Consider the following 55,749-nt stretch of genomic DNA (forward strand, 5'->3'; position numbering starts at 1 on the left):
TCGATCTTCGCCCCGTACGTCGACGCGGCGGACGTGGACCTCGACGGGGAGCGACGTCCCGTCGGCTCGTCGAAAGGTCGTCTCCAGCCGTACCGTCTCGCCCGTTTCGAGGCCTTCCCAGACGTCGTACGCCTCGTCCGGATCCATCTCCTCGTCGATGTCCCAGACGTCCATTCCGACCATTTCCTCGCGGTCGTATCCGAGCCCAGCCGTCATCGCGAGATTCGCGTCCACGATCTTCCCTGAGGCGTCGTGGATGTCGATCATGTCCGGGGATCCCTCGTAGAGGGCCTCCAGTCGGGCCGATGTGCGTTCCAGGTCCCGTTCGCGCTCCTTCTCTTCGGTCACGTCGACGTAGATCCCGACGGCGCGAACCGGTTCGCCTCCCTCGTCACGCTCGACGACGCGCCCACGGTCGCGGATCCACTTCCAGTCGCCGTCTTTCGACCGCAAACGGTGATCGCAGCGGTAAAACTCCGTCTCGCCGACGAAGTGCGCGTTCAGGGCCGACCACACGTCGTCGACGTCGTCGGGGTGAATCCGGTCCTCCCACTCGGAGACATCGAAGGTGATATCGGACCGTTCGTATCCGAGTATCGCCGCCCAGCGATCGTCGAACCGTACCTCGTCGGTGCGGAGGTCCCAGTCCCAGACGCCGATGTTCGCGCCCTCCAAGGCGAGACGGAGCCGATCCGAGAGCTCTCGGAGTTCGCGCTCGCGCCGCGTTCGCTCGGTGACGTCGCGGAAGTACACCGAGAGCCCTGTCTCCGAGGGGTAGACGTCGACGGCGAGGTCCGCGGAGACCCGGTCGAAGTGGAACTCGAAGTTCGTCGGCTCTCCGGTCTCCATCGCGGTCCGAAACCGTTCCTCGACCGCCGTCCCGGCGATCCCGAGGAAGCGGTCCCAGATCCGGTCGCCGAGCAGGTCGCCGGCGTCGCGATCGAAGAGTTCAGCCGCTCGATCGTTGAGGTACGTGAACCGCCACTCGGCGTTGATCCGACAGAACGCGTCAGTCATCCGATCGAGGTGGTCCGCGAACTGTCGCTCCGTACGGGACGCCGACACGACACGATCGATCCGCGACGCGAGCGTCGCGTGCGGATCGTCGAGTTCGTCGGCCGGGAGGTACTCGTCGACGTCGGCCGAGACGGCCTCGCTCGCGACCACTTCCGATCCCTGTCCGGTGAACAGCACGAACGGGAGGGATCCGTGCCGGTCGCGGACCCGTTTCAGGAGGTCGATCCCGTCCGCATCCGGGAGCGCGTACCCGCTGACGACGCAGTCGAACGCCCCGTTCTCGACGGCGTTCAGTCCCGCCTCGGCGTTGGAGGCGGCCTGAACGTCGAAGCGCTTCCCGCGGTTCACGATGGACGAGGCGACGCCTCCCGTCCCGTCCGGATCGTCGCCGACGACGAGCACGCGGATCGGAACGGACGCCGTCCGCGACACCGCCATCGACGCGTTCGCGTGAGAATTGGACTGGTCCCGCTCCGTCATACGATGGCCTTTCGATTATTCGACACGATAACCATTTCCATTTCGTTCAGCCGATCGCTTCCGGCGGTGCGTCCCCTGTTGCCGCCGAGGTCCGTCGCGTTTCGATCACCGACGCCCGCGTTCGTTCCGATCGCGCTGTCCCGGGGTCATCGTCACGCCTCCGCGTCCCTCATCGTCACGCCTCCGCGTACGCGACGACCGCGCTCGAAGCGGCGTACCCGATCGCGCCCACGAGAGCCCCGGCGACGAGCGCGATCGCGAAGTCCCGCCCGAGGGCGTACGCGAGCAGGAAACCGACCATTCCGGCACCGTTCGCACACAGGAGCCGCAAGGTTCGGAAAGTCGGTTCCGCTTCGGTCACACGACCCGGTACGTGGGGTCGGGACAAAAACCCACGAGTCGACGGCGGACCCTGATACTGTTCGGCTGCCGGCAGCGAGAGGGCCGAACGTTCACCACCGATCCCGCGACCATCCGCGCCATGCGACGGCGACCCGATCGAACGAGGCGCGACGACCGCGATGAGTCGAGGGGATCACCGATCCGGCGGCCGAGCGACCAACCGACCAGGCGGCCGAGCGACCAACCGACCAGGCGACCGAGCGACCAACCGACCAGGCGGCCGAGCGAGCGACGCGTCCCTGGTCCGTGCACACTGGTCCGACTGATCTGTGCAATCTCCGCTCCCGTGCTGGGTGCCGCGACCGTGACCCCCGCGCTCCTCGACATCACTGTCGCGGCGCGTTCGGCCGTCGATTCGCGGACGGCCGATTCGGTCGAATGGTCCGGCTCGCTCACCGGGGCCTCGGCGACGATCCGTGCGATCGAATCGGCGCTCGCCGATCGGGCCGTGGCCGTCGTCGCGCTCCTCGCGCTCGTCGGGTGTTGGGTCGGTGCGATCGCGGGCGCTCACGTCCTCGCCCGGATAGCGGCGAGGACGTGAGTCCGCGGCGAGGACGCGAGTCGCGTCCGGGTCGCGATCGGGCGTCTCTCCCTCAGTTCGACAGCTCCGTGACCGCGTGGCCGATTCGTTCGATCGCGTCGTCGACATCGGTATCGTCGACGTCGAGGTGCGTCGTGAACCGGGTCGTGTAGTCGTCGAACTCGACGCCGCCGACGCCGGCGTCATCGCAGGCGTCCACGAGGTCGCCTGCGGGGAGGCCCGCCGCCTCGGTTCGTGCCACGACGATGTTCGTGTCGGGCTCGGGAGCGGCGACGCCGTCGAGCGCGTCCAGCCCGGCGGCCAGCCGCTCGGCGTTCGCGTGGTCGTCGGCGAGCCGGTCGACGTTCTCCAACGCGAGCAACCCCGGCGCGGCGATCATGCCGACCTGTCGCATCCCGCCGCCGAACAGCTTCCGAACCCGGCGCGCCGCCTCGACGAATTCCTCGTCGCCCGCGAGGATCGAGCCGACGGGTGCGCCGAGCCCCTTCGAGAGGCAGAACGTAACGCTGTCGACGGGAGCGACAATCTCGCTCGCGTCGACGCCGAGCGCGACCGCGGCGTTGAACACGCGCGCCCCGTCGAGGTGGACCGGCACGGCCGCGTCGCGGGCGGTCTCGGCGGCCGCCGCGATCTCGCCGATCGGAATCGCCGTCCCCCCGCGGAAGTTGTGAGTGTTCTCGAGCGACAGAAGCCCCGTGCCGGGCCGGTGCAGATCCTCCTCGACGAGCCCCTCGGCGACCGCTTCTGGCGTCGGAACGCACCGCTCGCCGGCGTCTATCGTCCGCGTCTGGACGCCCGAGAGCTTCGACGCGCCCGCCAGTTCCCACCGGTACACGTGGGATTCCCGTTCCAGAAGCAGCTCCTGTCCGGGCTCGGTGTGGACGTGGATCGCGATCTGGTTCGCCATCGTCCCGGAGGGGACGTAGATCGCGGCCTCGGTCCCGACCGCCGCCGCGGCGCGTCGCTCCAGTTCGTTGACGGTCGGATCGTCGCGATACACGTCGTCGCCGACTTCCGCGTCGCGGGCGGCGTCGCGCATCTCCGCCGAGGGTTTCGTGACGGTGTCGGATCGCAGATCGATGAAGTCGGCTGTGTCGGCCATTCGTTGCCAGCGGTTCGGCGGCCGATCGGAAATAGGTCGCGTTCGGGGCCGGTTCGCCCGGTTCACTCGATTCGGTCGGTGCGTCCGGTTCGCCTGGCTCACCTGATTCGTCCGATGCCAGTCCACGACGGCCCGAAACGATTCGCGACGGCCCGAAATGACTCGCGACGACCCGAACCGGTTCTCGACGGCCCGAAATGACTCGTGACGGCTCGCGACGGATCGCCGAGCGCCGGGCACTCGGCGGCGCGTTCGGTCCCTTCTTAACCCGCGCGGCCGATCCGTGTCGTATGGCAACGGAAGCCGCGGCCGACGACGTATCCGACGCTCCCGAAGCGTATGACGCCCTCCTGGACCGGGTCCGACGGTGGAACACCGTCGGGAGCGCCGCCGGCGTCCTCGGGTGGGACCAGCAGGTGATGATGCCCGAAGGCGGCACTCCAGCCCGATCGAAGCAGCTCTCGACGCTCTCGTCGATCAACCACGACATGATCACCGACGACGAGACCGGCGAGCTGCTCGACGAGCTCGAGGACGAGGAACTCACAGACGAGCGGGCGGCGGTCGTCCGTGAGGTCCGACGGGAGTACGAGCGCGCCGACGCCGTCCCCGTCGACCTCGTCGAGGAGATCTCGGAGACGAGCTCGGAGGCGCTACAGGCGTGGGAGCGGGCGAGAGCCGACGACGACTTCGAACGCTTCGCGCCGCACCTCGAGAAACACGTCGAGCTGAAGCGGCAGTACGCCGAACACATCGACCCCGACCGCGACCCCTACGAGGTGCTGTTCGAGGAGTTCGAGCCGTGTCTGTCGATGGAGCGCACCGAGTCTATCCTCGACGAGCTCCGCGAGACGCTCGTCCCCATGATCGACGCGATCCGCGAGTCGGACGCGACCCTCGCCGTCGACACCTTCGAGGGGCAGTTCCCCGCTGGGGACCAGGAGGCGGTCGCGCGCGACGCCCTCGATCTCGTCGGCTACGACTTCGACCGCGGTCGGCTCGACGTCTCCTCGCACCCGTTCACCTCCGGCAACCAGTTCGACTGTCGGATCACGACGCGGTTCGACGAGTCCGATCCGCTCGGCGCGGTCGGCTCGACGATCCACGAGTACGGCCACGCGCAGTACACCCTCGGACTCCCGCGGGAGCACTGGGCCACCCCGCTCGGCGACTCTCGCGACCTCTCGGTTCACGAGTCGCAGTCGCGGCTCTGGGAGAACCACGTCGGGCGGAGCCGCGCCTTCTGGGAGCTGTTTCTCCCGGCGTTCACAGAGCGGTTCCCGGAGACCGACGACGCGACGGTCGAGGACGCCTACGAGGCGTTCAATCAGGTCCACGAGGATAACCTCATCCGCGTCGAGGCGGACGAACTCACCTATCACCTCCACATCGTCGTCCGGTTCGAGATCGAGCGCGACCTGGTCCGCGGCGACCTCGACGTCGCGGACGTGCCCGAAGCGTGGAACGACAAGTACGAGGAGTACCTCGGGATCCGACCCGATACCGACGGCGACGGCTGCCTCCAGGACATCCACTGGAGCCACGGCAACTTCGGGTACTTCCCCACCTACTCGCTCGGTTCCGTGATGGCCGCCCAGCTGTTCGCGGCCGCCGAGAGGGAGATCGACGACCTCGACGCGAAGATCGCCGCCGGCGACTTCGAGGACCTCCAGGGCTGGCTCGGCGAGAACGTCCATCGGCACGGCTCGCGCTACGAGACGAACGAACTGGTGAAACGCGCCACCGGTGAGGACTTTTCCGCGGACGCCTTCACCGACTATGTCGAGGAGAAGTACGGCGAACTGTACGGGATCTAGGGTAGTTCAACTCTATTGATCTGTTGAGATTCTCAACTGATAACTGATTCTGACCCAGTGGCGGTCAATACAAACTGGTGGTGAGTGAGTACGGGAGTAGGGATTGCAGACCGCCGCCGGCGACGTGGCATTTAAAAGAAATGTGCGAGGCAGCGACGACTGTTTATAAATTCACGAGGCCGTGCTGTGCGGTGGCGCGCCTCTGAGCGCTCGCTTTTAAGCGAGCGCGAAGAGCCCGCGAGGCTGGGGAGGCATGAGGCTGCGGTGCTGTGCGGAGCGAGGAGGGATTCAAAGGGGCAGTCGCCGGCGCTCCGCGCCGGTGACACCGCAACGAGAGAGCGCAAGCGACCGAGTGAGGATCGTGGTTCGAGAGAGCAAAGCTCTCTCGTCATCGCCGGAAATCGTTGATTTCCGGCTAGCAGCCAGAATTCGAAGGATTCTGGCGACATCCCGAAAATCTCTGATTTTCGGGCGACAGCGAGCGTACGCCCTCCTCGTGGCTGGGGCTTTGAACGTGTTCACCGTCCCGTTACCAACTTATAAGCGAGCGGCTGGGGCTTTGGACGTGTTCACCGCGCCAGCAATAACCATTTATAAGCTATCAACGCCAGACACACAGCGAATCACTGCGTCGTCAACGACTTTTAAACAACCTCCGGCTCCACCCATCCACTTATAAGCGACCACTCCACCGAATTGAGACACCTATTCCCGCAGTCGCTTCCCGCGCTACATGCATCGACTCATTCGTGGTAGCGATCCCTGGGAGACCGTTCGATACGAGGGATTCGCACCGCGTGGAGCAATTCTGATCGTACCCGATACACGACGGACTCCGGGAGAGCCCTTACAGTCCAAGCCGGAACCCCGTCATCAGGACGATGATTCCGAGCATCGTCGCGGCCTCGAACAGCCCGACAACGAGGTTCTTCTTCTCGATCGCTTCGAGCCGCGAGGCGTCCGGCTCCGACGAGAGCGTCTCGTAGTACGCGCTGAGCTGCAGCCGGTGCGGGACCACGAGGCCGAACGCGAACAGGCCCCAGCCGATCCCAAGCGCGACCGACGACCATCGACTCGCGAATCCGTACCCGAGTCCGAGATCGGGTGTCAGTAGCACGGTCCCGGAAAGCACCGTCGTCAGGGAGAAACCGACCAGAAAGAAGACTGCCTTCGGAACCAGCGTCGTCGTCACCGCGGCCGACGCCTCCCGACCGAGCCCGCCGAGCGTCGGCCCGATGATCGCCGGGAAGATCAGCGCGAACCCGAACCAGACCGCGCCCGCGGCGACGTGCGTGTAAAAGAGCAGCGTCGTGCTCGAGAGCGCGAGGCTCGCGCCGAAGAACACCAACGGGACGAGCAAGCTTCCCGCCGCGAACGCCGGGTTCGCGGCGTCGGCGAGGTGTCGAACGCGATCCACTACGGTTCCGTCTACGATACGATCGCTCTCGTGACCCACACCCATAGACCGTGGATACGTTACCTATCTGATAGTAGTTATGGTCGGCGCAATCTCCGAGGCGGCCCCTCGCGGGGCTCGATCTCTCGGGAGGCTCGTCCGCACGGCCGCCTAGCTCGCGACTCCATCGCTCGCGTACGGGGTCTCCCATTCGGTCGACCCCGCTACTTCTCGATAATGCTCTCTTCAACCGCCTCGCCGAAGTGGCGGGCCACGTCCTCGTAGTAGACGAGGGCCTCGTTGCCTTCCTCCAGATCGGTGACGGCCGTTTTTCCCTCCGCGGTCGCGACCTTCACCGTCTCGGCGTTCTGGATGAGCGTCTCCACGCGGTCGACGCCCTCCTCCGTCTCGACTTCGGCCTGAATCCGGAACATCGGCCGCTTTTCGATCTTCACGCGACCGACGATCGCCTCGCGGGTGTGACCCGCGGTGTCGACAACCTGCACCTCGTCGCCGCTCGACAGCTCCGCGAGGTAGTTCGTGCCGCCATCGGGATTCCGGACGTACGCGTGGACCGCGCCGGCGTTCACGCGGAACGGACGCGACTCGACGTACGGCGACTCGGCGGTCTCGGCGTGGACGAAGAAGAGGCCGCGAGACATCGAGCCGACGAGCATCCCCTCGTCGTCGTCCATCAGCGATCCGGTGTCGATGCAGACGCGGTCGGCCATTCCGGTGCGCTCGACCGCGGTGATCTCGGCGTGCCGGAGGTCGAGCGTCTCGCGGTCGGCCGCGTCGCGGGCGTCGACCGCACCGCGGATCTCGTCGGGGGAGTCGGAATCGAGGAGGACCCCGTCGGCACCGATCTCCAGCGTCTCGAAGGCCGTCTTCGCCTCGGCGGCGGTCGTCGCGCCCGCGACGAGGTGCGTCTCCTCGCCGACGCGGGCGATCAGGTTCTCCAGCGGGATGATGGACCAGTCCTCGCCGACGACGATCGTGAACTCAGCCTCCGCGGCCGCCTCCTCGGCGAACCGCTCATACTCTGTGCCGAGCACGCGGACGTAGACGCCCTGCGCCCGGTCGTCACGCCGGCGGACCGTCGTGAGGTCCGCGGAGCCGGAGAAGTCCTCGGGGAGGTCGATTGTCCCGTCGCCCTCGCCGCCCTTCCCGACGAAGTAGGCGTCGGCCTCCGCGTCGCTTTCGGCGTCGTCGATGACGTCCGCCTCCGAGCGGAACGCGGCGACCGAGACGTCCCCCAGTTCGCGGACGCGCCCGACGTCGCCCTCGTCGACGAGCACCCAGTCCGCGCCTGCCTCGATGGCGGCCGTGATCCGTCGCTTGCGCGCCTCCCAGTCGCCGACGCTCCCGTCGGCTTTGATCCAGACCGTGCGTGTCATTGTCGGAACCTCGCAGCGGTGCGGCTTGAAAACTGCGAAAGGAACAGGAACCGCGTCGGCGAGCTACGCTTCGACGAATCCGCCCGCCCGAAGCGCCTCGTCGACGCTCGCCTCGTCGTGGACGACGGCAGACACGGCGCGGGCGATCCCTTCGGGATCCGCGTGCTGGAAGATCGACCGACCCATCGACACGCCGGCGGCGTCACCGTCCATCGCGCCGCGTACCATCTCGACCGTCTCGCGGTCGGTCCCCTTCGAGCCGCCGGCGATGACGACGGGAAGGCGGGTCGATTCGGTGACGCGCGCGAACGAGTCGCCGTCGCCGGAATAGCCGGTCTTCACCACGTCGGCCCCGAGCTCCTCGGCGAGGCGGACCGCGTGCCCGAGCGACTCGGGATCGGTCTCGTCGACGCCCGGGCCGCGCGCGTACGCCATCGCGAGCACCGGGAGGCCGAGCCGCTCCGCGTCGGCGGTCAGCTCCGCCAGTTCCTCGATCTGGTCCGGCTCGTGGTCGGAGCCGACGTTGATATGGAACGAGACGGCGTCGGCACCGGCGCGCACCGCGTCCTCGACGGTGGCGGTGACCCGCTTGTCGTTCTCGTCGGGACCGATCGTCGTCGAACCGTTGACGTGGACGATGTACCCCGCGTCGTTTTTGTTCGGGTGGACGCGCTCCGCGATCCCTCGTTGGGTGAGCACCGCGTCCGCGCCGCCGCTCGTCACGCCGTCGATCGTCGACTCGATGTCGACGAGCCCCTCGACTGCACCCATCGTGATCCCGTGGTCCATGGGAACGATGAGGTACCGGTCGTTCGTGGAGATGCGCTCGAGTCGTGCCGAGAGTCCTGCTGTCATGATGGTGTCGGTCGTTATGTGAGAGTGTGGCAATCGGAGGTAAGTCGGTTTCGTTCGGGGATGTATTGGCTCGAACCGCGTCAAACCCTCGCGACGGCCGGAGAGAGCGCTATCTGGTCGACTCCGCTGCCTCCGTGCGCGTGGCGTACCCGCGCTCTGCGCCCGCTTTCAGCTCCCGCGAGAGCGCCGCCAGTCGATCGGCGACCTCGGTAGTCGAGAGATCGTCTTCCACGCCCTCGGCGACGATATCAACGAGCGCGGAGCCGACGATGATCCCGTCGGCACCGCCGGCAACGATACGCTCGGCGTGCTCGCCCGCCGAGATGCCGAACCCGACGGCCTTCGGCACGTCGTAGTCGGCGAGCCGATCGAGGCTCTCCGTCGTCTGGTCGGAGACGTCGCTCCGCGCGCCCGTCGTCCCGAGCCGCGCCTGGACGTAGACGTATCCCGACACCTGGCCCATTATCCGGTCGAGCCGGTCGCCGACCGTGGTCGGCGCGACGATGAACACGAGGTCGAGTCCGAACTCGTCGCAGACCGCTCGCAGCGGATCGGCCTCCTCCGCGGGGAGGTCGGGGACGACGAGCCCCTCGATGCCCGCGGCGGCCGCGCGCTCGACGAAGGGGCGCGGGCCGCCGCTGCTCTCGGGTTCACCGCTCGCTGTCGAGGCGCTGCGAGCCTCACCGCTCCCGGAGCCGTACTGATAAATGAGATTGTAGTACGTCATGCAGACGAGCGGTGCCTCGACGTTCACCTCCTCCGCGAACGCGAAAAATCGATCGGGCGTCATCCCGGCGTCGAGCGACCGGACGAGCGCGCCCTGGATGGTCGGGCCCTCCGCGATGGGCTCGGAGAACGGGAGCCCCAGTTCGATCACGTCGGCTCCGCCCCGATCGAGCGCCTCGACGTACGCCTTCGAGGACTCGTAGTCCGGGTCGCCGACGGCGAGGTACGGGATGTAGGCCGGGCCGTCGGCGAAGGCGGCGGCGATCGCGGCCGAGTTTCCCGTCTCGGCGTGCGCTTCCGTCCCCGCGGCTCGATCCGACATTCAGATCCCCCCCGTGAACATCGACATGTCCGGCGCTCCCTCGATATCGCGTTTGTCCGTCTCCTCGATGGCGGCGTCGAGGTCCTTGTCGCCGCGCCCGGAGACGTTCACGACCACGCGCTCGCCCAGTTCCTCGTGGTGTTCCTCCAGGAAGCCGAACGCGTGGGCCGTCTCTAAGGCGGGGATGATTCCCTCCGTGCGCGAGAGTCGGTGGAACCCCTCAAGCGCCGCGTCGTCGTCGACGGCGACCGGGTTCACCCGACCCTCGTCGACGAGGTACGCGAGTTCGGGGCCGACGCCGGCGTAGTCGAGCCCGGAGGAGATCGAGTGGCTCTCCATGATCTGCCCGTCCGAGTCTTGCAGGAGTTTCGTGCGCGCTCCGTGGAGGACGCCCTCCTCGCCCGCGTACAGCGACGCGGAGTTCGGGGCCACGCCGGCCTCCTCGTCGACCTCCAGCGTCGAGCCGCCGGCCTCGACGGCGTGCAGATCGACCGCCTCGTCGTCGACGAACGTCGCGAACGCACCCATCGTGTTCGAGCCGCCGCCCGCGCAGGCGACCACGTCGGACGGGAGGTCGCCGGTTTTCTCGATCGATTGCGCGCGGGCCTCCTCGGAGATGACCGCCTGGAAGTCGCGGACCATCACCGGGAAGGGGTGCGGACCCACCACGCTGCCGATCACGTAGTGGGTGTTCTCGACGGTGGTCGCCCAGTCTCGCATCGTCTCCGAGATGGCCTCCTTCAGGGTGCCGCGGCCCGCGATGACCGGGTTCACCTCCGAGCCGTTGAGCTTCATCCGGAAGACGTTGGGGCGCTGGCGGTTGATGTCGCGTTCGCCCATGTATATCTCGCAGGGCATGCCGAGGTGTGCGGCCGCCATCGCGGTCGCGGTGCCGTGCTGTCCCGCGCCCGTCTCCGCGATGATCCGTTCTTTGCCCATGTACTTCGCGAGCAGAACCTGTCCGAGGGCGTTGTTCAGCTTGTGCGCGCCGCCGTGGACGAGGTCCTCGCGTTTGAGGTAGATGTCGCGGTCGTAACGCTCCGAGAGCCGATCGGCGCGCTGGAGCGGCGTCGGTCGCCCGCCGAAGTCCGCGAGCCGCTCGCGGAACTCGTCCATGAACCCGTCCTCGTTGGCGAGGACGTAGCGCTCGTAGGCATCGGTTAGCTCTTCGATCGCGGGCATCAGTGCCTCGGGGACGTACTGACCGCCGTAGCGGCCGAACTTCCCGTCGTCGCGACCGCGCTCGCGGCCGGGTCGCCGCGATGGCACCGCCGTGTCCGGTTCCTCAGCCGTTCGCGTTTCGGGTTCGCTCATGTGGGTTTCTCCGCGTCCGCCTCATTCTCCGCTTCGGCCTCCGCACCTGTCTCTGCTTCGGCCTCCGCCTCATTCTCCGCTCGCGTCAGTTCGCGCGCGTTCGCCTCGACGTCGCCGTCCATGATCGCGCTGCCGACGAGCAGCGCGTCGGCACCGGCCGCGCGCATTCGTCGGGCGTCCTCGGGCGAACCGATCCCGCTTTCGGCGATCAGCGTCGCGTCGTCCGGGACGTGGGGTGCGACCGACTCGAAGGTTTCGAGGTCGACCGCGAGCTTCGCGAGGTCGCGGTTGTTCACGCCGATGATCGTCGCGCCCGCGTCGACGGCGGCCGCCAGTTCCTCGCGGTCGTGGACTTCGACGAGGACCTGGAAGCCGCGGTCGCGGGCCGCGGCGAGCAGATCCGAAAGTTCGTCGCCGACGAACCGCGCGATGAGCAAGACCACGTCGCTCTCGACGGCGTCGAGCTGCGACTCCGCGACGACGAAATCCTTCCGGAGCACCGGCACGTCGACCGCCTCGCGGACGCGTACGAGGGTCTCGACGCTTCCGCCGAAGTGCACCGGTTCGGTGAGCACGCTCAGCGCGGCCGCGCCGCCAGCGACCATCTCCTCGGCGAGCGCGACCGGGTCGTCCTCGCGGGTCCCGTCGGTCGTCGGGCTCGTCGGCTTCACCTCGGCGATCACGGGGACGCGACCGTCGGCCTCGGCGCGGTCGAACGCCGCCCGCAGGTCGCGCGGGTCAACCTCGACGCGGCCGCTCCGCCCCTCACTTGCCCGTTCCCGGGCGGTCGACAGGATCGACCTGACCGCCGGGGCCAACTCGGTTGTATCCTCCATTACTGTACACTAATGCACGTATCTGTTCATAAGGCTTGCGGGCGGGTGCGCGGTCGAGGTGGCAGTCGGGAACGGTCGAGGTGGCAGTCGGGAACGGTCGAGGTGGCAGTCGAGAGCGGTCTGGGTGGCCGTCGAGAGCAGTCTGGGTGGCCGTCGAGAGCAGTCTGGGTGGCCGTCGAGAGCAGTCTGGGTGGCGATCGATTCAACACCGGATCGTCCGCGTCCAGTCGATTTACCCGTCTGGCCCCTGATCGGGTGATATGGAACCCACGGACGCGTCGGGCGTCTTCGCCCGCGAATTCGACGAAATCGATCGCGCCGTCCAAGTCGGCTTTGCCGCCGGCCGCGTCATCTCGGTGTCGTTCCCGGCGGACGCGCCGGACGACGCGGTCACTGACCACGAACTACTCGACCGCATCGGTGCGTATCTCCAGGGGCAGCGGGACGGATTCGACGAGGTCGACGTCGGACTCACCGTACCGACCGACCAGCGGACCGTCCTCGAAGCGCTGCAGACGATCCCCTACGGAGAGTCCGTCTCCGTGAGTCGACTCGCGCGACTGGCCGCGTTGGACGCCGACGATCCCGACGATCTCGAACTGGTAACGGCCGCGCTCGACGAGAACCCTATCCCCATGCTGTTCCCGGACCACCGAGTCCAGGGCGGTCCGTACGCCACGCCCGGTAGCGTCAGAGCGGTGCTGCGGCGCGTCGAGGGACTGTAGCGGAACGCGGCTGCGGCGCGAGGCGAGAACCTACTTCCGACCGTGCTCCTCGATGTTCTCCCAGACGACCGTCATCAGTTCGCCGGTCTTCGCGACGAGGTTGTCGACGGCCTCGGCGCAGTCGCCTGGGGCGCAGCCGAGGTCCCGGATCGCCTTCGTCGCCGACACGTGGTGGACGTGGACGCGATCGTCGCCCTCGCGCTCGTAGACGAGGGTCGTGCAGGGCAACATCCCCGCGAGCGTCGGGTCGATCTCGATCGCGTCGAACGCGATCTCCGGGTGACAGACGACGATCAGCGCTGTCCGCTCGACGTCGTCGTGACCGAGCATTCCCTCGATCATCTCGTCGAGTCGCGTGACCCGAACGGTCTCGAAGTCGGCGAGCTCGTGTTCGATCTGCACGAACGGGACCGCGTCGTCGAAGGGCATGTCGAGGGTCGTGTGTATCGCCTCGTCGACGGTGGGCGCGGCATCCGCTCCGTCCACGGCGTCCGCAGCGCCCGATTCCTCCGGTTCGTCGCTCATGGATCGTCTCTCCGACTGCGCGGTGAAAACGCTCTGCGGCCTGTCAACGACTGCCGCTACCTGTGACGCGCCGCACCCCTTGCCGGTCGGGACGGATTTATCGGGCGGACTCCCCTTCCCGAACGCATGATCGAACTCACGCGAGCGGTGTACGACGACATCGTCTACCACGCGTACGCCGGCGGTGAGGCAGAGATCTGTGGCGTGCTCGCCGGCGTTCACGGCGACGACGGCGAGCCGAGCGTCGTCACCGAGACCTACGAGGCAGAGAACGTCGCGGAGACGCCGGAGATTCGATACCTCATCGATCCGGAAGAGCAGTTCGAACTGATCGAGGCGGTCGAGGACGACGGACACGATCTCGTCGGATTCTATCACTCGCACCCGACGGGGCCGACGCACCCGAGCGAGACGGACGCTACGCGCGCGACGTGGCCCGACCACTCGTACGTCATCTGCGCGCTCGACGGCTACCCGTTCGTCGGCTCGTGGCGCTGGCGCGGCGACGACGGCTTCGAACAGGAGACCGTTTCGGTCCGGAGCGAACGGTAGGACGGTAAAGAGTAATACGTCTGCTTTTGACTCGGTGACCGTGCGGTGAACACGTCCGAAACCCAAGTCGCTCGGTAGTACGTGATCGGCACTTCTGCGGCGACCACTTTCAAAGTCCCAGTCGCGACGGCTCGCACACCTCGCTGTCGTTCGAGACGCCTTTGGCGTCTCGTGATGACGAGAGAGCTTTGCTCTCTCGAACCACGGTCCTCAGTCGCTCGCTTCGATCTCCGGCTCGGGATCGTCGCCGCCGACGTCGATCGCACAGGAGGCGCTGTACTCCACGTCGTGGACCGACTCGATGGCGGGGTCGTCGCCGCAGACGGGGCAGTCGTCACGCTTGGGGATCTCCACCTTGTCGAACTCCATCTCTAAGGCGTCGAAAAAGAGCATGGAGCCGTCGAGCGTCTCGCCCTCGCCGATGACGTGTTTCACCGTCTCCGTCGCCTGCAGACACCCGACTGTGCCAGGGAGGACGCCGAGAACGCCCGCGGTCGCGCAGTTCGGCACCATGCCGGCCGGCGGGGCCTCGGGGAACAGACAGCGGTAACACGGGGAGTCGTCGCCGCCAGCGAACGTCGTCACCTGCCCCTCGAACTTGAAGATGGAGCCGTGCGAGAAGGGGATCCCCGCGAGGGTGCAGGCGTCGTTGACGAGGTACCGGGTCGCGAAGTTGTCCGTCCCGTCGACGACGAAGTCGTACCCCTCGATCAGGTCCTCGATGTTGTCGGGTGTGACGCGCAGTTCGTGTTTCCGCACGTCGATGTCGGGATTGAGCTGCGCGACGAAGTCGGCGGCGGAGTCGACCTTCTTGCGTCCCACGTCGTCGTTTCCGTGGATCACCTGTCGCTGGAGGTTCGACAGCTCGACCTCGTCGTCGTCGGCGACGCCGATGGTACCGATTCCGGCGGCCGCGAGGTACTGGATGATCGGTGCGCCGAGCCCGCCTGCCCCGAGCACGAGCACCTCGGCGTCGAGCAGGGCCTTCTGCCCCTCGGGGCCGACGTCGTCCATGATGATGTGTCGTGAGTACCGGTCGAGCTGGGTGGGATCGAGATCGAGATCGGTCATTCTACCGTCCCCTAGCGGCCGCGGACCAATAAGCCGGCCGCCCACCGGTGCGTACTGCCGCCATCTCGGAGGTGCGATCCGCGCGCACCACCGGCCCGACTCGCGCACGATCGACGCTGTCGGCGTCGACCCGTCGCGAGCACGACCGACACCGACTCGATTCGTGGAGACCCGCAGTGACCGCGGCGATCACCGATCGTATTAGACGTGGGACGACGTTGCCGTCGGCGCGCTCCTTTTTGGGCTGCGTGTCGATCCCTCCGTATGGCCACGATCAAACTGCCGGCCGTGCTCGTCGGCGGCTCCGCGACGTCCGAGGTCGATGTCGCGGGCGACACCGTCCGGGAGCTGTTCGAGAACCACGCGGACGAACACGGGTCCGAGCTGAAAGACAGCGTCATCGAGGGCGGCGAGATCAAGGAGTTCATCAACGTGTACGTCGACGGAACTCCGATCGACGATCTCGACGCAGACGTGCCTGACGGCGCGCAAGTCCGCGTTATCCCCGCCGCGAGCGGCGGTCGATAGGTTGTTTTTCCGGTCGGTCGTTTTTCCGGTCGATGTGGCCCTGGTGAAATCCTCTTTGTCAGATATATTCTCGTCTGAAACAGCAGGTCGCTATAGAGTACGAATCGATCGATTTCGGGAGTGGGGATTTCATCGTGTGGGGGTGATCGATTATAAGTGAGTGAGTGGTGTTGCTGGCGGCGGTTTATATATCGTTGCTGACGCGGTGAATTGTTGTGTTTCTGGCGTTGATTGTTTATAAATGATTGTTGCTAGCGCGGTGAACACCTGCAAAGCCCCAGCCGCGACGGCTCGTGCGGTTCGCTGCGGTCCTCAGTCGCTCGCGATGCTCGCTCCCTGCGGTCCTTGCGTCACCGTACTTCGTCCTCGCGACTGCCCCTTTGAGCCCCACCCCGCACCGCACCGAACCGCACCTCACACCTCCCCAGCCTCGTCGCCGGCGGCTCCGCCGCCGGCTGCCAGAGGCGCTCCGCGCCTCGCTGCCGCGGCCGCTTATAAGCGGCCACGGGCTCCCTCGCGGGCACCTTGCGGCCTATCGGCCGCTCAGAGGCGCAGGGCGAGAGCGAAGCTCTCGCTTGAAGCCGGACGTAGTCCGGCGACGCCAACCGCCTCGATCAGTTATAAGCAATCGTCGCTGCCACGCTCGCCCCAATAAATACTACATCGCCGACGGCGGTCTGCAATACCTACTCCCGTAATCGCTCACCACGCTTCCTGTATTGACCGTACACAAGGCAGGATGTGACACGTATTGAGGATTTCAACGGGACCGTCGGCATTCATAAGTAATCTTCCCACAACGGGATGTCCGCGTACTTGTCGCCGCGGTCGCACAGCATGAACACGACCACGTCGTCGTCCGCGAGGTCGCCGGCGTCGTCGAGCCCCGCAACCGCGGCAGCGCCGCCGCCCGAAGACGTGCCCACGACGAACTGGTCGTCGACCCGAAGGTGGTCGCGGACCGTCGCCTCGTCGTGCTGGCCGGGGTCGACGATCGGTATCTCTCGATCGAGGTACCGCTCGCGAAGGTCGCGCGCCCGGTCGTACGCGTCCGAGGTCGTCACGTACGCCGTCCGGTCGAGGACCGACTCGTCGTACGTGTCGGGGTGGTAGTGGTCGCCCGTCTTGAGATATTTGAGGCCGTCGATGGCGTGAAGCGGCTCGTCCGGCTCGAATCCGATGATCTCGACGGCTCCGTCGGTCAGTTCGTTCAGTCCGCGTCCCGTTCCGGTGATCGTTCCGCCGGTGCCGACGCCCGCGACGAAGTGGGTCACCTCGCCGCCGGTCGCCTCGTGGATCTCCCGAGCGGTCGTCCGCTCGTGGGTCCCCGGATTATCCGGGTTCTCGTACTGATTCGGTCGGAAGTAGCCGTCCGGGTCGGCGGCGATGATCTCCTCGCAGCGCTCGATGACCGCGTCGTAGCCCAGGTTGGCGTCGACGAAGTGGATCTCGGCACTCGCGTCGCGGACCGCGTCGACCTTTCCGCCGGCTGCGTTATCGGGCATCACGATTTCGACGTCGTACCCGCGAGCGCTCGCGAGCCTGGCCACCTCGCTGCCGGTGTTCCCCGAGGTCGGCTCGATCACGGTAACGCCGGGTTCGAGATCGCCGTGCCGTTCCGCCGCGTCCAGCATCCCCTTCGCGATCCGAGACTTGACGGATCCCCCGCCGTGCGGGGCGTCGTAGAGGTTGAACCACTCGGCTTTCGCGTACACGTCCGCGTCGGCGTCTAGGCCAAGGTCAACCTCCACGAGGGGCGTCTCGAAGATCGTCGACTCGTCGACGACGTACTCGCTCATGGGGTCCGTAGATCGCTCCCCGATAAGAGTCCGACGGAAACGGCGGTCTCGACAGTTATCGCGGTCACGCGCCGCGATTGATCGTCCGAGATACGGGAGAAGCCTGCCGGTCACGAAAGCGGTTACCCGTCCGTGGACCTATCAAGTCACATGAGCCAACCATCGTGGGACGACGTCGTCGAGATGCCCGACGAGCTCGACGACGAGACGGCACAGGCGCTACTGGAGGACGCGACCGAGGTACAGGACATGACGGGCGAAGTCTGCCCGTACCCGCAGGTCGAAGCGAAGAAGTCCATCACGGGCCTCTCCGACGGCGACGTGCTCGTCCAGAAGACGGACCACGTGCCGAGCACGGAGAACGTGCCGAAGGCGGTCGGCGACGACGCGACCGCGAAGGTGTGGAAGTCGGGCGACGGTCGCTACCGGATCTTCCTGCGCAAGGAGTAATCATGGTCGAGGAACTCACCCCAGAGGAAGTCAACGAGCGGGTCCAGGACGGCGACCTCCGCGTCATCGACACGCGACCGCCGATACAGTACGAACAGGGCCACATCCCGGGCGCGATCAACGTGCCGCTCGGCGATCTCCCCTCGCGCGTTCCGGACATCGACTGGGACGACACCGACGTCGTGTGCGCGTGCCCGGTCGGTCAGTCGTCGAAGCAGGCCGCGATGCTGATCAAAAGCTACGAGGGCGTCGAGGAGAATGTGCTCGTCGCCAGCATGGCCGGCGGCTACGAGGAGTGGGACTTCGAACTGGAGACGGGCGCAGTCGCGGATAGGTAAGAGGGACGTTCGGGACTGAACGGCCGTTCGAGTGTAGAAGTCCGTTCGGGACTGGATGACCGCTTGGTGAGCGGGTCGTACTGACGACGTCCACCAACCGCGTGCGAGATTATTTATACTCCACTCGAACAGATCGGCCATGGATCTCCTGTCGGATCCGACGAAGCGACGCTGGGTGGCGTGGACTTCGCTGATCGCCGTCTTTCTGCTCGTGAACGTGCACCGGCTGTCGACCGCCGTCCTCTCCGAGGAGCTGACCGCGGCATTCGGCGTCACGGCCACCCAGTTGGGGACGCTTCACGCGTCGTTCTTCGTCGTCTACGCGGTCGTACAGATTCCGACAGGCGTCCTCGCCGATCGGTACGGCGCGCGGGTGGTTGGTGCCGGCGGCGCGGTCGTACTCAGCCTCGGAGCGGTCGGATTCGCCCTGAGCGAGGAGTACCTCTCGGCGTTTCTCTTCCGAACCACGATTGGCCTCGGGAGCGGCGTCATCTTCATCTCGACGATCCGCTTTTGTGCGAACTGGTTCCGCACCGACGAGTTCGGAACGATGACCGGGCTGACGGCCGGCATGGCCGGTCTCGGTGCGATCATCGCGACGACGCCGTTGGCGATCGCGATCGATCGAGTCGGATGGCGGCCGACCGTGCTCTCGTTCGCGGCGTTCGGATTCGTCTCGGCGGGGTGTGTGTGGGCGTTCGTCCGTCGCTCACCGACCGATGCCGAGCTTGACTCGATCGAAAACGTCCCCGAACAGCCGTCGGTGACGCTGGACGACACCGCCGGATATCTGCGCTCGTTACTGGGCGATCCGGATCAGTGGCTCCTCTCCGTCGTGTTCTTCTCGGCGATGGGAACCATCCTGACGGTGATCGGGCTCTGGGGCGTGCCGTACCTCGTCGTGGTCCACGACCTCGACGTCATCACGGCGTCGTACTTCACGCTGATCGGTGCGATCGGGATGCTCGCCGGCGGACCTGGCGTCGGATGGCTCTCCGACTCTCTCGGCCGACGGTTACTCCCGTTGATCGTCGGTCTCGGTCTTTTCACGGTCGCAATCGGCGTCATCCCCGTACTGGGGGCTCCGCCGCTACCGCTCGTCGCGGCGATATTCTTCGTGATCGGCGCGAGCCTCGGAGTCACCATGCTGGCGCTGCCGGTCATTAAAGAACGGTACCCGCCCGCCGCGAGCGGGGTCGCGACCGCGACGGTCAACGGTGCCGGGTTCTTCGGAGGAGCCGCGTTTCCCCCGCTGATGGGACTCGTGCTCGATCGGTACCGAACCGGCGAAGTCGTCGCCGGGACGGTGGTGTACACGGACTTCGGATACCGGGTGGCGTTCGGTACCACGACGCTCGCCGTTGCGATCGGGTGTTGCTGTGCGATCTGGTTCGCGCTCAGACGTCGAACGTGACGAGGCCGGCGGGCCGCGGAGCGCGGGGCATTCGCTCAGATCGCGCAGCCGACCTCGCGGTACATGTAGTGGGTCATCACGTAGACGCCGAAAATGATCCCCGCCCCGGCCAAAAAGGAATGGACGGACAGCAGCGCGACGCCCGAAAAGAGGTTCGCGATGTTGCAGCCGGCGGCGAGCCGCGATCCGACGCCCATCAAGAGTCCGCCGACGGCGTAATTCGGCACGCGGTTGCGCTTCGGCTTCCGGATCCGGAAGTCACCGGAGGCGTACGCGGCGATAAAGGAGCCGACGACGAGCGACGCGATCATCACCATGTCGATGGTCAGCGAGATGTTCCCGTCGCGGAAGAGCACGGAGCCCCAGTAGTCCACGCTCGCGACGTCGAACCCGGCTCCCGCCAGCAGGTATCCCGCCCAGCGCGCCTCGCTGCCGGTGATAGCCCAGTGCCCGTGGACGTAGAACCAGAGGCTCGCGACGAGCGCCATCGCGACGCCGGCCGTCCGCGCGTCCCACGAGTCGCGGAGCCGGACCGTCAGCGGTCGGTCGTCGGTGACGAGCGCGCGAACGTATTCGACCGTGCCGTCGGCGATCCCGCGCAGTCCGGCCGAGACGGCCGAGAGGGCCTGCGAACCTCCGATCGCCGCCTGCGCCCTCGCGTCGGCGGTGACGCCGGAGCCACCGGACGGGTCGTCCGGGAGCTGACTCCGCCCCTTTACGAAGGCGTACGCGAGCGTCCCGACCGCGACGGCGACGACCCCGGTGACCGCCGGCGAGAACGGCAGCGAGAGATACAGCGTCCGCCCTTCGAACGGGTTCAGGGTCGCGAAGTAGTACGTCTCCGCGACGGGGAACGCGAACGCGAAGAGGACGTAGCCGACGAACATGAATAGGAGTACGAGCCAGAACTGGAGGTATCCCTGCCCGGCGCGATAGAGCGTCCCGGAGGCACAGCCGCCCGCGAGGGTCATCCCGAGCCCGAAGACGAAGCCGCCGAACAGCGACCCCAACCCCCACGCCGGCGTCCAGAATCCGCGGAAGTAGCCGAACGTCGCCTGCAGGCTCCAGAACACAGTCATCACGGCGATACCGGCGAGCAATCCCTTCAGCACGCGGGTGTCCTTGAACGCGACGAAGTCGCGGAAGGCGCTGACGAAACAGAACCGCGCCTTCTGTAGCAGGACGCCGAACGACAACCCGACCGCGATAGAGACGCCGACGTAGGCGACGGGCGACAGTGGCATTACCCGATATCATCGCTTCGGGACGTAAAGAGCCGCTGAAGACGGTAACTGACCCCTCCGGTCAGAGGAAGTAGCAATACCTTCCGGTAGTCGTCACACGGGGCAACGAAGGGGGCGTTCGCGGGCCCTTTAGCCGTGACCCGCGTCGTGGCCGTATGAGCGACGATCGTGGAGACGAAACGACGGGCGGGGCTCCGCGTCCGTCGACGGAGGGCGATTTGGCGATCGATGAACGGAGGAGTCATTCCACCGCCGCCGACGCCACCTCCGCTCCCGACGACGTCACGGCTGCCGCCGACAACGCCACCTCCGCTTCCGACAACGCCACCTCCGCTTCCGACAACGCCACCTCCGCTCCCGACGACGCCACGGCTGCCGCCGACAACGCCACCTCCGCTTCCGACAGCGCCACCTCCGCCAGTTCCACCCGGCGCGGCCTGCTGCGAGCCGCGGCCGGCGCGACCGCTGTCGGCGCGGCGAGTACGGCCGGCTGTCTCGCCGTCTCGACCCCGGCCGACACCGCTGCACAGTACGAGGTGTCCGGAAACGTCGAGCACTTCGTCGGCCCCGGCTGGCTGGCGGACAACCGCGACGGTGCGGTCGTCCTCGACGCCCGCGACGAAGAGCTATTCCGCCGAGAGAGAATATACGGCGCGCGGCGCGTCCCGTTCGACGCGATCACGCGACGGGAATCGACCGACAACGGCCTGATACCCGACGTCGACGTGATCGCAGCCGCGTTCGGCGAGGTCGGCGTGGCTCCCGACGACGACGTCGTCGTCTACGGCACGAGCGTCGGTTCTCGGGTCACCCGCGTCGCCTTCGCGCTCTCCGCGATCGGCCACGCGGGAGAAATACGGGTGCTCAACGGCGGCCTCGACGGCTGGAACGGACGGCTCGGCACGGGGTCGCGGGACCGCGTCTCGCCCGTGGCCTACGAGGCCGACCCCGCGGAGTCCGCGTGGGTCACCCGCGAGTGGCTCGCCGACCGCGTCGGAACGTTCAACGGCGACGGACCTGGGCTCGTCGACGTTCGCGTGCCCGAGGCGTATCTCGGCGCACCCGGAGTGGACTCGCCAGGTTCGGACCACGACCGACACGGTCACCTCCCGGGCGCGATCGATGTCCACTGGGTCGGCAACGTCGCGGGCCGTCGGATGACGGAGGCTGGGCAGCTCGTTCGGCTGTACGAGGCGGAGGCCGAGCTCGACCGTGCGGGCACGGTCGTCGTCTACGGCGACGACAACGTCGACGCGACGTCGACCTGGCTGACGCTGAACGCGATCGGCTTCGAGGACGTCCGGCTGTACGAGGGCGGCTTCGGCGAGTGGGCGAACGTCGACGGGGACCGCGGCCGCTACCCGGTCGAAACCGCCACGAACGTCGTGATCGAGACGGAGGGAAGCGTGGGTGGAGACGACGGCGGCGGCGACTTCTCCTGTACGGGATGACCGCGGACGACGGCGGCCCCACGCCGTCCGGAAACCGCGTCGGCGACAGCCCCACTCCGTCCAAAGACCGTGTCGGCGACAGCCCCACGCCGCCCGGAGGCCGAGTCGTCGCCGTCCCCTGCGAGGGGGCGAACGTCCTCGCGCTGTTCGCCCTCGACACCGGCGAACCGCTCGGCGAAGTCCCAGTCGGGAGCCACCCTGTTCACGCGACGGCACACCGCGGGGGGACGTTCGTCGCGACCATGGGTGAGCGCGCGGTCACCGCGGTCGCCCCCGACGGGGAGGTCGTCCGGATCGAAACCGGCGTCCTCGGCCCGTCGCACTTCGCGGTCGCGAACGGCGACCTGTTCATCTCCTGTTCCGCCGGGGACGCGCTCGCCGTCATCGATCCGGAGCGCCTGACGCTCCTCGACCGGATCGGAGTCGGCGCGGAGCCCCACGAGGTCGCGGTCTCGACAGACGGGCGTCGGCTCTACGCGGGCAGTCGCCGGGACGGCGTCGTCGACGTCGTGGATCCGGCGGCTCGCGAGCGGATCGGGTCGATACCGATCGGCGCGAACGCCCGGGTGCAGGGCGTCGCGATCGCGCCCGACGGAAGTCGCGGCTACGCCGTCGACCAGCGCGGCGCGCGCGTCGTCGCGTTCGATACCGGCCGAGGCCGAGGCGGAGGGGGTGATGCCGCGGAAGACGGCACGAGAGACGCCGGGTCCCCCGCCACCGATGCGGTCGTCGCCGACGCCCCAGTCGGTGCCGATCCGTACGACCTCGTCGCGACCGCAGATCGCGTCTTCGTCCCGGGGCGCGATGACGGAACGGTCCACGAGTTCGACCCGGATCTGGAGCGGGTCGCGATTCACGACGGATTCTCTCGCCCCGTCGACCTGTTCGAACTCGGCAGCGATCGGTGGGTACTCGACGCGGGCGCTGCTCGACTTCGCTCGCTCGGCGGCGAGGCGATCGAGACGCCCGCACCCGGGTTGGTCGCGACTCGCGTCGACCCCGGGGACCGTCCGGCTCGACTCGTCGTCTCGCACTACGACGACGATCTACTGTCGCTCGTCGACGTCGAGTCTGGGACCGTCTGGACGGTGGAGACGCCTGCGTACCCGTTCGGCACAGCGATCGTTTAAGTAGAGCCGACGACCGTGCGTGATTGACACCGGGAGTAGGTATGTCGATTCGGAAAAGTGGTCGTTTATAAGGTCGAGAGTGGTATTGCTGGCAGCTATTTATATATCGTTGCTGGCGCGGTAAACACCTCCAAAGCCCCAGCCGCGAGGCGGACGCACGCTCGCTGTGCTCCTCAATCGCTCGTTTCACTCGCTCTTTGCGGTGCTTACGTCGCCTGCGCCCGCCTCACGGCTGCCCCTTTGAGTCCCACCCCGCACCGCAACCGCCCCGCACCTCACGCCTCCCCAGCCTCGCCGCTTCGCGCCTTATAAAGGCGCTCGCGGCGTCCCTCGCGGGCTCCTCGCGGCCTACCGGCCGCTCGGAGGCGCGCCACCGACTTTCTATTTATAAGTGATCGTCGTTGCCGCTTTTATCCGTTTAAATACCACGTTGCCGGCGGCAGTCTGCGATCCTTACCCCCGTACTCGGTCGCTGCTGTTTCTGTATTGACCGTAATCAGGGCAACATAGATCACCTGCTGAGGATTTCAACAGAGCCGAATATGTCGGAACCGTCGTCGGTCAGCGGCGGAGTTAAATCTCGAAATCCGGTGTGTCGAACGCCCCTTCGTCGGATTCGATGTCGTACCCCTCGATCGCCGTGAGCGCCAGATCCAGCGTCGCCTCGGCGTCCCAGCGGCCGGTGTTGATCGCGAGGTCGTAGATGGAGCGGTCGGACAGGTCGATTCCGTAGTACGATTGATATCGCTGCTCCTCTATCACCTCGCGCACCTGCATCTCTGAGGTCATCTCCTCGCGGTCGAGCGTCCTATCGGCGCGGACCTGGTCGGGGGCGTCGAGCCAGAGGCGGATGTCCGCTCGGTTGCCGGCGATCCACCCGGCGAGCCGCGATTCGAGCACGAACGCCTTGTTCGCGGTCCCCCACTTCTCTGCGATCCGGCGGAGCCGGCGGTCGAGCGCGCGATCGATCTCCTCGGATTCGCCGGTCTTCGCGATCAGCTGCGAGAGACTCATGTCCCGCTCGGCAGCGATCTCACGGAACAGCTCGCCGCCGGAAACGTAGCCGCAGTCGAGCGCCGCAGCCATCTCCTCGACCAGCGTCGTCGCGCCGCAGCCCGGCGGACCCGAGACGGTGATGAAGAGGTTCCGGTCGATTTCGCGGTCCGTCGCCGCCGAGGTTCCACTCATACATGCGCGGCCACGGTCGGATCCCGGATAAACGGGCCGGTTCGCGACCCGCACGACCGGGGCGATTCGCGACCCGTACGACCGGACCGGTTCGCGCGGTGCGGCTGGTGAGCGACGGTCGACACGCACCCGATCCGACACAACGGCTATGCCTCCGGCGCTCACGTGTACCACCGTGAACGAACTCACGGAGCGGGGCGAGAAACGCCCGTCGGCGCGTCGACTCCTCGTGGAGTGTCTCGCCGGTGACAGCGAGGCGCAACACGCCTCTGGCAGCGAGGGACACAGTCCCTCGGGCAACCGGGCTTCGCCCGGTGACAGCCGGACGCAGTCCGGTGACGACGCCCCGTCCGTCGACTTCGATCCCGAGACGATCCCCCTGCCCGACGCCGACGTGCTCGACCGCCTCTCGCCCCCTGTTCGCCGCTGGTGGGTCGACGAGTTCGGCGCGTACGTCGGCGAGAACGGCGGATTCTTCACGCCGCCGCAGCGTGAGACGATACCGCACGTCCACGAGGGACGGAACTGCCTCGTCGCCGCACCCACCGGCAGCGGAAAGACCCTCGCCTCCTTCACCGCCGTCCTCGACGACCTCTTCGCACGGGAGCGTGCCGGAACCCTGGACGACTCCGTGTACTGCCTGTACGTCTCCCCGCTGAAGTCCCTCGCGAACGACGTGAACCGAAATCTCCAGAACCCCATCGACGGGATCGCCGAGGAACTGACGGACGCCGACCGCGACGCCGACCGCAACGCCGACCTCGACGCGACAAACGCGACCGACTCCTGCGCCCCGACCGACGCCCCCGACGTTCGGCAGGCGATCCGACACGGCGACACGAGCGAGGCGGCCCGGCGGAAGATGCTGGCGAAGCCGCCGCACGTGCTCAACACCACGCCGGAGACGCTGGCGATCCTGCTCAACTCGCCGAAGTTCAAGGAGAAGCTCCGCACGGTCGAGTACGTGATCGTCGACGAGATCCACTCGCTGGCGGCGAACAAACGCGGGACCCATCTCGCGGTATCGCTGGAGCGGCTGACCGAACTCGCGGACGGCTCACCGACGCGGATCGGCTGCTCGGCGACGGTCGAACCGCTCGACGAGGTTGCCGAGTTCCTCGCGGGGCGCGAGCGCGCCGCCGGCGACGTCGGCGATTTCGACGGCTTCGAGCCCCGGCCGTGCGAGGTGGTCGACGCGCGCTTCGGACGGGAGTTCGACCTCGAACTCCGCACGCCGGCGGCCGACCTCATCAACACCCCCCGCGAGGTCGTCACGGACCGCTTTTACGACGCGCTTCACGAACTCATCGGTGCGCACGAGAACACGCTGGTGTTCACGAACTCCCGCTCGGGGGCCGAACGCACCCTCCAGGAACTCCGCGAGCGGTTCGACTACGACGAGTCGAGCTCCGGCTGCCACCACGGGAGCCTCGGCGAGGGGCAGCGCACGCGGGTGGAGGAGGGGCTGAAGGCGGGGGACCTGTCCGTGGTCACGACCTCGACGAGCCTCGAACTCGGCATCGACATGCCGCACCTCGACCTCGTCGTGCAGGTGGGGTCGCCCAAGTCGGTCGCGGCACTGCTCCAGCGCGTCGGGCGCGCGGGCCACAGCCCCGGCGAGACGGTCGAGGGGCGGGTGTTCGCGCTCGACCGCGACGAGCTGGCGGAGTGCGCGGCGATGCTCGCCCGCGCCGAGGAGAGGTTCGTCGATCGGGTGTTCCCGCCCGAGGGCGCGTACGACGTCGCCGCACAGCACGTGTACGGGATGGCGATCAACCGGGTTCGTCCGGATCGGGAGGTCCGCGAAACCCTCCGACGCGCCCACCCGTACCGCGACTTCGACGGGGACGACTACGAGCGGCTGGTTCGATACCTCACGTCGGACTACGACGGGCTGGAGGAGCGACACGTCTACCCGAAGATCTGGCGCGACGACAACGATCCCCCGGACGGGGAGCATCACCGCGAGGAGCACCCCGTCGGCGAGACGCTCGTCGGGAAGCGCGGTCGGCTCGCGCGAGTCATCTACATGACGAACGTCGGCACGATCCCCGACTCGTTCAGCTGTGCGGTGTTCACCCGCGACGACGAGCGGGTCGGCGCGCTCGACGAGACCTACCTCGACACGCTCGACCCGGGCGACGTGTTCGCGCTCGGCGGCGAGCGGTTCGCCTTCCGGTACCGCCGAGGGTCCAAGGTGTACGCGGACCGGACGGACGAGCGCCCGACGGTTCCGTCGTGGTACGCCGAGCGACTCCCGCTCTCGTCCGACCTCGCGAGTGAGGTCCTCGCGTTTCAGGCGGACCTGCTCGACCGGCTGGAGCACGGCGGCCCGCCGGCGGTCCGCGCGCGGCTTCGAGACCTCCCACTCGACGAGAACTCCGTCCGCGCGATCGCGCGAATCTACGACGAGCAGGTGGCGTTCGCGGGGATAGAGAGCGTTCCGACCCCGTCGCGACTCGTCGTCGAGGAGGAGCTGGACCGCGAGGCGTACAAGCGTCGGTTCCACGTCCACTCGACCTACGGTCGTCGGTTCAACGACGGCCTCTCTCGGCTCGTCGCCGCCGAGTGTGCGCGCCGGGTCGACGCGACCCCCGCCGTCGCCGTCGCAGATCGCGGGTTCAGCCTCTCGCTCCCGCTGAACCGGGCGGTCGACGTGGCGGGGATCCTCCGCGATCTCGACCCCGAGACGGTCCGCGAGGACCTCCGCGCGGCGGTACGGGGAACCGACCTGCTGCAGCGCTACTTCCGGATCGACGCCGCGCGTTCGCTACTGATCTTGAAGCGGTACAAGGGGTACGAGAAGTCCGCCGCCGAACAGCAGGTGTCCGCCGAGATGCTCCTCCCGTTCGCGAGCGACCTCGACGGGTTCGCGGTGACGGAGGAGACGTACCGCGAGCTGTTGGAGGACAGGCTCGATCTCGCGGGGATCCGCGCGGTCGCCTCCCGCATCGCCGACGGCGACCTCGACGTCGTCGACCACGCGGTCGATTCGCCGACGCCGCTGGCGTTCGGACTCGCGACGCTCGTGGATTCCGATACCGTTCTCGAAGCGGACGAATCCGCTGCACTCCGGGCGTACCACGCGCACGTGAGGGACGCCATCGAATCGGACGAGCGCGGCGGCTACTCAAACGAGTAATTTCTCGAAGTTTCGCCGCGCCGATCAATCGCTTCCGGCCACCGGCGTCTCCGACCGCGACAGCGACTCGCCGTCGATCGGCTCGTCCGGGTTCGCGTCGATCGCCTCCGCGGAGAGCCCGAGCTGCGCGTTCGCGCTCGCGTCCTCGCGGACGTGGACCGTGCCGCGGTGGATCGCGATCCCGTCGGCGAGGTGGAGTCGAACCGCGTCGAGCAGCACCTCCGCTTCCAGCGGCTGGCCGCGCCGCTTGATCTCGGCGACGTCTGCGTCCGCCGGCACATCGAACGCGCGCTGGGCGATGATCGGCCCCTGATCGAGGTCCGTCGTCACGTAGTGCGCGGTGACGCCGGCGATGCGGACGCCCGCGTCCTTCGCCTGCCGGTACGCCTCCGCGCCGGGGAACGCCGGCAAGAGGGAGGGGTGGACGTTGAGGATCCGACCCTCGTAGCGGAAGACGACCTCCGGCGAGAGGATTCGCATGTACCGCGCCAACGCGATGAGATCCACGTCGTACTCGGCCAACAGATCGAGCAGACGGCCCTCGTCGGTGTTGCCGCTGCCGTCGCCCACGTCGTAGAAGGGCTTGTCGTAGCGTTCCGCGAGCGTCCGGAGGTCGCCGCGGTTGCCGATGACGACGGGAATCTCCGCCTCGCCGTCGTCGGCCAGTTCTCCGTTGGCCTCGGCCTCCAGCAGGGCCTCCGGCGCGTGCGTCTCCTTCGTGACGAGCAGCGCGATTCGGCGAGCGTCGCGGTCGCTCGGGAAGCGAACCTGAATGTCGACGTCGAGCTCGCGGCCGAGCTCGGCGAGCGCGCGACGGAGCTCCCCCCGAGAGGTCTCGAGGTCCGACGCGTCGACGCGAGTCGTCATCCGGAAGACGCCCCCGCGGACCGCCTGGTCCAAGTCCTCGATGTTGATTCCCCGCTCGAACAGCAGGGAAGTGACCCGCGCGATGAGTCCGGTCTTGTCTCCTCCGACGACCGTGATCTCGGTCAGTTCGCGGGTCATGCGACGATCACCTCCGCGGGTTCGAGCGGCTGCATACACTTTAGTGAGTACACGGAGGGGTTTGCCCCTTTCGTTCCGATCGCTAGCGAAATCTCCACAACTCTCCACAACTCTCCTCACTGGGCCGAAAGATATCCACGAACATGAATATACGAGGCGTTCCAAAACGGTTTTTACACACGACTCCGCACTACCGGACATGACGGCATACACCGCGACGGTGACGGTCCGACTGAAGCGGGGCGTCCTCGATCCGGAGGCCGAGACGACCCAGCGGGCTCTCGAACGGCTCGGGTTCGAGCTGTCGGACCTGCGGTCGGCCGATCGGTTCGAGATCGACGTGGACGCGGCGGACGCCGACGAGGCCGCCGACCGCGCCGACGAGATGGCCGAGCGGCTGCTCGCGAATCCCACGATCCACGACTACGACGTCGCGGTCGCGGAGCGATGACGGTCGCGGTGGTGGAGTTCGGCGGCTCGAACTGCGACCGCGACGCGGTCCGCGCGCTGAATTTCCTCGGGATCGACGCCGAGCGTATCTGGCACGAGGACGGACTTCCGGCCGCCACCGACGGGATCGTCCTCCCCGGCGGGTTCTCCTACGGCGACTACCTTCGCGCCGGCGCGATGGCCGCTCGCGACCCGATCATGAACGAGGTTCGGGAGGCCGCCGAGGACGACGTCCCCGTGATCGGCGTCTGCAACGGCGCGCAGATCGGCTCGGAGTCGGGGCTCACGCCCGGCGCGTTCACCACGAACGCCTCCGCGCGCTTCCAGTGCGAACTGGTCCATCTCCGAGTAGAACGTGCGGACACCCCGTGGACGGCCGCCTACGACGAAGGAGACGTCATCGAGGTTCCGATCGCGCACGGCGAGGGGCGCTTCGAGATAAGCGAGGAGGCCCACACCGACCTCGTCGCCGACGACCGCGTCCTCTTCCGCTACTGCGACGCCGACGGCGACGTCACCGACGCAGCGAATCCGAACGGCTCCACCGACAACGTCGCCGGCGTGCTGGGCGAGCGCGAGTCGGTCGCCGTCCTAATGCCCCACCCCGAGCGCGCCACGCTCCCCGACCTGGGTCGGAGTACGGACGGTGCGGGTATTCTGCAGGCGTTCGCCTGACGGTCTCGAAGGCGTCCCGCGGTCTCGGTGATATCGGCTTCATCGGCTTCCCACGTACTCTCGACGCGACCCGGTCAGCGCTCCGTTGCTCGTTCCGATTGCTGTATCGGCGTTCGCTCGTCCCCGTCTCCGGCGGCGACGCCGTCGCTATCGCTCTGCATCGTCTCGGCAGCCAGTTTCCGATCCAGCGCTCGTTCGAATTCCGCCTCGGAGAGGTTTCCTTCGGTGTACCGTCGCTTGAGGCGCTCGATCGGGTCCTCCGCGGTGGTCGCCGACGTCTCGGTCGCCCCATGCTCGGCGTCGTCTGCCGAGAGCCGTCGAACGGCGACGTACGCGAGCACCAGAACGACGGCGACGGTGAATATCAGCAGTGGAAACATCACCATCCCCATCCCACCCATTCCGCTTAGTCCGCCCATTCCCTCCATTCCGCCGGCCATACCGCCCATCCTGTTCACTCCTCCCACGCCACCGGCCACCCCGACGAGGCCGCTCGCCGAGTGGGCATCGACGGCGCGGGCGGACAGTCTCCCCGTCTTCCCAACTTCGTCGGCAGTCTCATCGGTCATACGCAACTATTCGCCGGCCACGCTCAAATACGCGCCGCGGATTCCCGCCGATCCGGAGTAACTTGTTCCGGTGCGTTCGTTTAAGACCCCCGAGCGAGAGGGACGAGTATGAGCGAGCAGCAATCGCGACCCGACGAGGAAGCGGCCTCCGGGGGGCGCGGCGACGCGGACCGGTTCGCGGGCGAGAAGGACGACGACCTGCGCAGCAGGGACGTGACGGAGGGCGCGGAGCGCGCGCCCCACCGCTCGATGTTCCGAGCGATGGGGTTCGACGACGAGGATCTCTCCTCGCCGATCGTCGGCGTACCGAACCCGGCTGCCGACATCACCCCGTGTAACGTCCACCTCGACGACGTCGCCGACGCGGCGATCGACGGCATCGACGGTGCGGGCGGCATGCCGATCGAGTTCGGCACGATCACCATCTCCGACGCCATCTCGATGGGAACAGAGGGAATGAAGGCGAGCCTCATCTCTCGGGAGGTCATCGCCGATTCGGTCGAGCTCGTCTCCTTCGGCGAGCGCATGGACGCGCTGGTGACGATCGGCGGCTGCGACAAGAACCTCCCCGGCATGCTGATGGCCTCGATCCGAACCGACCTCCCCTCTGTGTTCCTCTACGGCGGGTCGATCATGCCCGGTCAGCACGACGGCCGCGACGTGACCATCGTGCAGGTGTTCGAGGGCGTCGGCGCGTACGCCGAAGGCGACATGAGCGGCGAGGAACTCGACGAGCTCGAACGCCACGCCTGTCCCGGCGCGGGCTCCTGCGGCGGGATGTTCACCGCGAACACGATGGCGTCCATCTCCGAGGCGCTCGGGATGGCCCCGCTCGGCTCCGCCTCCGCGCCCGCGGAGGATTCCGAGCGCTACGACGTGGCGGAGCGCGCCGGCGAGCTCGTCTTGGACTGTATCGAGAACGACCGCCGCCCCTCCGACATCCTCTCGCGGAAGTCCTTCGAGAACGCGATCGCACTTCAGACCGCGATCGGCGGCTCGACGAACGGGGTCCTCCACCTGCTCGCGCTCGCGGGCGAGGCCGACGTCGACCTCTCGATCGAGGATTTCGACGAAATCTCGCGGCGCACGCCGAAGATCGCCGACCTCCAGCCCGGCGGGAGCCGCGTGATGAACGATCTCCACGAAGTCGGCGGCGTTCCGGTCGTGCTCCGCCGACTGCTGGAGGCCGACCTGCTCCACGGCGACGCGATGACCGTCACCGGACGCACCCTCGCCGAGGAACTCGAGGAGCTGGAGGCCAGCGGCGAGCTTCCCGACGACGACGCGATCGAGACCGATTTCCTCTACACGATCGAGGAGCCCAAACAGGCGGAGGGCGCGATCAAGATCCTCAAGGGGAACCTCGCGCCCGACGGCGCGGTGCTCAAGGTGACGGGCGAGGACGCGTTCTACCACGAGGGGCCCGCCCGCGTGTTCGAGAACGAGGAGGACGCGATGGAGTACGTCCAGAGCGGCGAGATCGACTCCGGCGACGTGCTCGTGATCCACAACGAGGGTCCGACCGGCGGACCGGGAATGCGCGAGATGCTCGGAGTCACCGCCGCCGTGGTCGGCGCGGGCCACGAGGACGACGTCGCCCTCCTGACTGACGGGCGGTTCTCGGGTGCGACGCGCGGCCCGATGATCGGTCACGTCGCCCCCGAGGCGGCCGTCGGCGGCCCGATCGGCCTCATCGAGGACGGCGACCAGGTCACCGTGGACATCCCGGAGCGCGACCTCTCGATCGACCTCTCCAAGGAAGAGTTGGCCGCGCGTCGCGACGCGTGGGACGCGCCGGAGCCGCAGTACGAGGGCGGGATCCTCGCGAAGTACGCCCGCGACTTCGCCTCGGCGGCCGACGGCGCGGTGACGAACCCGCGGCTCACGCGAGACCTGTAGACGGCGGCGACTGCGTTTATATATCCCAGTCTGCATACGGTCTGCATAATCACAGCACGGACGCAAAAAAGAAAGAGTGGTAACTCGGAAAGAAAGGTGGTCACTCGGAAACGAGACGGGTTTCGAGCGGAACCTCGTTCGTGATCGCGTCCACGAGCGGAGAGGTCTTTTCGACGTGCTCCCGCAGTTCGGCTAGTTCGGCCTCGGAAGCGTCGGCGTCGACGTAGACCGTGCAGGTGATCGACTCGTAGCCGGGACGGACGTCCTCGGAGATGCCGAGGAAGCCACGGAGATCCACGTCGCCCTCCATCTCGAAGCGGAGATCGTCGATTTCGATCCCCATGTGAGCCGCGTTCGCCGCGTAGCCGACGCTCAGGCACGATCCGAGTGCGCCGAGTAGGAGTTCGACGGCATTCGGTCCCGTGCGCTCGCCGAGGATCTGTTCGGGCTCGTCCCCCTGAAGTGTGAACTCGCGCGTGTGAATCGTCTCGCCCGCCTGGTCGAATTCGTCTATCGTCGTCACGGACTTGAGCGCGTCCTCCCACTCGGTCTCGGCCCGGAACGTGAACATCCCGACTTCGGAATCCTCGCTGATCGTTTCGACTGCGCCTTCAAGCGCAGCGACGTCGACACCGTTCACTGCCTGTCGTTCGGTAGTTGCCATTTCGGAGCACCAGCAGACGTAGGACGGCAAAGAGAATAAAGCCATATTAGCAGATGCTATTTTCTTGCGTGATTTTCTGTGATGAATATGCGCCGTGTTGGATTCATTTAAATCTCATCTTACGGACACATTTCGTCCGAAACAGCCAGTTGTAGCATGACACTTCTTGATTGATAGCCGGAGTAGGTATGTCAATTCGGAGATGTGGTCGTTTATAAGTGAATGAGAGGTATTGCTGGCGGCTGTTTATATATTGTTGACGGCGCGGTGAATCGCTCAGTGTGTGGCGTTGATTGCTTATAAATGATTGTCGACAGCGCGGTGAACACTTACAAAGCCCCAGCCGCAAGGCGGGCGCACGCTTGCTGTCGCCCGAAAATCGGAGATTTTCGGGATGTCGTCAGAACGCAAAGCGTTCTGACTGCTAGCCGGAAATCGTTGATTTCCGGCGATGACGAGAGAGCTTGCTCTCTCGAACCACGCTCCTCACTCGGTCGCTCACTTCGTTCGCTCCGTCGTTGCGGTGTCGCCGGCGCTGCGCGCCGGCTTCAAGAGGGACCTCCTGTCCCTCCCTGCTTGTGTCGTCATCAGAACGCAAAGCGTTCTGATTGGCTCACGAGAGCTCCGCTCTCGTGAACGCCTGTGCCGGCCTCGCGGCAGCGAGGCGCGGAGCGCCTCTGGCAGCCGGTGGCAGAGCCGCCGGCGACTGCCCCATTGAGCCCCACCCCGAACCACGCCGCACCGCAGCCTCACGCCTCCCCAACCTCACCGCGGCCGCTTATAAGCGGCCGCGGGCTCCCTCGCGGGCTCCTCGCGGCCTATCGGCCGCTCGGAGGCGCGCCACCGACTCTCTATTTATAAATATCCGTCATCGGGCGTTCTCGCGCCGGAGTCGCGTCCGGAGGGCCTTGTTCACGACCGCGGCCTTCGCGCCTCGATCGTCGCGGAGACGACGTACTCGCTCACGTCGCGGTCGTCGTCCCAATCGCGGATAAACTCCTCGCTCTCGTCTTTCGGGTCGATAGCGATCTCCGTGAACCCTGCGTCCTCCAACATCGACTCGACCTCCGCGATCGTCGACGCGCCGGCGACGCAGCCGGCCACGGACGCGGGGTCGAGCCGCACGTCGGGTGGGAACGGTGCGGTCCGGACGACGTCGGAAACGGCGAGTCGCCCGCCGGGACGGAGGACGCGGAACGCCTCGCGAAACACCTGCGGCTTCCGCGGCGAGAGGTTGATCACGCAGTTCGAGATGATCACGTCGACTGACCCGTCCGCGACCGGGAGATGTTCGATCTCTCCGAGGCGGAACTCGACGGCGTCCGTGCCGTTCTTCTCGACGTTCTCACGGGCCCGTTCAACCATCTCGGGGGTCATGTCGACGCCGATGACGCGGCCGTCCGGTCCGACCTCCCGGGCCGCGAGGAAGCAGTCGAATCCCCCGCCGGAACCCAGATCGAGAACCGTCTCACCGGCTTCGAGCCCAGCGATCGCCGTGGGGTTACCGCAGCCGAGTCCGAGGTTCGCTCCGGACGCGACGGCATCGACGTCGTCCTCGCCGTAGCCGAGTCGGCGCGACTCGCCGTCGGGGTCCGCTCCCGCGTCGGGTGCGTCGTCGCCGCAACACGATGACGACGGTCTCTCAGTCGCGATACCGCTGTACCGCTCGCGAACGGCGCGTCGCTGCTCGGCCGCGTCGATTTCGCACCCATCCGCGCTGACGTCGTCGGTCACGATCGGGAGCCCTCCGCGGTATCGTCGGTCGATCGCGTCTCGTCGATCCCTCGCGTCTCGGCGGTCGATCGCGTCGCATCGAGGACGGCCAGCAGTCGTTCGGCCCGCGCGGTCGCGTCGTAGTACCGCCACCGGCCCTCCTTGCGCCGCGTGAGGAGCCCGGCGTCGTAGAGGCGCGAGAGGGCCTGACTGACCGCTCCCTGGCTCACGCCGAGCGCTGGCTCCAGCTCGCAGCCACAGGTGCCGCCCTCGGACGCCGCGACGAGCCGGAGCGCCTCGTACCGCGTCTCGCTGCCGACCGCCGCGAGCGTCTCCACGTCCGTCGCGAGGTCGCGGTCGGTCAGCGGATGCGTTGCGACCGTACAGCACCCGGAGGCTGCCGCCGACCCTTCGGACGATTCGCCGCTCGATATGTTTCCAACCATTTTAGATATCACTAATATAAGCGTATACTAATATAATCATTGCGATCGCAAGACTGTCGAGAAGAGGGAGAGAGAAGAAACCGAGCGGCGAAGCGGGGGGAACGGGGACTGCGTATCGAGACGGAAGCGCGAAAATCGAACGATGCGACGGGTCGAGTCGACGACGCGGATCTACAGGGACGTGCCGCCGTCGGTTTGAGCGGTTCGCACGGACTCGGCCCGCCAGACGTTGCTCCGGCGACCGGCGCGCGACAGTTCGAGCCGCACCACCGAGCCGACCGGAAGGTCGGCGACGCGCTCCCGGGCGTCGTCGTCGGCGTAGTCGACGATGTGGTACGTCTCGTTGCGCGGATGTGCACGAACGGTGGTGCAATCGTGATCGTTCTGCTCGGAAATGACGGTGTATGCGTTCGATTTTGCCATCTTATACCGTTATTCTTGGACATACCACTTCAATACTCCGTATAGTTACTACGGACGTGGATCAGGACGTAATACGGATATAAGGTGTTCAAACGAGGTCGACACATCCGCAATCGGTAGTGAAACAGCGGCGATCGAATACGAGCGTATGCGCTCCAGACCCCCACCGACGACACTGTATGTAAACGAGCGAGCGTTACAGGACGGCTTGTTATAGCTGAACGTGGCCTCTGGCAGTCTGACTCCGTCCGGCTAGCAGCCAGAATCCTTCGGATTCTGGCGACAGTACCCAACCGTACCACCCGCGTACAACGCCCATACCCGCTTACAACGCCCACACCCGCGTGCAACACCCACACCAGACATCGATCGTCCCTCGGTTAGTCCTCGAACCCGTTCGCGGCGACGAGATGTCGCACGCCGGCGTACGCGACCACAGCGATCCCTGTGTACGCGACGACGAGCGCGGTGGTCGTCGCGTCGACACTGTCGATCGCGAGCCGCGCGACGGCGTTCGCCGGGCCGCCGGCCATCGCCGTGGCACCACCGAAGAGGACGAGGACGCCGACGGAATAGAGGAACTGGGCGGCTCGGCGGTCGGGAGCGAGCGCCGCGATGGCGACCGCGAGCGCGACGACCAGCGCGGTGAGGGCGGTCATCAGGACCAGAATCGAGGGGACGTTGGCCACGGGCGTCCCGTTCGCGCGGAGCAACAGCAGCCAGAGGAGGGCCTGTCCGGGAGCGATCGCGACGGCCGCCATCGCCTTCCCGTCAATGATCTCCCCGAGCGTTACGGGAGCGACTCGGAGCAGTTCGAGGGTCCCCCGGTCAATCTCCTCCGTTACCGAATCGACGACGAGCGATCCCGAGATGAACACGGGGAGGAACACCAACACCGGGATCAACACGGTGTACGTGAACGTGAAGTACGGGCTGGAGCCGGTGCGCTCGGGAAGGGGTAGCGGCGACTCGTCCAGGAAGTCGGCCCGCTCGCCGCGCTCGTTCAGCTCGTAGGTGCGCAACAGTTCGCGGAGCTGCACGACGATCACCGTCGTCTCCACGGTGGCGTCCGGAGCCGTCACCACCGCCGATATGCCGCCGCCGTCGTCTCGGTTCACGACCACGATCGCGTCGGCGGCGTTCCGGTCGAACGCCGACCTGGCCGCGCCGACGTCCTCGTACCGGGTGACCGATGTCCCGTCGACCTCGGCGGCGGCGCGTTCGAGGTCGTCCACCGCGTCGCCCGCGGCCGCGACTTCGATCTCCGCGCCGTCGAGCGCGCCGGGATCGTACATCGAGACGAGCCCGACGACGAGGAACGACGAGAACGCCGCGATGAACAGCTGGATCCCGATCGCCAGCAGGATCGTCTTCTCCGCGCGCAGCCCCGCCAGCTCTCGGCCGGCGATCGTGAGCCGGCTACCCATGGACGCTCACCACCGCGACGTTGTACGCGGCGTGGATCAGCGTCGCCAGCGCGAGCGTCAGGACGTAGGACGTTCGGTCCCGGCTCGCGCCCACCGCGGCGACGGTCGTCGCGAACCCGTGGAGGAGCAGGGGCGCGAAAAGCAGCGCCAGCAACACCGCCGTCGGGAGCCCCTCCACGCCGGCGACGCTTCCGAAGGCCGCCCGTCCGACGAACAGCTCCGTGAGCCCGACGGCCTGTACGACCGCGGTGGCCTTCTCGGCCAGGAAAAATCCCGCACCGGAGGCGATCCCGACCGCGACCGCGACACGGTCCGTCCGGGCGAAGACGCCGCGCTCGAACCCGGCGTAGAGGTGGACGCTCTTCGCGACCTCTTCGATGAACGCGATCATCACGAGCAGGACCGGGATGGACACGGTCACGGGGAGCGCGAACAGCAGCGCCACCGCGAGGAGCTCCGCGACGAACACGAAGGGAACGGTACAGGCCGTGAGAAAGGCGATCGATCCCAGCGCGCGGACGCGATTCTTGGTGAGAATCTCGCCGAACGCGGCGTCGTCGATCGCCGAGAGCCGCACCGCGAGCGCGTCGAGGAACTTCCGCGCCACCGGCTTCTGGGTGAACATGTCCTCCTCACGGTAGACGCCGAGCCCCAGTCCGAACAGGAGCGCGGCCCCGAGGGCCATGGGAGTGGTCGAGAAGAGGACCTCGCCCGCCGAGACCGCCTCTCCCTGCAGGTCGAAGACGACGAGCGTGAGCGGCGACACGAGCGCCACGGGCGTGACGTTCGTGAAGATGGCGGGAACGAACGCGTACGTCGTGAGGAGGACGCTCACGCCGACCGTGACGAAGGTGAGTTCCTTGAACGACCGCGCGAACATCGCGCCGACGAAGGTGGCCGCGAGGAAGGTCAACGCGACCGGGAGCACGGCGACGACCGAGAGCGCCCCGCCGCCGACCGCGGCCGCGATGACGGTGGTGACGAGCGCCGCGGCCGCGACGTACGGGAGCGTCTTTCCGGCGACGATATCGACCGGCGAGAGCGGCGTGACGAGGAGCGGCTCACCCCGCCGGTTCGTCCGTTCGTCGAGGATGGAGGAGCCGTACGCCTGGATGAGGAAGTTCATCGGCACGAGGAAGACGAACGCCAGGAGCAGCGAGACGAACGGGAACGGTGGCGCGATGGACCCCGGCGAACCGACCGTGTCGGCACCGAACGCCCCGCCGCCGACGGAGGGGACCGCGAAGTCGCCGTCTCCGTTCGTCGTTCCGTCTCCGTTCGTCGTTCCGTCTCCGTCCGTCGTTCCGTCTCCGTCCGCCGCTCCCCCGCCGAAAACACCGTCACCGCCCCCGTCGATTTCGTCGCCCCCGGATCCGTCACCACCCCCGTCGCTGGTCGTGGCACCGCCGTCACCCCCGTCAGTCCCGTCTCCTCCCCCGTTGCTCCCGTCGCTGCCGCCGCCCGTCCCGCCGAGCGTGGCTCCGTCGTCGATCCCGTTCGTCCGGCCGACGTACCGGAGCGTGACGGTGAGTGGAAACGCGGCGGTCTCGTTCTCCTCCGCGGCCATGAGGCGCTCGTTGTGCGCCTCGACGGCCGCGCGGAACTCGGCGGCCGCGGCCTCGCCCTTTCGCGTGTCGCTGGCGCGGGTCGCGACGACGACCGCTTCGCCTCCTTCGCTTCCGGTCGCACCGTCCCCGCCCGCGTCGCCACCGAACTTGGCGTCGAACACGACGAGATCGGCCGAGGAACCCAGCGACGCCTGATCGATCGGAACCTGGATGAGAGCGGGCGCGCCCTCGACGGCGTCCGCGTACGGAGAGCCGTCGTCGACGGCGACCCGGTAGACGTCCCGATCGACGTCGAGGCCGACCGCACCGGTCGCGACCCCGCCGCCGACCACGCCGCCCGCGACGAGGAGGAGCGCGACCGTTGCGAGCAGGGTCCGGCGGTCGACGCCGCCGCTCGCGCGGGCGACCTCCCAGCGTGCGACGCGGAGTATCCGCCGGAGCCGTTCGATCACTCCGCGGCCCCCGAGTCGCTCGTAGTCCCCGCGCCTCCCGCAGTCTTCGAGTCGCTCGTAGTCCCCGCGCCTCCCGCAGTCTTCGAGTCGCTCGTAGTCTCCGCGTCTCCCGCAGTCTCCGAATCGCTCGCGGCCTCCGAGTCGACTGCGGCCGCGACGTCTCCGGTGTACCGTCCGGGCATCGGCCGTCCGACGATGTCGAGAAACACGTCCTCCAGGCTCGGCTCTCGCGTGCGGATGTCGACGACTTCGCCGCCCGCCGCCGCCGCGGCCTCGCGGACGGCCTCGACGGCGTCCATCGTCGGAACCGCGGTCCGGAAGCGGTCGCCGACCTCCTCGGTCGCAACGCCGAGGTCCGAAAGCGCCTCGGCGTCGGCGGGCGCGACGTCGGTGAACACGCGGTAGCTCGTCTCGCCGTGTCGCTCGCGGATCCCGTCGACGCTGCCGCGGGCGACGATCCGTCCCTCGTTCATCACCACGACGCGGTCGCAGACCGACTCGACGTGGTAGAGGTTGTGCGCGGAGAACACGACCGTCTTCCCCGTTGCCCGAAGCTCGCGCGTGAACTCCAGCACCGAGTTCGTCGTCACCGGGTCGAGCCCCGACGCCGGCTCGTCGTACACGAGGACGTCCGGGTCGTTGACGAGCGACCGGGCGATGGCGACCTTGCGTTTCATCCCCTTCGACATGTCGCCGAGCCGGCGGTCCCGGTGGTCGAGTTCGAGTCGGTCGAGCGTGGCCTCGATACGCTCGTCGGCGACGTCGGCCGGCACGTCGTAGAGGTCCGCGAAGAACTTCAGGTACGAAATCGGGGTCATCTCCTCGTACAGCGGAGACTCCTCGGGGAGGAAGCCGAGCCGCCGCCGCATCTCGGGGTCGTCTGACGGGAACCCGGCGACTTCGACGTCGCCGTCCGTGGGGTCGACGAGTCCGGCGATCACCTTCAGGGTCGTCGTCTTCCCGGCCCCGTTCGGTCCGACGATGCCGAACACCTCGCCCTCGTCGACGGAGAAGGTGCTGTCGACGACGGCGGCGAAGTCGCCGTACGTCTTGGACAGCCCCGCCACCTCGATCATGGAGAGCGGTCCGACCGCCGCCGAGTTAAACCCACCCCCGCACCTATCAGCGGCGAGAACGCGGGGCGGACGGGGGTCGAGCGGGACCTCAGTCGTCGACCAACCGAACGGGTCCTTAATCGTCGACCAACCGAACGGGTCCTTAATCGTCGGCCCACGCGTCTCCGTGGGCGCGGTAGCCGTCGAACTCGCCACCGGTGATCTCGCGTTCTATCTCTCTGCGCGTCTCCTCGTCCAACTGAACGATGTGACAGAGCGGGTGACCGGGCGCGGCGACCGGATTCTCGAGCGAGCCGAGGATCAGCCCGTCGAAGGGCGCTTCGACCGCGTGCTCCTCGGTCTTGAAGTGGTTGGTGATCGTGCAGATGGTCTCGCCCTCGTAGACGAGCGGGTACGGACCCCACTCCATCTCCACGAGGCCGCCGGTGTCGGCGCGGAGCCAGCGCTTCGTGCTGTCCGCGGCGGTCGACTGGAACCATCCCGGCCAGTGGACCGGATCCCCGGGTGTGAGCTCGTACTCGGCGAGGACGCTCTCGACGCCCTCTAACGCCTTTTCGACGAGCACCGGCTGGAACCGATGGGCTCGACCCATCTCGACGGTGACGGTCGGGATCCCGTCCGCCGTTGCGGTCGATCGCAGCGATCCCTCGTCGCCGGCACCGTACAACACGACGTTCGTCGCGAATGCCCTTGCGAGCCGCCGAACCCCCGGGTTCTCGAGATCTGCCCGAGCGTGGTAGATAGTCGTCCGGTTCCGCGTCGACGTGTGGAAATCGAGCCCGAGATCGCACTGCGAGACGAACCGTCGGTAGATCCGGTTCGCCATCCGTTCGGTGGTGTTCGCGCGCTCCTTCCCCGGGAACGACCGGTTCATGTCCTGGTCGTAGATCGGCGTGTCGCGCCGCTGCGCCTCGTACGCGGGGACGTTACAGACGTGGAGACAGACGAGCGTCCCGTGGATCTCGGCGGGCGAGTAGCGGTCGGCGACCTCTTGGACCACCTTGACCCCGTTGAGCTCGTCCCCGTGGATGCCGGCACTTAAAAACAGATTCGGGCCGCCTCCCTCGCCGTTGACGATCGTCACCGGGATCTCGATAGGGTCGCCGAGGTACGTCTCGCCGATCTCGTACCTGACGTGGCGTTTCTCTCCCGGGTCGACCACGGCGTCGTATCGGAACGGTTCCGGGTCGGGGGCTGCGTCGCTCATGTCCGGGTGTCGCGGGACGGGGACAAAATCCCTCGGGCCGCCGGTAGCCTTACGACGCCCCTTCGAGAACGGGTGCCGTATGAGCGACCGAGGAGACGCGATCGATCGACGCGTCGACGCCGCCGATCGGCGTGCCGACGACGATCCGTCCGACGCGGTGGGGGACCCCGCCATCGATCCGGTCGTCGCCTCGACGACCCGCGAGGAGTTGCGGGCGACGTTCGACTACCAGGTCGAACGGCTCCGCGAGATCGACAACAAGGCCATCGAGATCCTCAAAGCGAACCTGCTTCTCATCGGAATCGTCGTCACCGGCGGCTCCATCGTCGTCCAGACGGAACTCGACCTCGCCGTCTTCCTCAACCCGTTCACCGTCGTCGGAGGGCTTCTCCTGCTCGCATCGACCGGCTTGGCCGCCGTCACGTACACTGCTTCGGACCTCCGCGGCGGACTGGACATCAAAGCGATCGACGCCGTAGTTGCGAGCGAGCGGAACGGGTCGGCAGCCGGCGACGCCGAGTTCGACGAGCGGCTCCTCCGGAGCTACGCCGAGTGGATCGACTACAACGCTCGCGTCACCGCCGTCAACGACTTGCTCGCGACGGCGACCGTGCTTCTCATCTTCGTCGCCTTCGTCTACGTGATCGCGGGCGTGGTGGTGGGAGCCGCCGCCCTCACGACCGTCGAGTCGGTGACCGCCTTCGCCATTCTCACCGCGTTCGTCGCCGCGTTCACGTGGATCGCCGCCCACATGGATCACCTCGGTCCCGAGACCACCCACCCGAACGCATCGTTCGCCGGAATTCCGCTTTCGAAGGGAGCCGATCGGCAGCAGGCGTGGTCGTCGCTCCGCGCCATGCTCGGGCGGGCACCCCCAGACGCCGCCGGTGGGCCGGAAGGAGTGACCGACGACGAGACGGCTCGGGACGATCCAGCGGCCGACGGGAAATCCGAGCGATAGTCGGACTGAACGAACGGAGAAAACGGTTCGTCGCGGGCGTTACTCCTCTTCTTCTTCTTCCTCGACTGGGACGCGTCCTCGCTCCCAGACTCCTTCCGCGGATGTTCCGTTCGGTGCCGTGTGCGAGACGTCTTTCATCTTGTCGCGATCGGTAGGCATGTTGAAACCGACTTGCGAGGATCCGCGTATTAACCCTTCGTGAAAAGAGATAATGAGTCCTGATATCATTTAAGGTATTAATATATTGTACTGCGTGCGATGCGCGAGTTTCGATCGAATCGGTCGTTATCGACCAATATTTGGGCGGAAAACGGACGAACGTTGCGTCGACTTCGCGCATGTCGTATCGACCGATGACGTGATCAGGATGGCAACGATGACCCCGCTGGCAACGATGACCCCGCTGGCAACGATGGCAGCGCCGTCAGCCGCTACGGCGGTCGCTCGATCTCGAATCGGTCGTCGGTGCTCGCGTACCACCCGCCGGCGAGCCGCCCCACGGTGTCGAGTCGGTCGACGTCGATCTGGCCGTCGGTCAGGACGCTCTCGTCGACGTGGGCGTAGACGACCTCGCCCAGCACGAGCGTCGAGGTTCCGATCTCGACGGCGTCGTACAGCTCGCACTCGAAGCTGACGGCCGCGGCCGCGACCCTCGGCGCGTCCACCCTCGTCGACGGCGCGCGCTCGATCCCGACGTGATCGAACTCGCTCTCCCCGGCGTCGAGGGTCGCGCTCGACGCGTTCATCGCCTCGACGACGTCCGCGGTGACGACGTTGACGACGAACGCCTCCGTCTCCAACGCGTTCGCGAGCGTGTCCTTCGGATCGGCAGCGGTCGCCACCGGTGAGAACCCCACGATCGGCGGGTCGATCGCGACGACGTTGAAGAAGCTGTACGGCGCGAGATTCTCGCCCGCCGAACCCCGCGAAGAGACCCACGCGATCGGTCGCGGGGTCACCGCCGTCGAGAGCAGCCGATACGGCGAGCCGAAGGCGTCGGGCTCGCCGCTCCGGTGCGTCTTCGAGGGCGGCTCGGATGGGAGGTCCGGATCTCCGTCGTTCATCTCCTCTCCGTCGCTCATCTCAGTTCCCGTAGCCGCGCTCGAACGGGTCGATTTCCTCGCTGCCGGGCTCCTCCTCGTCGCGACCGAATCCGGGACCGCCGGTCGCCAGTTCGAAGACCAGTCCGTCGGGATCGCTGAAGTAGATGCTCTTGAAGTACGTCCTGTCCTTCACCTCGGAGACGCGGATGTCCCGCTCGCGGAGATGCTCCTGCCACTCGCGGAGGGTCTCCTCGTCTTCGACGCCAAACGCGAAGTGATGGCTCGCGCCGGGTCCCGGCGCGCCCTGCGAATTCGGGTACTCGAAGTAGGTGACGTTGGTCCCCGGCTCGCCCGTCGGCGTGGGCGAGAAGTAGTAGTGGGGCGTCCCCGGATCGTCGTAGTTCTGGGTCCGCTTGACGGTGTGCCAGCCGAGCACGTCTTCGTAGAACGCGACGGTCTCGTCCATGTCGGTACAGATGTTCGTCACGTGGTGCAGTCCGGTGGTGGGTGGGGCGTCGGTCATGGATTCGAGTGTCCGGTGATCGCGGAGTCAGTTAGTGGTACTGGCGGCCCGAAAACGCGGTCGGAACGGCGGAGTGGTCCCTCGGAAGGGTCGCGGCCGACTCAGAACAGTCCGAGTCCCAGCGCGTATGGCCACGCGGTGCCGCCGACGGCGAGGAGCGCGAGCGCGGCACCGGCCCCGTACACGTTCTTGAGGAAGCTCGTCATCTCGTTCTGCCGGTCTTCCGGGTCGTCGATCGACCAGAAGTCGTGCATCGCCACGGCGGAACCGAGCAGGAACACCGCGAGCCCGCCGGCCGCGACGACTGGAAACGCGCCGACGACGACGCCGAGCCCGCCCACCACGAGCACGAGCCCGGAGGCGATCACCGAGAAGCGCGGCGCGGGCAGCCCCTTGAACTCGGCGTATCCGGCCATACCGTCGACGTCCAGGAAGTGGTTCAGTCCCATGAACGCGAGCGTGACGCCGAACAGCAACCGACCGACCAGGAACAGTTCGCCCGCGAATGGGGTGTCGAATTGAAGCGGTGTCGTCGCGAGTTCAGCTAACATTGTGTAACCACATATACGTACGTAACCTATTTATCGCTTCCCGGACAAGCGGGTAAGCAGGTAACATCGATGTCATCGCAGGAACTCGCCGGTTCGGAGCCGGCAGAGACGACCGACGTAGAGGCTGAAACTGACACGTCTTCTGCCCCGGAGACGCCGTGCCCGGTCGTCGACTCGCTCGAACAGATCGGCTCGCGCTGGCGGCTCGTCGTCCTTCACGAGCTGTTGAACGGCGAGTCGCGATTCAACGAGCTGAAACGCGAGACCGACGCGAACGCCCGCACCCTCTCGCGCGTCCTCGACGACCTCCAAGAGACCGGATTCGTCGACCGGCGGCTGGAGGAAGACTCGCCCGTCGCGACCTACTACAGCCTCACCGACAAGGGCGAGTCGCTCGCGCCCGTCTTCGAGGAGATCGACGAGTGGGCACACGAGTGGCTCGCCGAGTGCAGCGGGTAGGACTCCCACCGAGTGCAACGGGGAAAGCCCCAGCCGGAGGGGGTGTGCGCTGTGCGCCGATCGCTTACCACCGGACTTCGAACCCGTCGAGTCCCTCCGGCTCCTCGTACTCGGCGGAGACGTCCTCGACCTCGGCCGCCCGGCTCCCAGTCTCACACCACGCGACCAGCTCGCGGACCGCGTCCTCCGGCCCTTCGAAGACGGCCTCGACGCGCCCGTCGTCGAGGTTTCGAACCCACCCGTCGACGTCCTTCTCCTGTGCCGCATCGCGGGTCGTCGCGCGGTAGTAGACGCCCTGCACGCGCCCCGTGACGTACACGTGCGCTCTCGTTCGGTCGGTCATCGACGAACGGTGCGTCCGCCGCCGGCTTAAGATCCGCGGGGGTCGGTGGGGCCGCGGTCCGATCCTGACGGCGACCGCGACCCGCAACCGACGGCTTCTAACTCCCGCCCGCCGACATCGGAGGTATGGACCTGTTCGGAACCGCGGGGATCCGCGGCAGCGCCGAAGCGCGAGTGACGCCCGAGCTCGCGCTCGCCGTCGGCCGCGCCGTCGCCACGGAGGTACGAGCGGCTGGGGAGGAGGGGAAATCCGCGGAGGTCGTGGTCGCCCGCGACGGACGGGTGACCGGACCGGCGATCGCGGCCGCGATGGAGTCGGGGCTCGCGTCGGGCGGGGTTCAGGTGCTCCGCGCGGGACAGTTACCGACGCCGGCGCTCGCACACGCCTCACAGGGGCGGTACGGCGTGATGCTCACGGCCTCACACAACCCGCCGACCGACAACGGGATCAAGCTGTTCCGGGACGGGAGCGAGTTCGACCGCGAGGCCGAACTCGGCGTCGAGGAGCGTGTCGCGGGCGAGGAGCCGCCCGCGACGTGGGACGAGTGGACGACGGCGGAACGCGTCGACACCCTCGGCGGCTACCTCGACGCGGTCCGCGCGTACGCTGAGGGGTTCGGAAGCGACCTCGACGGCCTCCGGATCGCCGTGGACTGCGGGAACGGAATGTCCGCGCCCGCGACGCCGACCGTCCTGCGAGAGTTGGGCGCACGGGTCGTCACGCTCAACGGGAACGTCGACGGACACTTCCCCGGTCGCGGGAGCAAACCCACGCCCGAGACCCTGCGGGACCTTCGCGCGTTCATCGCCGACGCCAACGAGGGCGTTGAACACCCGGGTCGCGCGAGCGCGACCGGCGCAGAGAACGCCGACGCCAACGGGTTCGCCTTCGGGATCGGCCACGACGGCGACTCGGATCGGATCGTGATCGTCGACGCCGACGGCGAGGTCGTCCACGAGGACACCGTTCTGGCGCTGCTGGCCGAGCGCTACACCCGCGAAAGCGATGCCGGAGATCCGGTTGTCGTGACGACGCCGAACGCCTCCGGCCGGATCGACGAGCGCGTCCGCGAGGCCGGCGGACGCGTCGAGCGCGTGCGCCTCGGGGCGCTTCACGAGGGGATCGCCGCGGTGCGAGCCGACGCCGAAGCGGCGGCGAGTGGGAACGCGGACGCCCCCGGCACCCGTGTCGTCTTCGCCGCGGAGCCGTGGAAGCACATCCACGTCGCGTTCGGCGAGTGGATAGACGGGGTCGCCTCGGCTGCCGTCATCTCCAGGCTCGTCGCGGAAACGGGGCTCGACGCGCTGCGGGAGCCGATCGCGGAGCGTCCGTACCGAAAGGTCAGCGTCGACTGCCCGGACGACGCCAAGTCCGGTGCGATGGACCGACTGGCGACCGCGCTCCCGGACGCGTTCCCCGACGCGACGATCGACACCGACCACGGGGTCAGACTGGAGTTTCCGGACGCCTCGTGGACCCTCGTCCGCCCCTCAGGCACCGAGCCGTACGTCCGCGTGTACGCCGAGAGCGACGATGTCGACGACCTCGTCGCGGACGTCGAGGCGGTCGTCGCCGACGCGGTGCGCGCGGCTATCGCCGACGGCGGCGCGTGACGCGGTCGGCCTCGTCTTCCCATCGCTGAATCACCCTCGGTATCAGATACCGCGAGCGTGCGCCACGCGAGAGGGCGAGAGCGACGAACTTATGCCGCGTTCCCCCACTGTTGTAGGTGATATGGTATCCGACCTCGATCGGCGGCGGCTCCTCAAGGCGGCAAGCGCAGCTGGCCTCATCGGCCTCGCCGGCTGTAGCGGCGGTCCGGACGACGGTTCGGACGGTTCGGATGGCTCGGACGGTTCGGAAAACGGCTCCGACGGCTCGGACGGCTCCGACGACGGTTCGGACGGTTCGGACGGTTCGGACGACGGCTCGGACGGGTCCGACGACGTTCCCGCGACGGTGGGCATCGTCTACTCCGACGGCGGTCTCGGCGACAACTCGTTCAACGACGCCGCACAGGCCGGGCTCTTGCAGGCCGAAGAGGAGTTCGGCATCGCCTACGACGAGTCGCAGCCGTCTGACACCGGTGAGTTCGGTCAGTATCAGCAGCGCTACGCGAGTTCAACGGACCCGAACTACGACCTCGTCTCGTGTATCGGGTTCAACCAGACTGACGCGCTCGCCGAGAACGCGCCGCAGTTCCCCGACCAGAACTTCATGCTCGTCGACGCCGTGGTCGAGGAGTCCAACGTCGCGAACTACCTATTCCGCGAGCACGAGGGCTCCTTCCTGATGGGCGTGCTCGCCGCGCGGCTGACCGAGACTGAACTCTCCGCCGGTGCCGGCGCGACCGCGCCGGACTCGACGAGCGTCGGGTTCGTCGGCGGCGTCGACAGTCCGGTGATTCGCCGGTTCCAGGCCGGATTCGAGGCCGGCGTCGACTACGCGGCCGACGACGTCGACGTCATCACGAGCTACGTCGGCAGCTACGCCGACCCCTCGGGCGGCCAGGAGCAGGCGCTGTCGATGTACCAGAGCGGTGCTGATATCGTTTACCACGCCGCGGGTGCGACCGGTGTCGGCGTTTTCCAGGCCGCACAGGAGGAGGGCCGATTCGCCTTCGGCGTCGACCAGGACCAGTCGATATCCGAGGAGGAGTTCTCGGACGTGATCCTGGCGTCGATGGTGAAGCGCGTCGACACCGCCGTTTACCAGTCCGTCTCGAACGTCATCGACGGCGAACACCAAGGCGGCGAGACGATCGCGCTGGGGCTGGAGTCGAACGGCGTCGAGTGCGTGTACGGCGACGAGATCGGCGACGAGGTGCCGGACGACATCGTGAGCGAAGTCTCCGACGCCCGCGACGCCATCATCGCCGGCGACATTGACGTGCCTGAGACGACCGACGACGACGACAACTGAACCCGCCGACCGATCGCAGCCGCCGATCGTAGCCACCGATCGCAGCCGCCGATCGGCTGCGATCCCACCGCTCTCCGGTAGCGTGTTCGCCGCGCCCGGTTGTGGTGCGGCCGGGAATCCGCGCTCTTTTAGGGTCTGCCATGGAGTTACGGGTGAATGAACCCGGCGGTCCATATGGACGGTATCACGAAGCGATTCCCCGGGGTCGTCGCGAACGACGACGTTGATCTCGCGGTCGAGCGCGGGAGCGTCCACGCATTGCTCGGCGAGAACGGGGCCGGAAAGACCACCCTGATGAACGTGTTATATGGTCTCTACGAGCCGACCGAAGGGACCGTCGTCCTCGACGGCGAACCGCAGTCGTTCGACTCGCCGCGCGACGCGATCGACGCCGGCATCGGGATGATCCACCAGCATTTCATGCTCGTCGATCCGATGACGGTCTGGGAGAACGTCGTGTTGGGCAACGAGCCGACGACGTGGGGGGGACTCCGTGTCGACGAGACCGCCGCTCGTGAGGCGGTCGTCGAGCTGAGCGAGCGCTACGGGTTCGACGTGGACCCGGACGATCGGATCGAGGACGTCTCGGTCGGCGTCCAACAGCGCGTCGAGATCCTCAAGGCGCTGTACCGGGGGGCCGACGTGCTCATCCTCGACGAGCCGACCGCGGTGCTCACCCCTCAGGAGGTCGAGGACCTGTACGGCGTCTTCGAGGAACTCACCGATCAGGGGAAGACGATCATCTTCATCTCGCACAAGCTCGGCGAGGCGCTGTCTGCGGCTGACGAGATCACGGTCCTCCGCGACGGCGTCAACGTGGGGACCGTCCCCGCCGCCGACGTGACTCGCGAGGATCTCGCGGAGATGATGGTCGGCCGCGAGGTGCTGATGGAGCCGGCGACGACACCTCAGGACCCGGGAGAACGGGTGCTCGAAGTGACGGGACTCTGCGTCGACGACGACCGCGGCGTCGAGGCGGTATCCGACCTCTCGTTCGAACTCCGCGCCGGCGAGGTGCTCGGAATTGCGGGCGTCGACGGCAACGGCCAGTTGCAGCTCGTCGAGGCGATAACGGGACTGCGGGATCCGACCGATGGATCGGTCCGATACCTCGGCGAGTCGATGGTCGGCGAGAGCCGCCGGGAGCACATCGACCGCGGAATGGCGTTTATTCCGGAGGATCGACAGGAGCGAGGACTGGTGATGTCGTACGACCTTACCGAGAACGGAATCCTCGGGAGCCAGCACGATCCGCCGTTCGCGCAGGACGGACGGCTCGACTGGCGGGCGTCCCGCGACCACGCCGAGTCAGTGATAGCGCAGTACGACGTTCGCCCGCCTGACGCCGACGCGGAGGCCGAGTCGCTGTCGGGCGGCAATCAACAGAAGTTCATCGTCGGTCGCGAGTTCGAGCGCGACCCGGATCTCGTCGTCGCGACGCATCCAACCCGGGGCGTCGACATCGGCTCCACGGAGTTCCTCCACGACCGGCTGCTCGAACTGCGATCCGAAGGAAAGGCCGTGCTGTTGGTCTCCTCGAAACTCGACGAGGTGCAGGGGCTTTCCGACAGGCTTGCCGTGATCCACGAGGGGCGGTTCAGCGGAGTCGTCGACCCCGGGACGGTGACCGAAGAGGAGATCGGACTGTTGATGGCCGGCGAGTCGCTCGACGACGACGCCGTCGAGGGGGCTGCAGTCCACGAGGACGCGACGGAACCCGCCGCCGGCGACGGGGAGGTGGACGCGTGAGCCGACCCGACGCGGATCGTCTCCCCTCGATCGTGCGAGGGGTCCTCGCACCGTTCGTCGACCGATCGGTCGCGGAGCGGCTCGTGATAAGCCTCGCCGCGATCCTGCTGTCCATCGTCGTCGGATTCGGCATCGTGCTCGCCTCCGGACGCGTCGCCGAGTGCGGCACCGCGGCCTGGACGATGCCGATCACCGGACTCGGTTTCTGTTACGATCCGGTCGAGGTGTACCTCGTGCTGTTCAACGGCGCGCTCGGATACCCCTTTGCGGTCGGCGAACCGGGGCTGTTGAACCCGAACTGGTCGCCGTTCAACCTCTCGCTCGGACTGACACTCTCGGAGACGACGCTTCTCATCTTCACGGGCCTCTCCGTCGCGGTCGCGTTCCGCGCCGGGCTGTTCAACATCGGGACGCAGGGACAGCTGGTGGTCGGCGCGCTGGCGACCGCACTGACGGTGCTGGCGGCGGCTCCGCTGCTCCCGGAGGGACCGATCGCGGGGATCGTCCTGATCGTTCTCGGGACCGCGGCCGGCGCAGTCGGCGGCGGTCTCTGGGGTGCGCTTCCGGGGGCGCTCAAGGCGTACGCCGACGCCAACGAGGTGATCACGACGATCATGCTCAACTTCATCGCGGCAAACATCGCGTACGTCCTCGTATTGGAGGTGTTCCGGGCGGAGGGATCCTCCGTCGTCGCGACCGAGTACGTTCCGGACCACGCCCGGTTCGTCCCGTGGCTCTTCCCGGAATCCAGCGATTTCGCGCTTTTGGCGCTGCTGGTCGGCGTCGGCTTCATCGTCGGCCTCTACATCCTCGTCGAGCACACCCCGTTCGGCTACGACCTCCGAACCAGCGGTGTGCAACCGGCGGCAGCCGAGTACGGCGGCGTGAAAGCGAAGCTGACCACGGTTCGAGCGATGACCCTGTCCGGGGCCATCGGCGGCGTCGGCGGTGCGGTGTGGGTGCTGATGTCCGAGGGGCGATGGGTGGCGTCGATCCCGGACCTCGGATTCGACGGGATCACCGTCTCGATCCTCGCCGGAAACAACCCGCTCGGCGTGCTTCCGGCGGCGTTCCTGTTCGGACTGCTGAAGGGCGGCGCTCTGGAAATTGGCTTCCGGACGGACGTGCCGACCGAGCTGGTCGGTGTCCTGCGCGGGCTCATCATCCTGTTCGTGGCCATGCCGGAGTTCTTCCGAATAGCCGGTCGGTACGCCGGTGTGGGGTCGAGCGGTCTCGGCGGTTCCGGTGACGGGCCAGCGGGTTCCGACGACGGCGGCATCGAGGGGGGTGAGTCCGATGCGTAATCCGCTCGCTGACGCCACGATCCCGATCCTCGACGATCTGATCGAGTCGGACTACGTTCGCTCGCTCGTGGTGGGCGTCGCGGTGGTGCTCGGACTGCTCGGCGTGTTCGGGCTCGCGTTCCCAGGGTCGATAGCCGGCGACCTCGCCGGAATCGTCTTCTCGACGAGCACCGCGGCGTCGACGGCGCGGCTCGCGGCACCCATCGTGCTCGCCGGACTCGGCGGTATCTTCGCCGAGAAGTCGGGCGTCATCAACATCGGCCTGGAGGGGCTGTTGATCATCTCGGCGTTCGTCTCCGTCTACGTCGCGTCCGTCGTCGGGATCGGCAACGCGGTCCTCGGCGTGCCGGCCATCTGGGTCGGATTCCTCGGCGGCATCGCGGCGTCGACAGCGCTCTCGGCCGTCTTTGGGGTCGTCTGCATCGAGTTCAAGGCGGACCAGATCATCGCGGGACTGGCCGTGTGGCTCATCGCGCTCGGGCTCGCCCCGTTCATGTCGACGGTCTTTTTCGGCGGCGTCAACACGTCGAACCTCGGGGTTCGCGTCGGTTGGGAGTACTCCGCCGTGATGGTCGTGGTCGCGACGATCGCGTCGTGGTGGGCGTTGAACCGCACGGCGTTCGGTAAGCACCTCCGTGCGGCCGGCGAGAATCCGAAGGCCCTCGACACCGTCGGCGTCTCCGTTTCCAAGGTGCGTCACGCCGGCGTCCTGCTGTCGGGGGTCCTCTCCGGAATCGGTGGATCCGCGCTGGCGCTCTCGATTGGTCAGTTCATCGGGTCCGGCGAGACGATGGTGCAGGGGAAGGGGTTCATCGCCATCGTCGCGTACCTGTTCGGCAACTACAACCCGGTCGGGACGCTGGGGGCCGGCGTGCTGTTCGCCGGGCTCGACGCGACCCAGATCCGGCTCCAGCAGCTCGGGTACGCGGTCCCCGACACGCTGGTTCAGACGATCCCGTACGTCGTCGTGATCCTCGTGCTCGCGCTCGTCGGACGGACGCGACTCCCCGCCGCCGCGGGCGAGCACTACGAAACGGAAGACTGAGTCGAACACCACGAAACGACCGAAGACTGAGGCGGACACGCGCGCGAGCGCCCACCGTCACACAGTCACGGTGGGTCGATACCTCCCGCTCCTGTCGGTTCCAATGGGACCGAATCGGGAACAAAGAGTTTTGCCACCGGGGCAACGACCCACGTGGCATGAGCATCGACGAGTACGACGTCGTCGTGGCCGGTGCCGGAACCGCCGGCTGTTACGCGGCCGCGACGATCGCGAACGAGGGGCTCGACGTCGTGATCGTCGAGCGAAAGGACGCCGAAGAGGCCGGTCACATCGCCTGTGGCGACGCGCTGAAGGGCGCGGACGCCTTCCCGGAGGCCATTCCGAAGGAACGGCTGGAGCCGGCGTTCACCAACACCGGCGTCGACCACGGTCGCTTCGAGATCCCACAGGAGGACACGATTCTCGAGATACCCGTTCCCGGTGAACTCGCCGTCATCGACCGCTGGGAGTACGGGCGTCGGATCATCGCGGGCGCTGAAGACGCCGGCGTCGACTTTCACTACGACACCGTGGTCAACGACGTGACCCAGACCGACGCGGGCCGGGTCACCGGACTGCGCGCGGCGCGGAACGGAGAGCCGGTCGACTACGAGGCCGACGTCGTCATCGACGGGGCCGGGTCGCTGTCGCTACTCCAGGACAAGGCCGACTTCGAGGGGACGACGTTCGACACGAACGTCAGGTACTCGCAGTTCTGCTCGGCGTACCGGGAGATCGTGGAGGTTCCGGAGCCGGTCGAGTGGGACGACGCGCTCGTGTTCAAGGCGACGGACCGCGCCGCGGGGTACCTCTGGTACTTCCCGCGGACGAGCACGGAGATCAACGCCGGCCTCGGCTTCCAGATGAACGAGGAGCCGATGCAGCTCATTGAGGCGCTGAAACGCGACCTCCGGAACCGCCCCGAGTTCGAGGGCGCGGAGGTTCGGGACAAGCTCGGCGCTGCGCTCCCCACGCGTCGCCCCTACGACTCCGCGGTCGCGCCGGGGTACATGGCGGTGGGCGACGCCGCGGGCCACGTCAATCCGACCACTGGCGGCGGGATCGCCGGCGCGGCGTACGCGGGGAAGTACGCCGGCGAACAGGCGGTGAAGGCGATTTCAGACGGCGACGTGAGCGAGGAGAACCTGTGGCGATACAACACCCGGGTCATGGACCACTTCGGGGGACGGTACGCCGGGCTCGACGTGTACAACGTCCTCTCGACCGCGGTCGACGTCGACGACCTGATGGGACTGCTCGCCGCGCTCCCGGGCGAGAAGCTCGCGGAGGCGCTGTACGAGGGATCGACGTCGATGTCCTTCGGCCTGAAGCTGAAGGCGGCCGTCAAGAGCTTCGGGTACTGGGGGACGATCCGGAACTTCTACCAGACGAAGTCGCTCGCGGACGAACTGCTCGTACACTACGAGTCGTACCCGACCAGCCCGGCCGCGATGGCGAACTGGACGGGCGAGCGCGACGCGATCATGGACCGGATCTACGAGACGACCGGCGCGGACGCGAAGTACTGAGTCGAGCGCTCCTCGCCGCTCCGAGTGATCGGCCGGATCTTCGATCCCCTCGCGTTCTGTTTTCGGATCTGTTGAACTCCGCAAACGTTGGTGAAGCTTGACTTTGGTCCGATCGGTAGCAAAAGAGTGGTGGGCGGTTCCGGGAGTAGGGATCGCAGACTGCCGCCGGCAACGTGGTATTTAAACGGATGAAAGCGGCAACGACGATCACCTATAAATAGAGAGTCGGTGGCGCGCCTCTGAGTGGCCGGTAGGCTGCGAGGAGCCCGCGAGGTCGCCGGACTACGTCCGGCTGCCAGAGAATCTCCGATTCTCGCTGGACGCCGCGAGCGCCTTATAAAGGTGCGAAGCGGCGAGGCTGGGGAGGCGTGAGGTGCGGGGCGGGACTCAAAGGGGCAGCCGTGAGGCGGGCGCAGGCGACGTAAGCACCGCAAAGAGCGAGTGAAACGAGCGATTGAGGAGCACAGCGAGCGTGCGTCCGCCTCGCGGCTGGGGCTTTGGAGGTGTTTACCGCGCCAGCAACGATATATAAATACTCAACGCCAGAAACACAACGATTCACCGCGCCAGCAACGATTTATAAATAGCCGCCAGCAACACCTCTTTCTCACTTATAAATGATCACACCTCAGAATTGACATACTTACTCCCGTACTCTCTCAAGAAGGCGTTCAGCAACGCACCGATTTTCGGTGTTCGCCGCTGTTCCCCCGATCAGGGTCGCGTCTCGGCCACCCGGTGGATCGCGCCGGCGAGCACGTCGACGCCCACGGCGATGTCGTCTTCGACCACGTCGAATGTGTTAGTGTGGTGCCCGCCCGGATGATCGGTGCCGACGCCGACGTAACAGGCCAAGCCGCCGCCGTCTTGGACGGTTTGCATCAGGAATGTCGCGTCTTCGGAACCGCCGAGGTCCGCGCTCTCGACGACGTTCGTGACGCCGTCGGTCGAACCCGCGATTTCGCCCACAATCGCCGAGAGGGCGGCGTCGCTAGTCGCGCTCGGCGCTTCTCCCTTCGTCGCGACGTCGACCTCGCAGTCGTGCATCTCGGCGGCGGATTCGAGGATTCGATCGGCGTGCTCGGACATGTACTCGGCCAGCTCCGTCGTCGCGCCCCGGACCTCGCCTTCGATGAACGACTCCTCGGGGACGATGTTCGTCGCCGTGCCGCCCCCGACGAGCCCGGCGTTCACGCGGGTCGGTCCGTCCGCGTGTCGCGGGATCGCGTAGAGGTTCTGGATCGCCGCGGCCATCGCCTGCACGGCGTTCCGGCCCTCTTCGGGTCGCGCGCCGGCGTGTGCGGGAGCGCCTTCGAACTCCGCGAGGAAGTGCCGGACCGCGAGGAATCCGTCGATCCCGCAGACGATCTCGCCTGAAGGGTGATCGAGGCCGACGTGGACCGCGAAGAGGTAGTCGACGTCGTCGAGGTGACCGGACTCGGCCATCTGTTTTCCGCCGGCGACCTGCTCTTCGCCTGGCTGGAAGAACACCTTGAGGGTGCCCGCGAAGTCGGAGTCGAGCACCGCGTCGAGCGCGCCGAGACCCATCGTCGCGTGGGCGTCGTGGCCGCAGGCGTGCATGTACCCCTCGCGCTCCGACCGGAACCCCTCGGCGACGGGGACGTGGTCGGCGTCCTCGGACTCGCGTATCGGCAGTGCGTCGATGTCGACACGGAGCCCGATCACGGGGCCGTCGCCGCGCTCGACGACCGCGATACAGCCGGTGTAGCCCCCCGAGAGTCGGTCGACGATCCCGGGATCGGCACCCGCTTCGCGGGCCCGCTCCTCCCATGCAGCGATCTCGGCCTCGTCCGGGACGTTCATCCGGTCCTCGGTCGAGAGGGCGTCGGGGCCGACGTACAGGTCGGTAAGGTCGCGCTCGCGCAACTCCTCGACAATTCTGGCGGTCGTGTAGAACTCGCGCCACGTGGGTTCGGGGTGGCGGTGGAGGTCGCGGCGGAACTCGCGGTACGCGTCGTCGAGC

The 55,749-nt window shown here is 67.2% G+C and carries 52 protein-coding genes (2 of these 52 running past the window's edge); 22 read left to right on the forward strand and 30 right to left on the reverse strand.

All coding sequences use genetic code 11. From position 1 onward, the window contains the following. Together ACFQEY_RS11925 and ACFQEY_RS11930 are read right to left on the reverse strand one after the other, a co-directional pair. On the reverse strand, positions 1 to 1,497 hold the 5' portion of the coding sequence (locus tag ACFQEY_RS11925) for a PAS domain S-box protein (RefSeq protein WP_379768782.1). 723 nt of this gene lie to the left of the window's left edge; the window shows 1,497 of its 2,220 coding nt (coding positions 1-1,497); its start codon is at positions 1,495 to 1,497; the stop codon falls past the left edge of the window. Positions 1,498 to 1,672: 175 nt separating this feature from the next. Continuing rightward, positions 1,673 to 1,858, reverse strand: a complete 186-nt coding sequence (locus ACFQEY_RS11930) for a hypothetical protein (RefSeq protein ID WP_379768784.1) — start codon at positions 1,856 to 1,858, stop codon at positions 1,673 to 1,675. 345 nt (positions 1,859 to 2,203) lie between these two features. Between ACFQEY_RS11930 and ACFQEY_RS11940 the strand changes: the two genes are divergently transcribed. Then, entirely contained in the window at positions 2,204 to 2,440 is a 237-nt protein-coding gene (locus ACFQEY_RS11940) for a hypothetical protein (RefSeq protein WP_379769285.1), read from the forward strand. 52 nt (positions 2,441 to 2,492) lie between these two features. Here ACFQEY_RS11940 and ACFQEY_RS11945 read toward each other — a convergent pair whose 3' ends face one another. After that, positions 2,493 to 3,542, reverse strand: a complete 1,050-nt coding sequence (locus ACFQEY_RS11945) for a threonine aldolase family protein (protein WP_379768786.1) — start codon at positions 3,540 to 3,542, stop codon at positions 2,493 to 2,495. A gap of 290 nt (positions 3,543 to 3,832) precedes the next feature. Here ACFQEY_RS11945 and ACFQEY_RS11950 point away from each other — a divergent pair, with 290 nt between their 5' ends. Continuing rightward, entirely contained in the window at positions 3,833 to 5,359 is a 1,527-nt protein-coding gene (locus ACFQEY_RS11950; protein ID WP_379768788.1) for a carboxypeptidase M32, read from the forward strand. 847 nt (positions 5,360 to 6,206) lie between these two features. Here the strand turns inward: ACFQEY_RS11950 and ACFQEY_RS11955 are convergent. The 6 genes from ACFQEY_RS11955 to trpC form a co-directional block, all read right to left on the reverse strand. Further along, the gene (locus ACFQEY_RS11955) at positions 6,207 to 6,821 is read right to left on the reverse strand and encodes a hypothetical protein (protein ID WP_379768790.1); all 615 of its coding nucleotides are present in this window, start codon (positions 6,819 to 6,821) and stop codon (positions 6,207 to 6,209) included. Positions 6,822 to 6,979: 158 nt separating this feature from the next. Next, a complete protein-coding gene (locus ACFQEY_RS11960) occupies positions 6,980 to 8,152 on the reverse strand; it encodes a 3-dehydroquinate synthase II (RefSeq protein WP_379768792.1) in 1,173 nt (390 codons plus the stop codon). A gap of 63 nt (positions 8,153 to 8,215) precedes the next feature. Continuing rightward, on the reverse strand, positions 8,216 to 9,007 hold the full coding sequence (locus ACFQEY_RS11965; protein WP_379768794.1) for a 2-amino-3,7-dideoxy-D-threo-hept-6-ulosonate synthase: 792 nt from the start codon (positions 9,005 to 9,007) through the stop codon (positions 8,216 to 8,218). A gap of 109 nt (positions 9,008 to 9,116) precedes the next feature. After that, entirely contained in the window at positions 9,117 to 10,055 is a 939-nt protein-coding gene (gene trpA, locus ACFQEY_RS11970) for a tryptophan synthase subunit alpha (RefSeq protein WP_379768796.1), read from the reverse strand. Then, complete coding sequence (gene trpB / locus ACFQEY_RS11975; protein ID WP_379768798.1) at positions 10,056 to 11,369, reverse strand: tryptophan synthase subunit beta; 1,314 nt, start codon at positions 11,367 to 11,369, stop codon at positions 10,056 to 10,058. Next, complete coding sequence (gene trpC / locus ACFQEY_RS11980) at positions 11,366 to 12,205, reverse strand: indole-3-glycerol phosphate synthase (protein WP_379768800.1); 840 nt, start codon at positions 12,203 to 12,205, stop codon at positions 11,366 to 11,368. Before trpC ends, trpB begins: the two co-directional genes overlap by 4 nt. Positions 12,206 to 12,465: 260 nt before the next feature. Here trpC and ACFQEY_RS11985 point away from each other — a divergent pair, with 260 nt between their 5' ends. Beyond that, entirely contained in the window at positions 12,466 to 12,930 is a 465-nt protein-coding gene (locus ACFQEY_RS11985; protein WP_379768802.1) for an MGMT family protein, read from the forward strand. 30 nt (positions 12,931 to 12,960) lie between these two features. On the opposite strand, the gene ACFQEY_RS11990 is transcribed toward ACFQEY_RS11985, so the two are convergent. Then, a complete protein-coding gene (locus tag ACFQEY_RS11990) occupies positions 12,961 to 13,455 on the reverse strand; it encodes a DUF302 domain-containing protein (protein WP_379768804.1) in 495 nt (164 codons plus the stop codon). Between the two features lie 126 nt (positions 13,456 to 13,581). On the opposite strand from ACFQEY_RS11990, the gene ACFQEY_RS11995 reads away from it, so the two are divergent. Next, the gene (locus tag ACFQEY_RS11995) at positions 13,582 to 14,007 is read left to right on the forward strand and encodes a desampylase (protein ID WP_379768806.1); all 426 of its coding nucleotides are present in this window, start codon (positions 13,582 to 13,584) and stop codon (positions 14,005 to 14,007) included. Positions 14,008 to 14,217: 210 nt separating this feature from the next. On the opposite strand, the gene ubaA is transcribed toward ACFQEY_RS11995, so the two are convergent. Further along, positions 14,218 to 15,078 (reverse strand): SAMP-activating enzyme E1, encoded by an 861-nt coding sequence (gene ubaA, locus ACFQEY_RS12000; protein ID WP_379768808.1) that lies wholly within the window; start codon positions 15,076 to 15,078, stop codon positions 14,218 to 14,220. 264 nt (positions 15,079 to 15,342) lie between these two features. Between ubaA and ACFQEY_RS12005 the strand changes: the two genes are divergently transcribed. Next, complete coding sequence (locus ACFQEY_RS12005) at positions 15,343 to 15,606, forward strand: MoaD/ThiS family protein (protein WP_379768810.1); 264 nt, start codon at positions 15,343 to 15,345, stop codon at positions 15,604 to 15,606. 779 nt (positions 15,607 to 16,385) lie between these two features. Here ACFQEY_RS12005 and ACFQEY_RS12010 read toward each other — a convergent pair. After that, a complete protein-coding gene (locus ACFQEY_RS12010) occupies positions 16,386 to 17,405 on the reverse strand; it encodes a PLP-dependent cysteine synthase family protein (RefSeq protein ID WP_379768812.1) in 1,020 nt (339 codons plus the stop codon). Positions 17,406 to 17,555: 150 nt separating this feature from the next. On the opposite strand from ACFQEY_RS12010, the gene ACFQEY_RS12015 reads away from it, so the two are divergent. The 3 genes from ACFQEY_RS12015 to ACFQEY_RS12025 all read left to right on the forward strand — a co-directional run bounded on the left by ACFQEY_RS12015 (position 17,556) and on the right by ACFQEY_RS12025 (position 19,607). Beyond that, positions 17,556 to 17,855 (forward strand): sulfurtransferase TusA family protein, encoded by a 300-nt coding sequence (locus ACFQEY_RS12015; RefSeq protein WP_379768814.1) that lies wholly within the window; start codon positions 17,556 to 17,558, stop codon positions 17,853 to 17,855. 2 nt (positions 17,856 to 17,857) lie between these two features. Beyond that, a complete protein-coding gene (locus tag ACFQEY_RS12020) occupies positions 17,858 to 18,193 on the forward strand; it encodes a rhodanese-like domain-containing protein (RefSeq protein ID WP_379768816.1) in 336 nt (111 codons plus the stop codon). A 139-nt stretch (positions 18,194 to 18,332) separates the two neighbouring features. Continuing rightward, the gene (locus tag ACFQEY_RS12025; RefSeq protein WP_379768818.1) at positions 18,333 to 19,607 is read left to right on the forward strand and encodes an MFS transporter; all 1,275 of its coding nucleotides are present in this window, start codon (positions 18,333 to 18,335) and stop codon (positions 19,605 to 19,607) included. A 35-nt stretch (positions 19,608 to 19,642) separates the two neighbouring features. On the opposite strand, the gene ACFQEY_RS12030 is transcribed toward ACFQEY_RS12025, so the two are convergent. Continuing rightward, positions 19,643 to 20,851 carry a YeeE/YedE family protein gene (locus ACFQEY_RS12030; RefSeq protein WP_379768820.1) on the reverse strand — a complete coding sequence of 403 codons (1,209 nt, stop codon included), beginning with the start codon at positions 20,849 to 20,851 and terminating at the stop codon, positions 19,643 to 19,645. A 155-nt stretch (positions 20,852 to 21,006) separates the two neighbouring features. Between ACFQEY_RS12030 and ACFQEY_RS12035 the strand changes: the two genes are divergently transcribed. Next, positions 21,007 to 22,302: a sulfurtransferase gene (locus tag ACFQEY_RS12035; RefSeq protein ID WP_379768822.1), complete on the forward strand. Its 1,296-nt coding sequence runs from the start codon at positions 21,007 to 21,009 to the stop codon at positions 22,300 to 22,302. Further along, a complete protein-coding gene (locus ACFQEY_RS12040) occupies positions 22,299 to 23,432 on the forward strand; it encodes a YncE family protein (RefSeq protein ID WP_379768823.1) in 1,134 nt (377 codons plus the stop codon). The genes ACFQEY_RS12035 and ACFQEY_RS12040 overlap by 4 nt, the downstream gene beginning before the upstream one ends. Before the next feature lie 573 nt (positions 23,433 to 24,005). Here the strand turns inward: ACFQEY_RS12040 and cmk are convergent. Next, a complete protein-coding gene (cmk, locus tag ACFQEY_RS12045) occupies positions 24,006 to 24,620 on the reverse strand; it encodes a (d)CMP kinase (protein WP_379768825.1) in 615 nt (204 codons plus the stop codon). 175 nt (positions 24,621 to 24,795) lie between these two features. Here cmk and ACFQEY_RS12050 point away from each other — a divergent pair, with 175 nt between their 5' ends. Continuing rightward, the gene (locus ACFQEY_RS12050; protein ID WP_379768827.1) at positions 24,796 to 27,762 is read left to right on the forward strand and encodes an ATP-dependent helicase; all 2,967 of its coding nucleotides are present in this window, start codon (positions 24,796 to 24,798) and stop codon (positions 27,760 to 27,762) included. A gap of 24 nt (positions 27,763 to 27,786) precedes the next feature. On the opposite strand, the gene ACFQEY_RS12055 is transcribed toward ACFQEY_RS12050, so the two are convergent. After that, the gene (locus ACFQEY_RS12055) at positions 27,787 to 28,767 is read right to left on the reverse strand and encodes a formyltetrahydrofolate deformylase (RefSeq protein ID WP_379768829.1); all 981 of its coding nucleotides are present in this window, start codon (positions 28,765 to 28,767) and stop codon (positions 27,787 to 27,789) included. A 199-nt stretch (positions 28,768 to 28,966) separates the two neighbouring features. On the opposite strand from ACFQEY_RS12055, the gene purS reads away from it, so the two are divergent. Together purS and purQ are read left to right on the forward strand one after the other, a co-directional pair. Continuing rightward, positions 28,967 to 29,218 carry a phosphoribosylformylglycinamidine synthase subunit PurS gene (purS, locus tag ACFQEY_RS12060; RefSeq protein ID WP_379768831.1) on the forward strand — a complete coding sequence of 84 codons (252 nt, stop codon included), beginning with the start codon at positions 28,967 to 28,969 and terminating at the stop codon, positions 29,216 to 29,218. Next, entirely contained in the window at positions 29,215 to 29,892 is a 678-nt protein-coding gene (gene purQ / locus ACFQEY_RS12065; protein ID WP_379768833.1) for a phosphoribosylformylglycinamidine synthase I, read from the forward strand. Before purS ends, purQ begins: the two co-directional genes overlap by 4 nt. 74 nt (positions 29,893 to 29,966) lie before the next feature. On the opposite strand, the gene ACFQEY_RS12070 is transcribed toward purQ, so the two are convergent. Next, a complete protein-coding gene (locus ACFQEY_RS12070; protein ID WP_379768835.1) occupies positions 29,967 to 30,461 on the reverse strand; it encodes an SHOCT domain-containing protein in 495 nt (164 codons plus the stop codon). Between the two features lie 108 nt (positions 30,462 to 30,569). Here ACFQEY_RS12070 and ilvD point away from each other — a divergent pair, with 108 nt between their 5' ends. Then, complete coding sequence (gene ilvD, locus ACFQEY_RS12075) at positions 30,570 to 32,360, forward strand: dihydroxy-acid dehydratase (RefSeq protein ID WP_379768837.1); 1,791 nt, start codon at positions 30,570 to 30,572, stop codon at positions 32,358 to 32,360. A 100-nt stretch (positions 32,361 to 32,460) separates the two neighbouring features. Here the strand turns inward: ilvD and ACFQEY_RS12080 are convergent, their stop codons facing one another. From ACFQEY_RS12080 to ACFQEY_RS12115, 8 genes are all read right to left on the reverse strand, one after another. Continuing rightward, the gene (locus ACFQEY_RS12080; protein ID WP_379768839.1) at positions 32,461 to 33,024 is read right to left on the reverse strand and encodes an OsmC family protein; all 564 of its coding nucleotides are present in this window, start codon (positions 33,022 to 33,024) and stop codon (positions 32,461 to 32,463) included. A 912-nt stretch (positions 33,025 to 33,936) separates the two neighbouring features. After that, complete coding sequence (locus ACFQEY_RS12085) at positions 33,937 to 34,758, reverse strand: arsenite methyltransferase (RefSeq protein ID WP_379768841.1); 822 nt, start codon at positions 34,756 to 34,758, stop codon at positions 33,937 to 33,939. Then, positions 34,755 to 35,183 carry an ArsR/SmtB family transcription factor gene (locus ACFQEY_RS12090; RefSeq protein ID WP_379768843.1) on the reverse strand — a complete coding sequence of 143 codons (429 nt, stop codon included), beginning with the start codon at positions 35,181 to 35,183 and terminating at the stop codon, positions 34,755 to 34,757. Before ACFQEY_RS12090 ends, ACFQEY_RS12085 begins: the two co-directional genes overlap by 4 nt. Before the next feature lie 171 nt (positions 35,184 to 35,354). Beyond that, the gene (locus ACFQEY_RS12095) at positions 35,355 to 35,606 is read right to left on the reverse strand and encodes a hypothetical protein (protein ID WP_379768845.1); all 252 of its coding nucleotides are present in this window, start codon (positions 35,604 to 35,606) and stop codon (positions 35,355 to 35,357) included. Positions 35,607 to 35,986: 380 nt separating this feature from the next. Continuing rightward, complete coding sequence (locus tag ACFQEY_RS12100) at positions 35,987 to 37,033, reverse strand: ABC transporter permease (protein WP_379768847.1); 1,047 nt, start codon at positions 37,031 to 37,033, stop codon at positions 35,987 to 35,989. Beyond that, entirely contained in the window at positions 37,026 to 39,053 is a 2,028-nt protein-coding gene (locus ACFQEY_RS12105; RefSeq protein ID WP_379768848.1) for an ABC transporter permease family protein, read from the reverse strand. Before ACFQEY_RS12105 ends, ACFQEY_RS12100 begins: the two co-directional genes overlap by 8 nt. Beyond that, a complete protein-coding gene (locus ACFQEY_RS12110) occupies positions 39,050 to 40,129 on the reverse strand; it encodes an ABC transporter ATP-binding protein (protein WP_379768850.1) in 1,080 nt (359 codons plus the stop codon). The genes ACFQEY_RS12105 and ACFQEY_RS12110 overlap by 4 nt, the downstream gene beginning before the upstream one ends. 142 nt (positions 40,130 to 40,271) lie before the next feature. Then, a complete protein-coding gene (locus tag ACFQEY_RS12115) occupies positions 40,272 to 41,336 on the reverse strand; it encodes a succinylglutamate desuccinylase/aspartoacylase family protein (RefSeq protein WP_379768852.1) in 1,065 nt (354 codons plus the stop codon). A gap of 79 nt (positions 41,337 to 41,415) precedes the next feature. Between ACFQEY_RS12115 and ACFQEY_RS12120 the strand changes: the two genes are divergently transcribed. Beyond that, on the forward strand, positions 41,416 to 42,297 hold the full coding sequence (locus ACFQEY_RS12120) for a hypothetical protein (protein ID WP_379768854.1): 882 nt from the start codon (positions 41,416 to 41,418) through the stop codon (positions 42,295 to 42,297). A 39-nt stretch (positions 42,298 to 42,336) separates the two neighbouring features. On the opposite strand, the gene ACFQEY_RS18795 is transcribed toward ACFQEY_RS12120, so the two are convergent. The 4 genes from ACFQEY_RS18795 to ACFQEY_RS12135 form a co-directional block, all read right to left on the reverse strand. Then, entirely contained in the window at positions 42,337 to 42,456 is a 120-nt protein-coding gene (locus ACFQEY_RS18795) for a DUF7989 family protein (RefSeq protein ID WP_465261636.1), read from the reverse strand. Between the two features lie 272 nt (positions 42,457 to 42,728). Next, entirely contained in the window at positions 42,729 to 43,361 is a 633-nt protein-coding gene (locus ACFQEY_RS12125) for a flavin reductase family protein (protein WP_379769265.1), read from the reverse strand. 19 nt (positions 43,362 to 43,380) lie between these two features. Then, a complete protein-coding gene (locus ACFQEY_RS12130) occupies positions 43,381 to 43,863 on the reverse strand; it encodes a VOC family protein (protein WP_379768856.1) in 483 nt (160 codons plus the stop codon). Between the two features lie 101 nt (positions 43,864 to 43,964). Then, on the reverse strand, positions 43,965 to 44,414 hold the full coding sequence (locus tag ACFQEY_RS12135) for a DoxX family membrane protein (RefSeq protein ID WP_379768858.1): 450 nt from the start codon (positions 44,412 to 44,414) through the stop codon (positions 43,965 to 43,967). A 69-nt stretch (positions 44,415 to 44,483) separates the two neighbouring features. Here ACFQEY_RS12135 and ACFQEY_RS12140 point away from each other — a divergent pair, with 69 nt between their 5' ends. Continuing rightward, positions 44,484 to 44,873: a winged helix-turn-helix transcriptional regulator gene (locus tag ACFQEY_RS12140; RefSeq protein ID WP_379768860.1), complete on the forward strand. Its 390-nt coding sequence runs from the start codon at positions 44,484 to 44,486 to the stop codon at positions 44,871 to 44,873. A gap of 64 nt (positions 44,874 to 44,937) precedes the next feature. Here the strand turns inward: ACFQEY_RS12140 and ACFQEY_RS12145 are convergent, their stop codons facing one another. After that, a complete protein-coding gene (locus ACFQEY_RS12145; RefSeq protein ID WP_379768862.1) occupies positions 44,938 to 45,216 on the reverse strand; it encodes an acylphosphatase in 279 nt (92 codons plus the stop codon). A gap of 125 nt (positions 45,217 to 45,341) precedes the next feature. Between ACFQEY_RS12145 and ACFQEY_RS12150 the strand changes: the two genes are divergently transcribed. From ACFQEY_RS12150 to ACFQEY_RS12175, 6 genes are all read left to right on the forward strand, one after another. Further along, positions 45,342 to 46,829, forward strand: coding sequence for a phosphohexomutase domain-containing protein (locus ACFQEY_RS12150; RefSeq protein WP_379768864.1), 1,488 nt, complete (start codon positions 45,342 to 45,344; stop codon positions 46,827 to 46,829). Positions 46,830 to 46,950: 121 nt separating this feature from the next. Then, positions 46,951 to 48,138: a BMP family lipoprotein gene (locus tag ACFQEY_RS12155; protein WP_379768866.1), complete on the forward strand. Its 1,188-nt coding sequence runs from the start codon at positions 46,951 to 46,953 to the stop codon at positions 48,136 to 48,138. Positions 48,139 to 48,294: 156 nt separating this feature from the next. Further along, a complete protein-coding gene (locus tag ACFQEY_RS12160; RefSeq protein ID WP_379768868.1) occupies positions 48,295 to 49,887 on the forward strand; it encodes an ABC transporter ATP-binding protein in 1,593 nt (530 codons plus the stop codon). Further along, positions 49,884 to 51,191, forward strand: a complete 1,308-nt coding sequence (locus ACFQEY_RS12165; RefSeq protein ID WP_379768870.1) for an ABC transporter permease — start codon at positions 49,884 to 49,886, stop codon at positions 51,189 to 51,191. Before ACFQEY_RS12160 ends, ACFQEY_RS12165 begins: the two co-directional genes overlap by 4 nt. Next, positions 51,184 to 52,236 carry an ABC transporter permease gene (locus ACFQEY_RS12170; protein ID WP_379768872.1) on the forward strand — a complete coding sequence of 351 codons (1,053 nt, stop codon included), beginning with the start codon at positions 51,184 to 51,186 and terminating at the stop codon, positions 52,234 to 52,236. The genes ACFQEY_RS12165 and ACFQEY_RS12170 overlap by 8 nt, the downstream gene beginning before the upstream one ends. A gap of 158 nt (positions 52,237 to 52,394) precedes the next feature. Next, positions 52,395 to 53,765 (forward strand): geranylgeranyl reductase family protein, encoded by a 1,371-nt coding sequence (locus ACFQEY_RS12175; RefSeq protein WP_379768874.1) that lies wholly within the window; start codon positions 52,395 to 52,397, stop codon positions 53,763 to 53,765. A gap of 714 nt (positions 53,766 to 54,479) precedes the next feature. On the opposite strand, the gene ACFQEY_RS12180 is transcribed toward ACFQEY_RS12175, so the two are convergent. Beyond that, positions 54,480 to 55,749 carry the 3' portion of an amidohydrolase gene (locus tag ACFQEY_RS12180; protein ID WP_379768876.1) on the reverse strand. It continues 8 nt past the right edge of the window, so the window shows 1,270 of its 1,278 coding nt (coding positions 9-1,278); its start codon lies beyond the right edge, outside the window — the gene reads right to left on this strand; the stop codon is at positions 54,480 to 54,482.

This window comes from Halorubrum trueperi (genome assembly GCF_042662525.1).
Lineage (GTDB): Archaea > Halobacteriota > Halobacteria > Halobacteriales > Haloferacaceae > Halorubrum > Halorubrum trueperi.

What these genes read in the sequence shown, in the direction of transcription:
- ACFQEY_RS11945 (WP_379768786.1), bottom strand. Translation starts at nt 3,542, where the DNA reads ATGGCCGACACAGCCGACTTCATCGATCTGCGATCCGACACCGTCACG.
- ACFQEY_RS11950 (WP_379768788.1), top strand. Translation starts at nt 3,833, where the DNA reads ATGGCAACGGAAGCCGCGGCCGACGACGTATCCGACGCTCCCGAAGCG.
- ACFQEY_RS11955 (WP_379768790.1), bottom strand. Translation starts at nt 6,821, where the DNA reads ATGGGTGTGGGTCACGAGAGCGATCGTATCGTAGACGGAACCGTAGTG.
- ACFQEY_RS11960 (WP_379768792.1), bottom strand. Translation starts at nt 8,152, where the DNA reads ATGACACGCACGGTCTGGATCAAAGCCGACGGGAGCGTCGGCGACTGG.
- ACFQEY_RS11965 (WP_379768794.1), bottom strand. Translation starts at nt 9,007, where the DNA reads ATGACAGCAGGACTCTCGGCACGACTCGAGCGCATCTCCACGAACGAC.
- trpA (WP_379768796.1), bottom strand. Translation starts at nt 10,055, where the DNA reads ATGTCGGATCGAGCCGCGGGGACGGAAGCGCACGCCGAGACGGGAAAC.
- trpB (WP_379768798.1), bottom strand. Translation starts at nt 11,369, where the DNA reads ATGAGCGAACCCGAAACGCGAACGGCTGAGGAACCGGACACGGCGGTG.
- trpC (WP_379768800.1), bottom strand. Translation starts at nt 12,205, where the DNA reads ATGGAGGATACAACCGAGTTGGCCCCGGCGGTCAGGTCGATCCTGTCG.
- ACFQEY_RS11985 (WP_379768802.1), top strand. Translation starts at nt 12,466, where the DNA reads ATGGAACCCACGGACGCGTCGGGCGTCTTCGCCCGCGAATTCGACGAA.
- ACFQEY_RS11990 (WP_379768804.1), bottom strand. Translation starts at nt 13,455, where the DNA reads ATGAGCGACGAACCGGAGGAATCGGGCGCTGCGGACGCCGTGGACGGA.
- ACFQEY_RS11995 (WP_379768806.1), top strand. Translation starts at nt 13,582, where the DNA reads ATGATCGAACTCACGCGAGCGGTGTACGACGACATCGTCTACCACGCG.
- ubaA (WP_379768808.1), bottom strand. Translation starts at nt 15,078, where the DNA reads ATGACCGATCTCGATCTCGATCCCACCCAGCTCGACCGGTACTCACGA.
- ACFQEY_RS12005 (WP_379768810.1), top strand. Translation starts at nt 15,343, where the DNA reads ATGGCCACGATCAAACTGCCGGCCGTGCTCGTCGGCGGCTCCGCGACG.
- ACFQEY_RS12010 (WP_379768812.1), bottom strand. Translation starts at nt 17,405, where the DNA reads ATGAGCGAGTACGTCGTCGACGAGTCGACGATCTTCGAGACGCCCCTC.
- ACFQEY_RS12015 (WP_379768814.1), top strand. Translation starts at nt 17,556, where the DNA reads ATGAGCCAACCATCGTGGGACGACGTCGTCGAGATGCCCGACGAGCTC.
- ACFQEY_RS12020 (WP_379768816.1), top strand. Translation starts at nt 17,858, where the DNA reads ATGGTCGAGGAACTCACCCCAGAGGAAGTCAACGAGCGGGTCCAGGAC.
- ACFQEY_RS12025 (WP_379768818.1), top strand. Translation starts at nt 18,333, where the DNA reads ATGGATCTCCTGTCGGATCCGACGAAGCGACGCTGGGTGGCGTGGACT.
- ACFQEY_RS12030 (WP_379768820.1), bottom strand. Translation starts at nt 20,851, where the DNA reads ATGCCACTGTCGCCCGTCGCCTACGTCGGCGTCTCTATCGCGGTCGGG.
- ACFQEY_RS12035 (WP_379768822.1), top strand. Translation starts at nt 21,007, where the DNA reads ATGAGCGACGATCGTGGAGACGAAACGACGGGCGGGGCTCCGCGTCCG.
- ACFQEY_RS12040 (WP_379768823.1), top strand. Translation starts at nt 22,299, where the DNA reads ATGACCGCGGACGACGGCGGCCCCACGCCGTCCGGAAACCGCGTCGGC.
- cmk (WP_379768825.1), bottom strand. Translation starts at nt 24,620, where the DNA reads ATGAGTGGAACCTCGGCGGCGACGGACCGCGAAATCGACCGGAACCTC.
- ACFQEY_RS12055 (WP_379768829.1), bottom strand. Translation starts at nt 28,767, where the DNA reads ATGACCCGCGAACTGACCGAGATCACGGTCGTCGGAGGAGACAAGACC.
- purS (WP_379768831.1), top strand. Translation starts at nt 28,967, where the DNA reads ATGACGGCATACACCGCGACGGTGACGGTCCGACTGAAGCGGGGCGTC.
- purQ (WP_379768833.1), top strand. Translation starts at nt 29,215, where the DNA reads ATGACGGTCGCGGTGGTGGAGTTCGGCGGCTCGAACTGCGACCGCGAC.
- ACFQEY_RS12070 (WP_379768835.1), bottom strand. Translation starts at nt 30,461, where the DNA reads ATGACCGATGAGACTGCCGACGAAGTTGGGAAGACGGGGAGACTGTCC.
- ilvD (WP_379768837.1), top strand. Translation starts at nt 30,570, where the DNA reads ATGAGCGAGCAGCAATCGCGACCCGACGAGGAAGCGGCCTCCGGGGGG.
- ACFQEY_RS12080 (WP_379768839.1), bottom strand. Translation starts at nt 33,024, where the DNA reads ATGGCAACTACCGAACGACAGGCAGTGAACGGTGTCGACGTCGCTGCG.
- ACFQEY_RS12090 (WP_379768843.1), bottom strand. Translation starts at nt 35,183, where the DNA reads ATGGTTGGAAACATATCGAGCGGCGAATCGTCCGAAGGGTCGGCGGCA.
- ACFQEY_RS12095 (WP_379768845.1), bottom strand. Translation starts at nt 35,606, where the DNA reads ATGGCAAAATCGAACGCATACACCGTCATTTCCGAGCAGAACGATCAC.
- ACFQEY_RS12100 (WP_379768847.1), bottom strand. Translation starts at nt 37,033, where the DNA reads ATGGGTAGCCGGCTCACGATCGCCGGCCGAGAGCTGGCGGGGCTGCGC.
- ACFQEY_RS12110 (WP_379768850.1), bottom strand. Translation starts at nt 40,129, where the DNA reads ATGATCGAGGTGGCGGGGCTGTCCAAGACGTACGGCGACTTCGCCGCC.
- ACFQEY_RS12115 (WP_379768852.1), bottom strand. Translation starts at nt 41,336, where the DNA reads ATGAGCGACGCAGCCCCCGACCCGGAACCGTTCCGATACGACGCCGTG.
- ACFQEY_RS12120 (WP_379768854.1), top strand. Translation starts at nt 41,416, where the DNA reads ATGAGCGACCGAGGAGACGCGATCGATCGACGCGTCGACGCCGCCGAT.
- ACFQEY_RS18795 (WP_465261636.1), bottom strand. Translation starts at nt 42,456, where the DNA reads ATGCCTACCGATCGCGACAAGATGAAAGACGTCTCGCACACGGCACCG.
- ACFQEY_RS12125 (WP_379769265.1), bottom strand. Translation starts at nt 43,361, where the DNA reads ATGAACGACGGAGATCCGGACCTCCCATCCGAGCCGCCCTCGAAGACG.
- ACFQEY_RS12130 (WP_379768856.1), bottom strand. Translation starts at nt 43,863, where the DNA reads ATGACCGACGCCCCACCCACCACCGGACTGCACCACGTGACGAACATC.
- ACFQEY_RS12135 (WP_379768858.1), bottom strand. Translation starts at nt 44,414, where the DNA reads ATGTTAGCTGAACTCGCGACGACACCGCTTCAATTCGACACCCCATTC.
- ACFQEY_RS12140 (WP_379768860.1), top strand. Translation starts at nt 44,484, where the DNA reads ATGTCATCGCAGGAACTCGCCGGTTCGGAGCCGGCAGAGACGACCGAC.
- ACFQEY_RS12145 (WP_379768862.1), bottom strand. Translation starts at nt 45,216, where the DNA reads ATGACCGACCGAACGAGAGCGCACGTGTACGTCACGGGGCGCGTGCAG.
- ACFQEY_RS12150 (WP_379768864.1), top strand. Translation starts at nt 45,342, where the DNA reads ATGGACCTGTTCGGAACCGCGGGGATCCGCGGCAGCGCCGAAGCGCGA.
- ACFQEY_RS12155 (WP_379768866.1), top strand. Translation starts at nt 46,951, where the DNA reads ATGGTATCCGACCTCGATCGGCGGCGGCTCCTCAAGGCGGCAAGCGCA.
- ACFQEY_RS12160 (WP_379768868.1), top strand. Translation starts at nt 48,295, where the DNA reads ATGAACCCGGCGGTCCATATGGACGGTATCACGAAGCGATTCCCCGGG.
- ACFQEY_RS12170 (WP_379768872.1), top strand. Translation starts at nt 51,184, where the DNA reads ATGCGTAATCCGCTCGCTGACGCCACGATCCCGATCCTCGACGATCTG.
- ACFQEY_RS12175 (WP_379768874.1), top strand. Translation starts at nt 52,395, where the DNA reads ATGAGCATCGACGAGTACGACGTCGTCGTGGCCGGTGCCGGAACCGCC.